The organism is Nocardia sp. NPDC051981, assembly GCF_040680715.1.
Classification (GTDB): Bacteria; Actinomycetota; Actinomycetes; order Mycobacteriales; family Mycobacteriaceae; genus Nocardia.
On record NZ_JBFAXK010000014.1, the window covers coordinates 115,344 to 173,014 of the forward strand.

Consider the following 57,671-nt stretch of genomic DNA (forward strand, 5'->3'; position numbering starts at 1 on the left):
GTGCTACCCGTGACCGGCTGGGTTGCACGGCGCGTCGGGCGTAAACGGCTCTATCTCGGTGCGCTGCTGCTGTTCACGCTTGCCTCGGTGGCCTGTGCCGCCGCGGAGGGCGTCGGCACGCTGATCACGGCCCGGGTGGCCCAGGGGCTGGGGGCCGGCGTCATGATCCCGGTCGGGCAGATGATCCTGGTTACCGCGGCAGGGCGGGACGGGATGGCGAAAGCCATGGCGGCGGCGGGCATTCCGATGGTGCTGACCCCGGTGATCGGACCGACGATCGGCGGGCTACTGCTGGAATACGCGGGCTGGCAATGGATTTTCCTGATCAACGCGCCGATCGGCGCGATCGGGCTGGTGCTGGCCGTGCGGCTGCTGCCGCGCGATGAGCGCGCCGAATCCGCCGAGGCGCTTGATGTGCTCGGTCTGATCCTGGTCTCGGCGGGCATGGTCGGGGTCACCTACGGACTGTCCGAGGCAGCGTCGCGTGGCTTGACCGACCCGAAGGTGCTCGTAACACTGTGCGGCGGTGCGATTCTGATCGCGGTATTCGTCGCGCATTCGCTGCGAGTCCGGAATCCGGTCCTGGACCTGCGCCTGTGGCGGGACCGCTACTTCGCCGCTGGGACGGTCTCGACCCTCGTCATCGGCGCGGTGACGTTCGGTGCAATGGTGCTGCTGCCCTTGTACTTTCAGCTGAACCGCCATCAGGACGCCGCGCATACCGGCCTGCTGATGGCACCGCAGGGTGTCGGCGCGGCCATTGCCATGGGCCTGTCCGCGCGCCTCTACGAGCGCGTCGGCGCCCTCACTTGCCTGCTCGGCGCCCTCGTCTGCTGCGTCGCCACCGTTCCGTTCATGCTGCTCGCCGACGACACCCCCTACTGGCTGCTCTGCCTCGCCATGATCGCGCGCGGCCTGGGCATCGGCCTGGCCGCCATGCCCGCCATGACGGCAGCCATGCGGGATCTAACTCCGTCCCAGATCATCGACGCCACACCACAACTCACCGTCATGCAGCGTGTCGGCGGCTCGATCGGCACCGCCGCCTTCGTAATGATCCTGCAACGGCACCTGCCTGGCGGGATCGGCCTGCCGGGCCGAGGGGACGCCTTCGCGGTGACCTTCGGCTGGGTGTTCGCGGGCTCCGCTCTCGCTCTCCTGCCGACCGGGCTGCTGGCGGTCCTGGAGCGTCGATCACATAAGCGCCCGGCGGTCAGCGCCGCGGCGAGTTGATCGGCGATGCGGTCCAGGCACAGCTGGTTCGGCAGATGTGCGGGCTGGTCATCGGTGGGTGTCCAGCCAGTGCGCCACGGTGTCCAGGGCCGACTGGTCGATGGGCTGGAAGTTGTCGTGCAGGACGTCGTTGGTGGGGCCGAGGGAGTGGCCGAGGCCGGGGAAGAAATGGAGGGTGTGGTCGCGGTTGCCGGCGGCGGACAGGGCGGCGTCGAGGCTGGACGAACCCGCGGGAGGGACGTTGGCGTCGTCCATACCCTGCAGGATGAGCACGGGCGCAGTCAGTTTCGGGGCCTGTTCGATGAGGCTGGGGAGGGCGCGGGCCGGGTCGTAGATGTCGTAGATGCCGCCGGGGCGCATCGCGGACTCCAGGTAGAACTGGTAGACGGGGCGAAACTCGAGGTCCACGTCGAGCTTGCCGTCTCGGTTGAGATCCCAGGTCGGGCGGACGGTGAAGTCTCCGGCATCGGCGTTCACGCAGGCGAAGCGGAGTGCGAGCTTGGCCATGAGGCCGCCGTCGCCGTGGAAGGCGCGGCCGAGCTCGTCCGGCCCGAGCAGGCCGTTCGACGCGAACCGCGAGAGGTACGGCGCGTAGACCTGCTCGCCCTGATAACCGAAGGTCACGCGCCAGGGGAGTGCCACCGGGCCCTGGAAGATGGTTCCGGCCAATTCCGGATGGGTCGTCGCCAGGGCGGCCGCGACGCTGCTGCCCTCGCTCCAGCCGTAGACGAAGACACGGTGCGGGTCGACGTGTGAATCCTGCTCGGCGGCGCGCAGGACCTGATCGGCGTCGTCCCGCATGTCGTTCAGGTCGAGTTTGGTCCAGTAGTCGGCACTGTCGACATCGCCGGGGCCGCGCACGTAGCGCTTGTTGTAGCGCATGACGGCGTAGCCGCGGCTGGTCAGGTCGTCCGCGATATCGAGAAATATATGCGAGCCGGACGCTTGGTCGGCGTTGAGATCCTCGGGGCCCGACCCCGGAATCAGCACCACCACGGGCGCATTGCGCGACCCCGCAGGAAAGTCCAGCTCACCCGAGCCGGTGAAATCTCCGAACTGAAAGGTGAAGGACTCGCGTTCGACCGTGGGCTCCGCAGCGGCCACGCCGCCGGTGCCCAGTACCAGCGCGATCGCCCCCAGCGCCACTGCCCCGCGGATCCCCATGAGCGGAATCTAACCGCCGGTGCGCGATGCGGCAATCCGATTCAGAAGTCGAGGTCGTGCAGGCGGGAGGTGAGGAAGTCCGCTTCGACCTTGTTCTCCGCGAGTAGCAGGGCCTCCTGGTAGGCGAGGCGGGCCTCGTCGAATCTGCCCAGGCGGGTGAGGAATTCGGCGCGGGCGGCGGGGAGGTAGTGGTAGGCGGTGAGCTGGGGTTCGGCGGCCAGGCGGTCGAGTTCGTCCAGGCCGCGCTGCGGGCCGTGGGCGTGGCCGAGGGCGACGGCGCGATTGAGGGCGACGACGGGGGAGGGCCAGACGGCGATGAGATGGTCGTAGAGACCGGCGATCTCGTGCCAGTCGGTGGCGTCGAAGGCGGGGGCCTCGGCGTGGACGGCGGCAATGGCCGCCATGAGCGGGAAGCGGCCCGGCGCGCGGCCGCGTAATGACCTGCGCACCAAGGCTATTCCCTCGGAGATGGCCCGGCGGTCCCAGTGCGCGCGGTCCTGCTCGGCCAGCGGCAGGAAGCGTCCGGTCTCGTCGGTGCGGGTGCCGCGGCGGGCGTCGGTGAGCAGCAGCAGCGCGTACAGGCCCGCCACATCCGGGTCGTTGGGCAGCAGCAGGCGCAGCATGCGGGCCAGGTCCAGGGCGCGCTCCACCAGTTCGGGGCGGACCAGTTCGGCGCCGGCCGGGGCGGTGTGGCCGGTGGTGAACAGCAGGTGCAGCACGGTCAGCACCGCGTCGACGCGGTCCGGCAGTTCCTCGTCGGACGGGAGGCGGTAGGGGATGTGCGCCTCGGCGATCTTCTTCTTGGCCCGCGTGATGCGCGCCGCCATGGTCGGTTCCGCGACCAGGAAGGCGCGCGCGATCTCCGGAGTGGACAGACCACACAGCAGGCGCAGGGTCAGCGCCACCCGCGCCTCCATCGACAGCGCCGGGTGACAGCAGATGAAGATGAGCCGCAGCCGATCGTCGGCCACCGAGTCCGGGGCGGCCGGGTCGGGCACGGGATCCTCCACCAGCAGCGGAATCGAGCGCTCGAACGCGATGTCGCGGCGCAGGGCGTCCAGGGCGCGCCGCCTGGCCACCGTGGTCAGCCAGGCGCCCGGACGATCCGGGATCCCCGACTCCGGCCAGGCCTGCAGGGCCTGGGTGAACGCCTCCTGCACAGCCTCTTCGGCGAGATCGATATCGCGGGTCACCCGCACGGTCGCCGCCAGCACGAAGCCCCACTCGCGCCGGTGCGCGTCGGCGACCGCGGCGGCCACCTCCGGCGTCGTCACGGTTCGTCGTGCGGGTGGATCGGCCGGACCTCGACACAACCGAACGGCGACGGCACGTCCACGGCGATCCGGATGGCCTCGTCCAGATCGGCCGCCTCGACCAGGTAGTAGCCGCCCAGAACCTCTTTGGTCTCGGCGAACACGCCATCGGTGATGACCGGGCGGCCGTGCTCGTCGTGCCGGATCGTGGTCGCGGTCGAGGTGGGGCGCAGGCGGTTACCGCCGCGCAGCCGGTCGGCGTGCGCGGCCATGAACTCGAGGTGCTCGTTCAGGGTGCGCTGCCGCACGGCCGGGTCCGCGGCCAGCCAGGTCTGTTCGTCCTGGTGGATCAGCAGCAGGTACTCGGGCATGTCACTGCTCCCTTCGCTGGGTGGATCGCACGGCTCCGTTGCCGTGTCACTGCTGACGTCGTTGTCGCTCAACCCGTCGTTCGGGATGGCGGCGAAATCGACACGGTCGCGAAAAAATTCTCGACCAGATTGTCGATTCCCGGCCGGAGCCGCGCGACGGATTCACGAGTCGGCCGACCGGGCCGTCCACCCGACAGGAGAAACGACAATGTCCACCTACATCCTCGCCTTCCGTAACGACCCCAACCGCGCAGCCACGCCCGATCAGGAAAAGCTGTGGGCCGACTGGTTCGCCGAGATCGGCGAGCGCGTCACCGATTTCGGTAATCGCGTGGGCCAGACCGTCATGCTGGGCGACAACCCCGCCGCGCCCGACCGGCTCTCCGGCTATGTCGCCGTCGAGGCCGACGACCTGGACTCGGCGGTGAAACTCGCCTCCGGCTGCCCGGGCCTGACCTATGGCGGCCGCGTGGAGGTCGGCGAACCCGTCCCCATGTCCTGACGCCCGAGTGTCCGGGCCCGCACCCCCACCGGGCCCGGTGCCCGCCCTGACGGCTCGTTCCCGCCGGATCCCTGCCAATTACCCCTATGGGGTATATGGTCGAGGTCGGTGAGAGTCAGTCGGCGGAGGAGTACGAGATGGATCGGCAGAGTGACCAGCGGACCACGGTCCTGGACATCCGGGGCCTGCACTGGGCCAGCCAGCAGAACGTGGTGAAATCGGTCCTCGGCCGCCGGCCGGGCGTCCTCGCCGTCGACCCCAACCCAGTCTCCCAAACCGCCACCGTCACCTTCGACCCCGCCCACACCTCCGTCGCCGACCTCCGCGCCTGGGTCCAGGAATGCGGCCTGCACTGCGCCGGCCAATCGGTTCCCAACCACGTCTGCGACCCCATGGCCGAACCCTCGGTCGCAACCCACGCCGCTCATGCGGGCACCGACCACGCGGGCATGGACCATGCAGCGCATACGGATTCAGGTCATGAGGCGCATGCGGGCATGGATCACAGCGCGCATGCGGGGATGGATCATGCCGCGATGGGGCACGGTGCACATACCGGGCACGCGGGGATGTCCATGGAGGACATGGCCGCTGACATGCGGAACCGGTTCGTAGTGGCCGCCGTGTTCTCGGTACTGGTGATGCTGTGGTCGCCGATGGCCACTGACATGTTCGGGTGGCATCTGCCGGTGCCGTTCGGAATGCGTTCGGACATCTGGGAATTGGTCCTCAGCCTGCCGGTGATCTTCTACTCCTCGACCATCTTCTTCACCGGGGCGTGGGCGGCGCTGAAGGCGCGGACGCTGGACATGATGGTGCTGGTCGCGGTCGGTATCGGGGCGGGATGGCTGTACTCCCTCGGCATTACGCTGACCGGCGGCGGCGAGGTCTTCTACGAGGCCTCGACCATGCTGGCCACCTTCGTGCTGCTCGGCCACTGGTTCGAGATGCGGGCGCGGGGCGGCGCCAATGACGCGATTCGCACGCTGCTGGATCTGGCGCCGCCGCAGGCGGTGGTGATCCGGGACGGGCAGGAAGTCGAAATCCCCACGGCCGAGGTGAAAGTCGGCGATCTGCTGCTGGTGCGCCCGGGCTCGAAGATCGCGGTGGACGGCCTCGTGGAGGACGGGACCAGCGAGGTCGACGAGTCCATGGTGACCGGCGAGAGCCTGCCGGTGCACAAGGAGCCGGGCTCGGCGGTCATCGGCGCGACCCTCAACGAGAACGGCACGCTGCGGGTGCGCGCCACCAAGGTGGGAGCGGACACCGCGCTGGCGCAGATCGTGAATCTGGTGCAGCAGGCCCAGAATTCGAAGGCCCCGGGCCAGCGACTGGCCGACCGCGCGGCCTTCTGGCTGGTGCTGGTCGCCTTGATCGGCGGTGCGCTGACCCTGGCGGTGTGGCTGCTGGCGGGGGCCACCGTCGCCAAGGCCATGCTGTTCGCCATCACGGTCGTGGTCATCACCTGCCCCGACGCCCTCGGCCTGGCCACCCCGACCGCCATCATGGTCGGCACCGGCCTGGGCGCGAAACGCGGCGTGCTGTTCAAGAACGCGATGGCACTGGAGAGTTCGGCCCGCATCCGGACCGTGGTGATGGACAAGACCGGCACCCTCACCAAGGGCGAGCCGGAGGTCACCGAAATCGTCACCGGCCCCGGGCTTTCCGAGGCCGACCTGCTACCCCTGCTGGCCGCCGTCGAACGCGAGTCCGAGCACCCGCTGGCCGACGCCGTGGTGCGCTACGCCAAAGAGCACGGCCCTACCGACGCCCGCGCGGTGGACTTCGAGAACGTCCCCGGTCACGGCGCGATCGCCACCGTGGACGGCCGCCGCGTGGTCATCGGCAATCGCCGCCTGCTCGACCGCGAGGGCGTCGACCTGGGCGAGCTGGCCGCAGCCCGCGACCGGGTGGCGGGCGCGGGCCGGACCGCGGTGCTGGCCGCCGTCGACGGCGAGCCCGCCGCCGTCATCGGCATTGCCGACGCGCCCCGCGAGAGCTCCGCCGCAGCCGTTGCGGACCTGCACGACATGGGCGTCGAAGTGGTGATGCTGACCGGCGACAACCAGGCGACCGCTGAGCGCATCGCCGCCGAACTCGGCATCGACACCGTCATCGCCGAGGTGCTGCCCGGCGACAAGGCCGCCAAGATCATCGAGTTGCAGTCCGCCGGACGGAAGATCGCCATGGTCGGCGACGGCGTCAACGACGCCCCCGCGTTGGCCCAGGCCGATCTCGGCATCGCCATCGGCGCGGGCACCGACGTCGCCATCGAGACCGCCGATGTGGTGCTCATGCGCTCCGATCCGCTGGACGTCCCCACCGCGCTGCGCATCGGCCGCGCCACGCTGCGCAAGATGCATCAGAACCTGGCCTGGGCGGTCGGCTACAACAGCCTGGCCCTGCCGATCGCGGCCGGCGTCTTCGAGCCCGCCTTCGGCTTCACGCTGCGACCGGAGATCGCCGCCATGTCCATGTCGGGGTCCAGCATCATCGTGGCCCTGAACGCCCTGTCCCTGAAGCGTTTGCGTCTGCCCGAACGGGACTGAGCCGCACCGGTACCGCTGTGCGCTGGGTTACACCTCGGCCGAGGGGTGAGTCGATTCATGATGCTGAGAGTTAGCTAGTGCTAATACAGTGGGACTGCACCATGTTCCCGGCCCGAAAGATTTGAAAAATGCCCGTGATCGACCTCGGTTCCGCCGCCATCAACCTGGCCAACACCGTCACCGGTATCGCCGCCAACATCACCTACATCCTGAAGGCGTGGGGCCTGGCCTGATTCGCCCCGCAACGCACGAAACCGCCTCCTCGGAGGCGGTTTTCGCGTATGCGGGCAGGTTATGCGGGATGGCCGTGGTGTTCGGCCCATTCGCGGGACAGGATGGACATGACGGTCGCGTCGATCCACTCGTCGCCGTAGCGCAGGGATTCGCGCAGGACGCCCTCGGGACGGAAACCGGCCTTCTCGTAGGCACGGCGAGCGCGCGGGTTGAAGGCATAGACCTCCAGGGAGATTCGGTGCAGGCCGAGCTTCTCGAACCCGTAGCCGACGATCAGCCGCGTCGCCTCGGTGCCCAGACCGCGGCCCTGGCCATCGGGGCCGATCAGGATGCGGAAGTTGCAGCTGCCATTGCCGGGATCCCACCGATTGAGGACGGCCTCCCCGACGCAGCGGCCGGTCGCGATGTCGGCAATGGCCAAATCGAGGCGGTCCGGCTGGGTTTCGCGCGTGGCGTACCAGTCGCGCAAGCGCTCGTGCTCGGCCGGATCCTCCGGCACGGGCTCGGTGGACTCCTCGTGGACGCTGCCGGTCAGCCGCCGGACGTCGGGATCGCGCAGGGCCGCGAGGATGGCGTCGAGGTCTTCGGGGATGAACGGCCGCAGGAGAACTTTCGCGCCGGTCAGGGTGGGCTTGATCGAAAAGTCGGCGGATTCGAACACCGGTGAATTATCGCGCCGAGATGAATAGAGTCGGCGAATGGCCAGTTCACCCTCGGGGCCGTCGCCGGCCACGCTCGCCGACGTCCTGCCGTCCGTCGCCGCGTCCTTCGGGCTCGACCAGGGCAATCCGCTGGTCCTCGCACCCAACCGGGATGTGGTGGTACTGCTGATCGACGGCCTCGGCGCGGAACTTCTCGCCCGCCACGCCGACAGCGCGCCTACCCTGGCCGCGCACGTCCGCACCACCCTCACCGCGGGCTTTCCCGCCACCACCGCGACCAGTCTCGCCAGCCTCGCCCTCGGCGCGCCCTGCGCGACACACGGCATCATCGGCTACAGCTTCGCACTGCCCGACGGCGACCGTCTCCGCCTGCTGAATGCGCTGCGCTGGAGTTTCGACAGCGCGACCGGCGAGGACGCCCGCGACGCGTACCCGCCGGAGTCGGTGCAGCCGCACACCAGCCGCCTGGAGGACCTGGCCGCCCACGGCGTCGAGTTGCACTACGTGATCCCCGGCTACCAGCGCACCTCCGGTCTGACCCGGGCCGCCTTCCGCGCGCCGGGCACCCTGCACGCGGCTGCCACCCTCGATGAGCTTCGAGCTGGAATCCTCACTGTCGCACGGCATTCCGGCACGAACTCCCGCTTCGCCTACGCCTATTTCCCCGATCTCGATGCCAACGGTCATCTGTACGGACCCGAATCGCCGCAGTGGCTGGCCGTGCTCCGCGATATCGACGCCTGCCTCGCCGGCCTGTTCGCCGAACTCCCCTCCACCTGCACGGTGCTGATCACCGGCGATCACGGAATGATCCACGTGGACACCGTCATCGACCTGGACACGCGGCCCGTGCTGCATCGCGATGTCCGGCTGATCGGCGGCGAGGCGCGGGTCCGCCACATCTACCTCGACCGCCCCGAAGCCCTGGGCGACGCCCACTCCGCGTGGACCGCCGAACTGTCCACGCACGCAACGGTCGTGACCCGCGAGCAGGCGCTCGACGAGCACTGGTTCGGCCCGACCCCGCCCATACCGGTGATCGCCTCCCGCATCGGCGATCTCATCGCCGTCGCCGAGGGTGCCGCGGTCCTGGTCCGCCCCGCCCTCGAGCCCCTGGAGTCCGCCCTCGTGGGCCATCACGGTGCCCGCACCTCGGCCGAGCAACTCGTCCCCCTCATCGTCACACCCTGATTTCGAATGGGTGCGGCGCTCGCTGCGGCACTCAGGTGCGCAGTAACGCGGTCTGGACCTTGCGCAGGCGGTCCACATCGCCGCGGAAGCCGGCCACGGCGTCGTTGTAGAGGAACGCCTCCCACAGCCGGACCAGGGCGTAGGCCAGGGTGTCGCGCTCGATGGGAGGCTGGTAGCCCTCGGACTCGGCGCGCTCGATGAACCGCTCCACCAGGGCCACCGCGGTCTGGTGCACGATTCCGTCACCGCGGGTGATCAGGCGCAGGGCCGCGGTCGATTCATTGTCGAAATACGAACGCAGCGCGTCGTTCTCGACCAGCAGATCGATGGTCCGGTTGAGTGCCGCGGTGAGCCGCTCACCGCCCGCCCCGCGGGAGCGGCGATCGGCATGGGCCACGACCCGCTCCAGCTGCCGCGCCACGGCCGCGCCCAGCAGGCCGTCCCGGGATCCGAACCAGCGGTAGATGCTGGCGCGGCCCACCCGCAGCTGGGCGGCAATGGCATTGACGTCCACCCGTTTTCCGCTCAGGAACACGGCGATGGCGGCTTCGAGCACATCGTCCCGGCTGGCCGAGGCGGGCCGGCCCGGTGCTCTGGTGCCCTCCGCGCGTGTCACGCGGACAGCTTAGGGGCCAGGTATGCCGACAGTGTGCGGGCAGTGGCCACCCGTCCCAGGGCGAGGGCCTGCTGGAGCACCCCGGGATCGCGGTCGATGCGCCCGATATCGGGTGCGCTGTGCGGCGGGTGGATCTGCAGCACGGCCGGATCGGAGTCGAAGTCCCGCTCGTCGCTGTGGTGTCGCTGGACCCGATCGAGCCACGGTCCGACCGTCCCCGGCGCGTGCCGGGACAGGAAGCGGGCCACCACCCGGGATTCCAGACCCGAAGGGGGACGCATGGTTTCGCCGGCGCGGCGGGTGCGCAGCACCAGGACGCGGGTCGCGCCCTGCGTCAATGCCGTTCGCACCGGGACGGATTCGGAGAGCCCGGCATCGACGTACCGGCGCGCACCGATCCGCACCGGCCGCCCAGCCAGGATCGGCAGGCAGGTCGAGGCCCGCAGCGCCGTCTGCACCGAGCGCACATCGCTGAGCTCCGGATGCAGATCGACGGCCGCGCCGGTGTCGGCGTCGGTGGCGATGGGGTGGAAGGTGATCGAATTGGCCAGGATCGCAGGGAAATCCATGGGCACGATGCGCTCGTACACCGTGTGCACCAGGTATTCGGTATCGACCACGCGGCCGCCGCGCAGGGCCCGGGCCGGACTGATCACGCGGTTGATCACCTCGGGATTCCAGGCCCGCCGCGAAACCACCGCGCGCCCGCAGAGCAGCCAGGCGGCGTTCAACGCGCCCGCCGACGCCCCGTACACCGCGTCGAAGCAGGACAGGATGCCCAATTCCTCGATGGCCATGGCCATGCCGTGCGAGTACGCGCCGCGCGAGGAGCCGCCCTCGATGACGAGGGCCAGCCGATGTGAGTCCGTGCGCTGCCCGGGCGCGCTGCCCTCGCGATGCCGGTGGGCGATGAGCTCGCCGACGCCGAGTGTGCGGTCGTGGTCGGGCACGGATGGCTCCCTTGGATGTCGGTGGTGTGCGCGGCCGTTCGAGTATACGACCCTATTTGAGACAATGGTGTCTCTGTGTATCATATCCGGTGATGGCGTGGGTAGCCATGAACCTGGAGGTCAACGCATGCAACTAGCGCTCACCGACGACGAGCTCGCCTTCCGCGACGAGCTGCGCGCGTTCTATCGGAGCGAGATCCCGGCCGACATCCGCAACCGGCAGCGGCACGGGCAGGAACTGAGCAAGGACGACATCGTCACCACCCAGCGCATCCTCAACGCGCACGGGCTGGCCACCCCGAACTGGCCGGTGGAATGGGGCGGCAAGGACTGGACCCCCATCCAGCGCCATATCTGGCACGACGAGATGCAGCTGGCCTCGGTGCCCGAACCGCTCACCTTCAATGCCAACATGATCGGCCCGGTCATCGCGCACTTCGGCTCCCAGGAGCTCAAGGAGCGCTTCCTGCAGCCCACCGCCAATCTCGACATCTGGTGGTGCCAGGGCTTTTCCGAGCCCGAGGCGGGCTCGGACCTGGCCTCGCTGCGCACCGTCGCGGTCCGCGACGGCGACAGCTACGTGATCAACGGCCAGAAGACCTGGACCACCGCCGCCCAGTCCGCCGACTGGATGTTCTGCCTGGCGCGCACCAATCCGGACGCGCCCAAGAAGCAGGCCGGCATCTCCATGCTGCTGTTCCCGCTCGACACCCCCGGCGTGACCGTACGGCCGATCAAGCTCATCGACGGCGGCCACGAGGTCAACGAGGTGTTCCTGGAGAACGTCCGGGTGCCCGCGAATCAGCTTGTCGGCGAGGAGAACCAGGGCTGGACCTACGCCAAGTTCCTGCTCGGCAACGAGCGCACCGGCATCGCCGCGGTCGGTCAGACCAAGGTGAAGCTGTGGCTGGCCAAGGAACACGCCAAGCAGACGCGCCTGGGCGAGAAGACCCTGCTCGAGGATCAGCTTTTCGCGACCCGCCTCGCCGAGCTCGAAAACGAGCTGCTGGCACTGGAACTGGTGCAGCTGCGGGTGGCCGCGGGCTCGGCCGACGGCAAGCCCAACCCGGTCTCCTCGATTCTCAAGCTGCGCGGCACCGAGCTCCAGCAGGCCGTCACCGAACTGCTGGTCGACATCGCCGGACCGGATTCCGTTGCGCGCGAGGATGAGTCGGACCCGGACTGGGCCCGCCGCAGCACCGCCACCTATCTGAACTACCGCAAGACATCGATCTACGGAGGATCCAACGAGGTGCAGCGCGGCATCATCGCCTCGACGATCCTCGGACTGTGAGGCAGCACCATGGATTTCGATCTCACCCCCGAACAGGACATGCTGCGCGACACCGTGCGTGACGTGCTGTCCCGTGGCTACACCCCCGAGCGCCGCAACGACATCGTCGGCACCGAACTCGGCTGGGATACCGATATCTGGGCCACCTTCGCCGAAATCGGCCTGCTCGGACTGACCTTCGCCGAGGAGGACGGCGGCATGGGCGCCGGGCCCATCGAGGCCATGCTGGTCATGACCGAGATCGGCCGCGCCCTGGCCCCCGAACCCGTGCTGGACTGCGCACTGCTGCCGGGCGGGCTCGTCTCCGCCGTCGGCGCCGACGCACAGCGCAAGGACCTGCTGCCGCGCATCGCCGAGGGGGAGCTCAAGCTCGCCTTCGCGCACGGCGAACCGGGGCTGCGCTGGCCCGCCACCGACACCGCCACCCAGGCGGTACGGCAGCCCGACGGCTGGCGCATCACCGGCCGCAAACACCCGGTCTCCCACGGTGATTGCGCCGATCTGCTCGTCGTGAGCGCGGCACTCGACGACGGCATCGGGCTGTTCCTCGTCGATCCCGCCGATCCGGGCGTGCGGCGCACCGCCTATGCCACCCACGACGGGCTGCGCGGCGCGGACATCGCATTCGACGGCGCGGTGGCCGAACCGCTCGGCGAGCCGGTCGATGCCGCCGCCGCCATCCAGGCCGCCCTGGCCGGGGCGCAGGCGGCTCTGTGCGCCGAGGCCATCGGCGCGATGGAGGAGTCCCTGCGGCTCACCGCGGAATACCTGAAGACGCGCAAGCAGTTCGGGGTGCCGCTGCGCACCTTCCAGACCCTGACCCAGCGCGCCGCCGACATGTACGTGTCGCTGGAACTGGCCCGCGGCATGAGCATGTACGCGTCCATGTCGCTGGCCGACGGCATCGTCGATCCGGTCGTCGCCTCCCGCGCCAAACTGCGGATCGGGCGCTCCGCCCGGCACATCGGGCAGGAGGCCATCCAGATGCACGGCGGCATCGGCATGACCGACGAATACCCCGTCGGCCACTACACCGCGCGGCTCACCGCCATCGAGCACACCCTCGGTGACTCCACCGACCACCTGCGCTACCTCGGCGGGTACGTGGCGGATTACCAGATGGTCGAAATCTGATGCACATTCGCGGCGCGGTCCTGGAGGAGATCGGACGGGCGCGGCCCTACGCGCAGTCGCGGCCGATCAGCGTGTGCCGGCTCGAACTCGGCGATCCCGGACCCACCGAGGTGCTGGTCGCCATCGAAGCGGCCGGGCTGTGCCACTCGGATCTGAGTGTGGTGGACGGCAATCGGCCCCGCCCGCTGCCCATGCTGCTCGGCCACGAGGCCGCGGGCACCGTGCTGGCGGTCGGCGAGCGGGTCGCCGATCTGCTCATCGGACAGCGAGTGGTCATGTCCTTCCTGCCGCGCTGCGAAGAGTGCGACGCGTGCGCACGGGACGGGCAGCTGCCCTGCACCGCGGGCACCCGCGCCAATACCGCCGGTGAACTGCTGCACCATGCCGGGCACCTGTCGCGCGGCGGCGACCGGGTGCGGCACCACCTGGGCGTCTCCGGCTTCGCCACACACGCCGTGGTGGACCGGGCCTCCCTGGTGCCGGTCGGCAACTCGGTGCCGCCGGAGATCGCGGCACTGTTCGGGTGCGCGGTGCTGACCGGCGGCGGGGCGGTACTGAACGTGGCCGATCCGCGTCCGCAGGACAGCCTCATGGTGGTCGGGCTCGGCGGCGTCGGGATGGCCGCCCTGCTGACCGCGAAAGCCATTGGCGTGGAACGCGTCATCGCGGTGGATCGGCTGGCGGAAAAACTCGCCATGGCGAAGGAGCTCGGGGCCACCGAGACGTACACGCCGGAGCAGATCGCCGACCAGGGGATCCGGGCGCGGTACGTGGTGGAGTGCGCCGGGCATCCGGCCGCATTCGAAACCGCCTATACGGCAACCGAACCCGGCGGCATGACCATCACGGTCGGGCTGCCCGGGCCCGATTCGACGGTGACCCTGCCGCCGCTGAGCATCACCGCCGAGGCCCGCACCATCGTCGGCAGCTACCTGGGTTCCGCGGTGCCGGCCCGGGATATTCCGCGCTACGAACAGATGTGGCGGGAAGGGCGGCTGCCGGTCGAGAAATTGATCACCTCTCGAATCGGGCTGGAGGAGATCAATGAAGCGTTGGATCTTCTGGCCGATGGCGCAGCGGTCCGCCAGATCATCGTGTTCGACCATTCCTGAAGCGAGAGTGGCTGCACCGCAGTGAAAGACAGCGAAGACCCGGCGAGCCAACCTCTCGCCGGGTCTTGCCTCCTGATCCATGGGCCAGTCCGGGTGGGGATCGATGTTCTGCGGCGGCGTGTACGCGGCGCTGTGGGCAATCAGATAGCCATCAGCCGTTGTGGGGACGAGCCGACAGCGGTCCGCTTGGCGTAGTCGGTTACCTGGGTGACGCGATCGGTCCTGGGCCTGGCGTGGGGTTCTCGACAGAATGGCAGAGGTTCGAAACCGAAGAGAGAAAAGGGATTCGACTGATGTCGCAAGTTGTCCGGGACCTCGAGGGCAAGGTCGCTCTGATCATCGGCGGCACCCGGAATCAGGGTGCGGAATTCGCCAAGAACATCGCTGGGCGCGGTGCCACCACGATCGTCACCTATCAGGGGGACGAGCAGGCCGCCAAGGCGACGCTCGCGACGCTCGAGACATTCGGCGTGACAGTGGAAGCGGTCCGCTCCGACGCGACCTCGGCCGCCGAGGTCGACGCACTTTTCTCGGATATCGTTGCGCGCCAGGGCAAGCTGGATATCGTCGTGCACGTGCCGGGCCGGGTCATCAAGAAGCCGATCGCGGACACCACCGACGACGACTTCGATCAGCTGATCGTGCGCAATACCCGGACCGCGTTCAATACGCTGCGCGCCACGGCCCGGCACATTGCCGACAATGGTCGCTACGTCGTGTTGTCCACCACCCTCACCTCGATCATGACCGGCACCTACGGGCTGTATTCGGGGTCGAAGGCGGCCGTCGAGCGGATGGTGGTCGCCGCGGCCAAGGAGTTGGGTGAGCGCGGTATCACGGTCAATGCCGTCGCGCCCGGTCCGGTCGACGACGACTTCTTCCGCGGCGCGGAGACGCCCGAATCCATCGCGGCCGCGGCACTGCACAATCCGCACGGGCGTCTCGGTCTCCCCAGCGACACCGCACCGTTGGTCGGGTGGCTGGTCAGCGCCGAGGCAGGTTGGGTCTCCGGACAGACGATCCGGGCCAACGGCGCGATGTTCTGAGCGTGCCCACCTCAACCGTGGACACCGGCCGGGTGCGGTCGAATCGCACCTGGCTGCCATGGGCCACCGCGGCCTGCTGGTTGCTCACGCTGTCGTACTTTCCCGTCTCGCTGGTGGTGGCCCACGCGTGGCCGGCGGGATACAGCATGTCGGGCGACTACATCAGCGATCTGGGCATCACCCGGTGTGGCGAATACACCGATCGCGATGGGGCCTCGCGATGGGTGTGCTCGCCCGATCACGCGGTACAGAACGTGATGTTCGTGTCGACCGGCCTGCTGACCTTCGCCGGGGCATTGGGCTGGGCGCGGATGTGGACCGGTCGTCGATTCCGGGCCGGGTGCGCGCTGGTGGCCGTCTCCGGTCTCGGGATCACGGGAATCGGGCTGGCGCCCTGGGATATTCGGCCGCAGGCACACGACACCATCGCATTGGCACAGTGGTTCGCGCAGTTGGCGGGCATGGTGCTGATCACGCCAGAGGTGGCGCGCAGGCGGCGCGGCCTGGCCGTCGGCACCGCGCTGGCCGTGGCGATCTCGGTGATCGGCGGTGTGTTCCTGTTCGCGAGAAACCATTTCGGTCTCGGTGCGGGCGTATCGGAACGCATCGCATTCGACACGCTCACCGTGTGGGGCGGGCAGGTCGGATGCGTCCTGTTGCTCACCCCCGAAGGCGGTCGGCGCGGCGGTAGGCATCCGGAGACAGGCCGGTCCAACCGTCGAAGGCGCGGCTGAGCGCGCGAGCATCGCTGTAGCCGACGCGCAGCGCGATGGCCTGCACGGTGAGCGTGGTGTGACGCAGCAGTCGGGTGGCCTGCTCACAGCGCACCGCGGCCAGCTCCTCGCTCCAGGAGGTACCCGCCTCGGACAACCGCCGCTGCAGGGTGCGGTCACTGACCCGCAGCCGCTCGGCCACGGCGGCGATCCGCGGGCCCCGTTTCGGTGAGCTGTCCGTCGGCCCGGTGCTCTGCGCTACCTCCGAATGAAGTGCCGCGCGGAAGGATTCGATCCATCCGGGAATCGGACGCGCCGCGTCGATGGCATGCTGGGCGGCGGTGTGCAGGATCCGGCGCAGTTCGGAATCATACGGCCGCGCCTCGGTCCGATTTCCAGTGATCCGATAGTGGATCAGGTCTGCCGGTTGGCCGAAATGAATCACTGTGGTGCCCAAGGCATCTTCGAGATACCGATGATGCCGGGGCGCAGGGTGCGCGAAGTCGACTCGCACGGGCACCGCCGCGTCGCCGAAGGCATCGCGGGCGCGCCGCACGGCCACGGTCACGGCGAACTCGTTGATGATGCCGCGGGTCTCGCCATAGGTGGTGCCGCGGTACCCGACCGTGAGCGCGGACCCGTTGTCGGTGACCTCCAACTGGGCCGCCGGATCGCAGATCACGACGCTGAACCGGGATGCGTCGTGAAATCCTTCGGCCAGTGTCGGAGCACTGCTGAACAGATAGTCCCAGATATGCAACCGCCCGCGATCGGCCATATCCGCGGCCCGCACGCCCGCCTCGTTGCCGACGACGTGCTCCATCAGCGCCCACAGTCGATACTGGCTCTCCGAGGGAATGCGAATCCGGTCATCGGCCAGCAACTTCCGATCGACGCTCCCGATTCGCGTGGCCTCCACCTCGTCGATGCCGGACCTGACGGCTGTGTCCAGCACAATGCGCACCACGTGCCCCGAGACGGTCCGCTCGAGCGCGGGATTCGCGATATCCATCACCATCTCGATTCTGCGCCATGGTGAGTTTCGGCCGAATCAGTGTTCGCAGAGGGAGAATTCGCGCTCGTACAGCTCGCTGTTGTGTTCGTCGACGAAGAACTTCCGTTCGTGCACGAGCCGCCGTCGTGTCGCCACCTCTCCCATCCTATTCTGGGCTGCCCGGTGAGACGAGTTCTCGACCGGAATTCGGTGTATTCGCCCGGTGTCGTGGCCACCAGAGGCGGTCGCCCAGATCCATCGCCAGGGCGGGGACCAGGATCGTGCGCACCACGAAGGTGTCCAGCAGGACGCCGAAGGCTACGGCGAAGCCGATCTGCGCCGCGAAAACCAGAGGAAGAGTGAGCAGTGCGGCGAAAGTGCCGGCGAGGACGACGCCCGCGGCGGTGATCGTGCCGCTGGTGGTGCGGGCGGCGATCACCGTGGCGGTGGTGGTGTCGTGGCGGGTGCTCTCCTCGCGGATCCGGGCCATCAGGAAGATCGAGTAATCGATGCCCAGGCTGACCAGGAACACGAAGGTCCACAGGGGGAATGCCGCATCCGCGCCGTGGAAGCCGAAGAGCTTGTCGAAGGCCACGGCGCTGACGCCCAGCGCCGCCGCGAGAGACAGCACGACGGTCGACAGAATCATCGCCGGTGCCACGAGCGATCGCAGCAGAATGGCCGTGATCAGGAAAACGACCGAGAGAACCAGCGGCACAACAAGATTACGGTCGTGGTGGGAGGAGTTCTGCGTCGACTCGGCGCTTTTCGGCAGCCAGGTGGTGGCGTCGTTCTTCTCCGCCGAACCCAGCTTGCCGGCCAGTCCACCGGTCGCGACGATAGCCACCACCCAGAAGGTGATGGCGGCCCACACCATTCGGCGCAGTCGTTTCCCCACGACTACTCGCCCTCCACCGGCACGGCACGGGTGAGCTGGTCGACCTTCACGATCCGGCCGTCGGCAGCCAGCCTGCCCACCATGCAGATCTCGGTGGCGGTCGGGCCGGTGGTGCGCAGGGTGGCGTACAGCGTGTAGTGGGCGGCGATGGCGTCACCCGACAGCAGGGCGCGGTGCACTTCCACCCGTACCGACTCGGCATTCTTGCGCGCGGGGCGGGCGTGCGCGACCAGGGCGTGGCGGTTCAGGTGGAAGCCGTCGTTGCGGTAGTCGATATCGGGTGCGAACCAGCGGTCGACCAGGACCGCGGGATCGTCGGCGCCGAACGCCATCTCCTGTGGATAGGTGGTGAGGTACTCGTGCAGATCGGATTCGTTTCGCATGCGGCCCACAGTGCGGGGCCACTCTCACATCGAGCTCATATCCCACTCATACGGGCGTCCACGCTACTCACCCGGAACAGGAAGACCGCGGTGTTCGCGCGCCGCGGACAAGCATGTTTCGATCACGGCAACGGCCTGGGCGCGGGGGAGCGCCCGGCCGCGCTCGTAGACGGCCGTCGCCTCGGCTCCGAGCGCTGCGTCCAATTTCGTTCGGAGCGCCACGATGTCGGGATACCGGGCATCGGGCGCACCGCGCAGGGCGTGCCCGGCTCCCAGCGACTCGGCCGCCGCCGCGGCCAGTCCGGCCGCCAGGCAGGTCCACGCCACCCCGACACTCACTTCGGCGGCCATGGGCATGTCCCGGATCGCCAGCGCATTCGCCCAGGCGTCGGCGCAGTGCGCTGCCGCCGCACCCACCTGGCCCTCGGCCGCTCGCAAGAAGCCCATGCGCAGCCCGAACATGGCTCGATACGACCGATCCTCGGTCATGGCCCGATTCAGATCGGACTCCACGATCCGCAACTGCCGCGCCGACCCGGGCAGATCTCCATCGATACGCGCGAGGTCCGCGGCCAGGAACCTCGCCATCACCGTGTCCCGGGCCGAGAGCGATTCGGCGAGCACCGCATTCAGATCCGTGCGCGCCGCCTCGACCTCACCGGAGTGCAGGCGAATCATGACCAGCCAGATGCGCAGTGCGACAGTGCTGCCCAGCTCTTCGGCCGCCACCAGGGCAGCCGCCATCGCATCGGCCGCTCCACCCAGATCCCCGAGCGTGGCAAGCGCGAACGCCAGATACGTCAGGGCCGTCGATTGCCCCCACCGCTCCCCGGCCTCCTCGAAACACGCAGCCGCGGCCCGTAAATCCTCATCCAGCCGGGCCACCCCGGATGCATTGGCGTTCAAGAAGGATCGCACCAGCCAGAACATCCCCCGCGTCCACGCATCCGGATGCCCCAGCCACGGTCTTGCCAGTGCGAGACCCGCCTCGATCCGCTCCGCCGCCAATTCCACTAGTGCACATGCCAATTCGACAGCCCCATCCCCGCCCGGCTCGTCGAATTCGAACACCGCGGATCCATTGGTGAAATCCCGATGGCCCATAGGATTTTCGAGTGCAGGGGACATGCCGAAGTGGCCGGTGCCGGTCCAGCGGCGGATGTGGTCGGTGACCGCGTTCAGTTCGGCCGCCTGGGCGGCCAGCATGGAGTGCAGGGCGAACGCGGCCGCGAGCGGCGGATGGGGCCGGACGGCGGGCAGGTGCAGCACCGGACGGAGCATGCGGACCGCATCCGCGTGCGCTCCGTGCAGAGCCCAGTACATGCCGAGTGCGGAGCCCAGTCCCGCCGCGGTGTGCGCGTCGCCGGACTCGTGCGAGAAGCGGAGGGCCGCGAGCAGATTCTCGTGCTCGGCATCGAGCAGGCGCAGCCAAGGGAGCTGATCGCGGCCGCGGAGCCGTGGCTGCGCCCGCTCCGCCAGCGCCAGGTAGTAGGCCGCGTGTGCCGCCCGGGTGGAGTCGAGTTCGCCCCGGTCCGTGAGCTGTGCGAGCCCGTACTCGCGGACCGTTTCGAGCATCCGATAGCGCGGCTGCGGCGCACTGGGATTCGACGGATCGGCGATCGGCTCCAACAGCTGTACCAGGGACCGGTCGAGCAGGGCCTCGAGCTCGGCGGCGGTGACGCCGAGCGACTCGGGCGCGGTCTGCGTGAACGGCGCGGCGAAAACCGCCAGGCGCGCGAACGCCGTGCGCTCGGCCTCGCTGAGAAGTTCCCAGTCCCAATCCAATACGGCCCGCAGCGTGCGATGCCGAGGGAGCGCGGTGCGATTGCCGCCCGCCAGTACGGTGAACCTGTCGGCCAGCCGCGCGTGCAGCGTCGCCAGCGGCATGACGCGCACCTTCGCGGCGGCCAGCTCCAGCGCCAACGGCAGACCATCGAGCTGACGGCAGATCTCCGCGACCGTCTGCAGCTCCAGGCCGGACACCGGAAGGTCGGGGCGGACCGCCGTGGCCCGATCGAGGAACAGCCGCACCGCCGGATAACTCGCGGCGTTCGGAGAGTTCGGCGACGGCACCGCCAAAGGCGCGGTCTCCCACAGTGTTTCCCCGGTGATCCCCAGAGATTGTCGGCTCGTCGCGAGAATCCGCAGCTCGGGTACGAGGCCGAGTAGCTGCTCGGCGAGGTCCGCCACGCCGTCGACGAGATGCTCACAATTGTCGATCACCAGCAGCGTCGGCGCGGTCGGCAACGCGTCCGCCAGCAGCCACAGCGGATCCACCCCCGATGCTTCGTACCCGAGTGATATCACCACCCCAAGGCTCGTCGCCAGCGCCTGCGGCACATCCGAGACATCGCTCACCGCAGCCAGTTCCGCCACCCCCACCCCACCCGGAAACCGCCCACCCAACTCCGCGGCAACGGCCATCGCCAACCGGGTCTTCCCCGCCCCGCCCGGCCCCACCAACGTCACCAGCCGCGCCCGCCCCAGCCGCGCCCCCACCTCGGCCAGCTCCCGCTCCCGCCCCACAAAGCTCGTCAACGGCACCCGCAGCCGCCCGGCCCGCCCCCGTCCCGGCGTCTCGCTCCCCGGGCCCGGCCCCGAATCCGGTCGCGTGGTCACCGACGCCGCATGTGCGGCATCATCGATCGGGGGTTGGGCGCGGGGGAGTTCGCCGCGCAGCAGTCGGAGGTGTAGCTCGGCCAGATCGGGGCCGGGGTCGGTACCGAGTTCGGTGGCCAGCCGGGTGCGGTAGTCATCGAAGGCGGTCAGGGCGTCGGCGGTGCGGCCCGCGTCGTGCAGGCCGCGAATGTGTAGCAGTCGCAGGCGCTCCCGCAGTGGGCGGGCCGCGAGTAGTTCCTCCAGCTCGGCGATCAGGAGTGAATTGCCCGGGCGTACGGCCAGTTCGGCCGCGATCACCGATTCCGTCGCGCTGACGCGGAGCTCCTCCAGCCTGGTGGCCGCCGCCGCGGCGAAGGGCAGGTCCGCGACATCCGCCAGCGCGGGGCCGCGCCACAGTGCGAGTCCCTCGCGCAGTAGGGCGATCGAGCGCTCGTGATCACCGCGTTCCCCGTTCACCAGACCCCCGCGCACCAGCCGCTCGAAGCAGTGAGCGTCCACGGACAGCGTCGATATCTCGAGGCAATAGCCACCCGCGCTCGACCGGATCCTCACCTCGTCAGGCAGGGCGCGCCGGAGACGGGAAACCAGTTCGTGCAGGGCGTGTTCGGGGCGTGCGGGAATCCGCTCGGGCCACACCGCCTCGACCAGGGCGCCCACGCTCACCGGGCGCCCGGGGTCCAGAGCCAGCCGAATCAGCAGTCCGCGCAATCGCGTTCCGGCGACCGGTACTTGGCGGTCACCGGCCACTACTTCCAGCGAACCCAGAATCGCGATGCGCACACCGCGAGTCTGACACGCCGCGAACCCGTCTCCGGGTTCCGCTCGACCCCCCGAGCGGCCCGGCGCGACGGGCAGTGGATATACCGCGACGGTCAGTGGATATACACGGTCAGTAGATACAGAGGACGGGTCAGTGCGCCGTGGACACCAGCCGGGCTCGCTGGCGAGCCTCGTCCTCGGCGCAGGTGGTGGCCAGGGCGCGGCGGCGGTTGGTGCGGACCGCCGCGCTGAAGAGCTGGTATTCGGCCGAGGGGACGCAGACCTCGCGATAGGGATGTCGGTGCCCGACCCGGCGCTGCGGGCCCGGAATGACCACGCCGCGACGGGGATCGGGGCCGTCCTCCTGGGAACGCACCCACTTCTGCATGGTGCGGGAATCGATACTGGGCAGGTATTCCACCGCACGATCCCATTCCAGGCCCTCCACCTGCATCGGATCGGCGACCGCGGTGACGACAACGGCGTATGCCGTACCGACGGTGTTGTCCGCCATTGGATCTACCCCCTGTCCATGCTCGAGATCTCCGGCGTTGCGCGGGGAATGTTCAGGATACGTCGAAAGATCTTGCACTACTGAGTCTTTCGCTGTACCCACAGGTTGTTTGCGGGTACTCCGCAGTCTCTGGTTGGCCGAATCGGCCAGGTGTCGGCGGAATTCCGGCGTTGTGGCTCCGGTTGCTCCGCGGGTGCGGTAGTGGCGCGAATCACCCCGCACTCACGCCCCGGAATACCCCCGCCACCCCCTATGTTCAAGTGGTTGCCATATCCACCAAAAATGGCAGCGACCCGAGGAGGACCCGTGCAGTTCGGAATTTTCAGCGTCGGTGACGTGACGATGGACCCCACCACCGGCCGTACCCCGACCGAGGCCGAGCGCATCCAGGCCATGGTCCGCATCGCCCTCAAGGCGGAAGAGGTCGGCCTCGACGTCTTCGCCACCGGCGAGCACCACAACCCGCCGTTCGTGCCGTCCTCGCCGACCACCATGCTCGGCTACGTCGCGGCACAGACCGAGAAGCTCGTGCTGTCCACCTCCACCACCCTCATCACCACCAACGACCCGGTGAAGATCGCCGAGGACTTCGCCATGCTGCAGCACCTGGCCGGCGGCCGGGTGGACGTCATGATGGGCCGCGGCAACACCGGACCCGTCTACCCGTGGTTCGGCAAGGACATTCGCGACGGCATCCCGCTCGCGGTGGAGAACTACCACCTGCTGCGCCGGCTGTGGCGCGAACAGCGGGTCGACTGGGAAGGCAAGTTCCGCACCCCGCTGCAGGGCTTCACCGCCACCCCAGCCCCGCTCGACGGCACCCCGCCGTTCGTGTGGCACGGCTCCATCCGCTCGCCCGAAATCGCCGAGCAGGCCGCCTATTACGGTGACGGCTTCTTCCACAACAACATATTCTGGGACCAGCAGCACACCCGGCAGATGGTGAACCTGTACCGCCGGCGCTTCGAGCACTACGGGCACGGCGCCGCCGAACAGGCCATCGTCGGACTCGGCGGCCAGGTCTTCATGGCCGAGACCGAGGCCGAGGCCAAGCGGATCTTCCGCCCCTACTTCGACAATGCGCCCGTGTACGGGCACGGCCCGTCGATGGAGGACTTCACCGAACTGACCCCGCTCACCGTCGGCACCCCCGAACAGGTCATCGAGCGCACCCTGGGCTTCGCCGACAATATCGGCGACTACCAGCGGCAGCTGTTCCTCATGGACCACGCCGGCCTCCCGCTGGACATGGTCCTCGACCAGCTCGAGATCCTCGGCAAGGAGGTCGTCCCGGTGCTGCGCAAGGAATTCGAGGCGCGCCGCCCCGCCGGAGTGCCCAGCGATCCGCCCACCCACGCGTCGCTGGTCGCCGCCGGGCCGGACGCCCCGCACCACCTGGTCGAACCCGCCCGCGAGCGCGTGCTCGCCGAAAAGAACTGAGGACGAGCATGAGTCGCAAACTCGTAGTGCTGACCGCCGGGCTCTCACAGCCCTCCTCCACCCGGCTGCTCGCCGACCAGCTCACCGCCGCGGTCACCGCGGCGGTGGGCGGGCGCGGGGAGAGCCTCGAGGTCGAGGTCATCGAACTGCGCGAACTGGCAAGCGATCTCGCCACCACCATGACCACCGGCGGGCTGCCCACGCCCGCGGTGGCCGCGGCCCGGCAGCAGGTTTCCGACGCCGACGGCATCATCGCGGTGACACCGGTGTTCACGGCCAGCTACAGCGGCCTGTTCAAGATGTTCATCGACGTCCTCGACACCGATGCGCTCAATGGCATGCCGGTCCTGATCGCCGCCACCGCGGGCACCGGCCGGCATTCGCTGGTGCTCGATCACGCCATGCGTCCGCTGTTCACCTACCTGCGGTCCGTGGTGGTACCGACCGGCGTCTTCGCCGCCACCGAGGACTTCGGCTCCACCGGACTGGCCGAGCGCATCCACCGCGCGGCCACCGAACTGGCCCAGCTCATGGTCGCCGAACCCACAGGCGTCCAGGGCTTTCTGCAGGACGAGCCGGTCCACCGTCACAGCTCGGGCAATGGGGTCGGCGCGGTGCGCCCGTTCAGCGAGCTGCTGGCCGGGCACGCCGGAGACGGGCGGTAGCTGACCGGTCGCTGGGTAGCATGAGCGAATGGCCGAGGAAATACTGCCCGCCATCCCGCTCGACTCGTGGCGGCCCACCAAGGAACTCCTGCACCGCTACGCCCAGGTCATCGGAAAGGTGGCGCTGGCCAAGGGCATCAGACGCAACCACTGGTGGCACCTGACCTACCGGCTGACCGCCCGCGGCTGGACCACCGTCCCGCTCGGCACCGCCACCGAGGGCCCGGTCTTCACCTGCTCCTTCGACTTCTTCGACCACGTGCTGCGGATCTGCAACGACCGCGGCACGGAGGAGGAGATCCCGCTCGCGGGCCAGTCGGTGGCGAGCTTCTACGTCGAGGCCATGAACGCGCTGCGCAACCTCGGCGTCGAGGTGGTCCTGGCCCACCCCACCCCCTTCGACCTGCCCGACCACGGCCGGCCCTTCGGCGAGGATGAAGAACACCGCACCTACGACCCGGCCGCCGCCCGGCACGCGTTCCACGTACACAGCCAGGTCGGGCGCATCCTGGAAGAATTCAGCGCCACCTACTCCGGCAAAATCAGCCCGGTCCAGCTGTTCTGGCACACCTTCGACCTGTCCGTGCAGCGCTTCTCCGACCGCAAGATCCCGATGCCCGACAGTGTGGATCCGGTCACTCGCGAGGCGTATTCCCGGGAGGTGATCAGCGCCGGATTCTGGTTCGGCGACGACAAGACCCCCGCCCCGACCTTCTACTCCTACACCGCGCCCGAGCCCGCCGGACTCAGCGATCGGCCGCTCCGACCGGCCGAGGCCCACTGGGTGGTCTCCGGCTCCGGCCACAACGCCTACCTGCCCTACGACGACGTCCGTACCAGCGCCGACCCGGTCGGCACCGTCCTGGACTTCTTCCAATCCCAATACGAGGCCGGATCGAGTCTCGCGGGCTGGGACGCGGTCGGTCTGGCCTGCGACAATGGCATCACCGACCCCGTGCTCACCTCGCCACGGCTGGGTTGGCCGGAATAACTCGGTGCCTCGAATCGTCTCTCCGACATAGTGTGTTGGAGAGGGAGATGCGGAGGACTCACCATGGGGAGAGGGCCCGTGAGACTTTCGCATGTGGAGAAAAGGGGTCCAGATGCGTGAGCAACGCATACCGAATCCGACGTTGACCGCGTATCGGGAAACCACCTTCACCGCCGGGCCCAGTACCCGTGTCGGCCTGATGGGCGCGCTGGTCCTGGGCAGCGTGATCCTGGTCTGGGCAGCCGAGCGGGCCTCCCGCGAGGGCAATGACCACGGCTGGTTCGTGGCGGTGTCCTTCGCCGGGCTGTTCGTGGCCCGCGGGCTGTACCTGCGCCGGCCCATCACCCTGCCGCACCTCACCTACGCGGCATTGACCCTGGTGGTCTCGAACTTCAGCTATCGCACCGACCACCCGGTGGTCGGCTTCGTCTTCCTCGCCGCCAGCGGCGCCATCCTGGTGCTGCCGCAGGGCAGTAAACCGCAGCCCGAGCAGCTGCCCCGGGTGGCCGAACTGGTCCGGCGCAGCCAGGGGGATCCGCTGGCTCCCTTCGCGCTGCACTCGTCCAAGACCTACTTCTTCAACGAGAACGGCTCCGCCGCCATCGCCTACCGGGCCCGGCTCGGCATCGCGGTCGTCTCCGGCGATCCGATCGGCGACCCCGGCCGGTTCCCCGAATTGCTCACCGAATTCTCGCTCTTCGCGGGCAGCCACGGCTGGCGCATCGCGGTCCTGGGCGCCAGCCCGGAGGTCACCGAGATCTGGCAGCGGCGGGCGGTGGACCACCGCGGGCTGCGTGCCATCGCCGTCGGCCGGGACGTGATCGTCGACGTCGACCGCTTCGACATGGTCGGCCGCAAGTACCGCAACCTGCGGCAGGCGGTGAGCCGCACCAAGAACTTCGGCGTCACCACCGAGATCCTCCCCGAGGTCGCACTCACCGAACCCCAGCGCGAGACGTTGCTGGCCATCGTCGACGAGTGGGGGAGCGGGCGGCAGACCCGCGGCTTCTCCATGATCCTCGACCACCTGCTCGACGGCCGGCACCCCGGCATGCTGGTGGTGATCGCCCGCGACGCCGACGGCCAGGTGGTGGGATTCCAGCGCTACGGCGCCTCCGGCAACGGCCAGGACCTCAGCCTGGACGTGCCGTGGCGGCGGCGCGACGCACCCAACGGTCTCGACGAGCGCATGATCGTGGACCTGGTGGAGTACGCGCACGAACACGGGATCAAGCGAATCTCGCTGGCCTTCGCGGCGTTTCCGGAGATCTTCGCCGACAAGCACCGGTCGCGGACCATGCAGACGGTGTATCTCGCGGTGCGGCTGGGCGATCCGCTCATCCGGCTGGAATCGCTGTACCGGTTCCTGCGCAAGTTCAATGCCTTCGGCGACCAGCGCTACGTCCTGATCCGCTGGCGCGAGGTCCTGATCGCGGCGCTGGCACTGCTCACCCTGGAGTTCGTCCCCCACCGCAGGCAGTACTAGCCAACTCTCGGGCGCTTCTCACCGCAGAAAGTCGACCAGGGCGGCGGAGAATGCGGGGTTGGCGACGGCCGCGAGATGATCGCCGGGGACCACCACACAGGTGGCATCGCGCACAGCGCCAGATCCCGTCCCCGACGCGCGAATTCGCGGGCCATGCCCGCGCCCGATCCGGAGCTGGCGCCGGTGATGAGAATCTTCCGCCTGGTGGGATGCGCTCGGAAGGGGTCGCGGGCAAGCCCCCGGAACCCCTGCCGAACCGTGGTCACCCGAACGAGCCCGTACTGGGCCGCGCGGGCTGCAGATGCCAGGCCCCGCAGTTCTCGGTCGAGAACCCCACATCGGTCGCCTTGATCTCCACCGTGATCGGCTTCGTCCGGGTGAAGTCGCTGGTGATGATGTAGTAGTTCGGGTCCGGGTAGTCGCCCGGCTGCTGGACTTTCCACAGCCGCCGCCAGAAGCACGCGCCGGCGCCCGGATCCGGCGTCCCGTCGCCGATATACGTGCCCGGCTTGATGTCCACATTGACCAGATACGTCCCGTCCACCGTGATATCGGTGGCCGGTTCGGCGGCCGCGATTCCGGTTGCGGCCATTGTCAGCGCGGAAGCGAATGCTCCCGCGACCACGAGCGCGCCTGCACGCACGGTGTGCCTCCCTGAGCAACTCACTGCACCGCACGGTTCCCGGCGTGCGGTGTCGGGAGAGATCCCCGCATCTCCCGGGGGAGGGTCTATCAGAAATTCCGGTCTGTTTTCGGGAATTCGGTTGGTTTCGGAGAATTCACAAACTCGAGCGATGCCCTTTCGGCTCCCGCGACGATATTCAAACATGGGAAGTCTTCGCCCGGTCAGCACCGGCTGCGCCGACCACTGCGCCCGGCTGTGCACCGACGCAGGCCTGGCGGCCGTCCTGGCCACCGACCGCGGCCTGCTGCACTGGCGGGCCATAAGCCGTCTCGGCGACCCGGGCCTCGCCGAACACGCCGTGCAGGAGACCCTGCTGCGGGCGTGGCGCGCCTGCGCCAGCTACGACCCGGATCGGGGCAGCGTGCGCACCTGGCTGCTCACCATCGAACGCAATGTGCTCATCGATACCGCCCGCTTCCGGGCCGCCCGCCCCGGCGACACCAGCTGGGACCAGATCGGGGAGCAGGCCGAGAACCGCTGCGCTCGCCCCGACTTCACCGAGGCGCTGACCGACGGGCTGCTGGTCGCCGACCTGCTGGACCAGCTGCCGCCGCCGCAGCGCGACGCCATCGTGCAGGTGATCCTGCGGGATCGCGCCTACCAGGATGTGGCCGCCGACCTGGGCATACCGGTCGGCACCGTGAAGACACGGGTGCACTACGCCCTGCGCTCGCTGCGCCGATTGCCGATCAGCGCGTGACCCGACGCCGGAGGAGGTAGTTTCCCGGCGGCCGCAGTCATGTCGCGGACAGGTGAACCCACAGACCCCTCCACACGTCGAACAAGCAGCGGTCGATCCACATCGGCTCGGCCCTGAGCGAGGAGTTACCGATGACCGACACCACCCCGGCCCCCGGCGGGTTCCGCATGGACCGCCGGACCGCCCTGGCCACCACCGCGGTCGCCGCGACCGCGCTCACCGTGGCCGGATGCAGCACCTCCGACAAATCGGCCGCGGCCGCACCCAATCCGGCCCCCGCCAAGAACGATCCGGCCGCCGCCAAGAAACAGGGCAATGTCCTGGCCAATACCAGCGACGTTCCGGTCGGCGGCGGCATCATCAGCGGTGACACCGTGATCACCCAGCCCGTCGCCGGCACCTTCGACGGGTTCTCGTCCACCTGTACCCACCTGGGCTGCAAGGTGAATGCCGTCGAGGGCGGCCTGATCAAGTGTCCGTGCCACGGCAGCACATTCAACCTGGACGGCACGGTCGCCGGCGGGCCCGCGCCGCGCGCGCTGGACCCCAGGGCCATCCGCGTCGACGGGGATCAGATCGTCTCGGCCTGATCCCACCCGACACCGAGCTCGACGCCCGGGAGAGTGTCGAGCCGCCCCGAGCTCGGCTCGGGGCGTGTTGCGTTACCCGCTCTCCACACCGACCTGACCGCCCCCGCACGCCTGGAGCTGCGGGGGCGGATTCGTCCGGGCGCGTCGCCCGGGTGGGGGCTGCGAAATGCGGGATAGTGGGCGCAGTGGTCTTTTGCCCATTGCGGCCGGTTGCGCCCAGGATGGTGATTTTCGGACGTCTGACCACTGGTAACGGTTCCATCACGAAGCTTGCCAGAAAGTAACTGGTGTTGCCAGAGTGAACAGCTGGGTCTGGTGTTACTAGTGGGAAGGGAGGGGCGCTCCGCCCCGAGCGCCGTCCGCTTATGAAGCCAAGCATCACTAAGGCCGGAATCTGCACCGCCGTCACCGCCGCGGCGATCACCACCGTGGCCGGGATCGTCCCGGTCGCCGCCCTGGCCGCGCCCGCGCTGCCGGAGCTGCCCCAGAAGCTCGCCGGGAAGACCATCTTCCTGGACCCGGGCCATCAGGGCGACAATCACACTCAGGATGAGAACAAGCAGGTCAGCGATGGTCGCGGCGGCACCAAGGCGTGCCAGACCACCGGCATGACCAGCCTGCACGGCATTGCCGAGCACACCATCAACTGGAATGTCGCGCAGCTGGTGCGCACCTCACTCGAGAGCCTGGGCGCCCACGTGGTCATGAGTCGCCCCGACGACACCGGCTGGGGTGGCTGCATCGACGATCGGGCCAAGGCCGCCAATGCCTCCGGCGCCGATATCGCCCTCAGCATCCACGCCGACAGCGGTCCCGCCGACGGGCACGGCTTCCATCTCATCGTGCCGGCGCTGCCCGTCGCCGACGCCAAGGTCAACGAGGTGCAGGGCGGCGCCGGGCTGGCCGCCGGCAAGGCCATGCGAGATGCCTACGTGCAGAGCGGGTATCAGGTCGCCACCTACAACGGGGCGGTCGACGGACTCCAGACCCGCTCCGATATCGCCGGGCCCGCACTGACCACGGTGCCGGACGTATTCCTCGAAATGGGCAACGGCGCCAATGCCGAGGACGCGCAGCAGCTGGAATCCCCCGAGGGGCAGCTCAAGCATGCCGTCACCATCACCACCGGGATCGCGTCCTACCTGCTCGGCGTGCCGGTGCCGGCCGACACCGGGGCGGCGTCCGAGCCGGGGACGCAACCGGGACAACAGGTTCCGGCGCAGCCCGCCGAGCCGCAGCCGCAGCCCGCGCAGGCCCCCGTACCGGCGCCGGCGCCGCAGGCCGGCGCTCCCGTGGAACCGAATCCGGCTGCGGCACACCAGAATCCTGCTGCGGCGCAGACACCGCAGGCGGCGGTTCCGCAGGCGCAGCCGGCCGTGGTGCCGGCGCAGGCGCCCCAGGCCGCCGTTCCGGCGACGCCGGCCCAGCCCGGGCAGCCTCCGGCCCAGGCGGGACAGGCCCCGGTGCAACCGGAGCCGACGCCTGCTCAGCAGGGGCAGCCGTCGACGTTCCCGGCGCAGCTTCCCGGGTATGCGGCGGCTCCTGCACCGTTGCAACTGAATCCGGCTCCGGCGCCACAGAATCCGGCTCCGGCGCAGCAGCCGGGTGAAGCGGCGCTCGAGGGGAGTCTGCAGGTCGCCCAGCAGCTGGCCGATCAGTTCCTGAAGACCTGGCTGCAGTCGCAGACGCCGGGTACCCAGCCGCAGACCACGCCGCAGCCGGGCACGCCGCCGCAGACCGGCGCCCAGCCGCAGGCGGCGCAGCCCGCACCGCCGGCGCAGACCAAGCCCGTCGCACGACCGATCGCGGATCAGCGTGCGCCGCAACGGCAATCGCCGGGCACTACGGGCGGACAGGGGACTCCGGCCACGCCGGCCGTCCCGGGTACGCAGTCGACCCCAGGCGTGCAGGCCCCGGGTGCGCAGGTTCCGGGCGCTCAGGTTCCGGGCGCGCAGGCCCCGGGCGCGCAGGTTCCAGGTGCGAAGGTTCCGGGTGCGCAAGTTCCGGGCGCGCAGGCCCCAGCGACCGACAAGAATTCCAAAACCAGTCGGCTGGACGGGATTTCCGTGAGTTCGCTGGTGCAGCTGGCCGTCAAATTCCTGGGCCCGCTCGCCAAGATGCTCACGGGCGATTCCGGTCTCGCTTCCGACGCGGTCAACTTGGCCTACAGCCTGGTCTCGGTGCTGAGCAGCACGTTGCTGAGCACGGCCACCAAGTAGTCCGCATCAGTGCGGTACGAATCGCCCCCGCGCCGAATCCTCCGGAGCGGGGGCGATTTTCGTCCGTATCGGCCCCATCCGAACCGCTCGGCATCCGGTGTCCCAGACCGGGCGAACAGTCGATATCGGGCAAACATTCCGCGATCCGAACGCGCGTTGGGGTGACTCGCCATCGCCTGCCTGGACAGCGTGGTCGTGGCAGCTCACCGGCGCATGAGCGGACAACCGCGTGTCCGGTGGTTGGCAAACATCCGGCGCAAGAGTTGCATGAATTCGGGTCGAACGGCCGGCGTAATCGACTCATCGATCGAGGTGGATGATGGCGCTCGGTGTGGGTTTGAGTATCGGCACGGTGAATACGGTCTGCTCCACGGCGGCGGATCGATCGGGAAGACTTCCGCGCGGCCGTCGGGGTGCGCCTCCGGCCACCTGGCGCACCACCCTTATCTTTGACAGTTCGGGCGCCGCCCGGGTCGGCCGCATTCCCCGGCACGGGCGGGTCATCACCGAATTCGCGGACCTCACCCAGCCGGGGGCTCGGGTCGCGCGGGTCGGGCATCGGGTGCTGTCGGCCGCGGATCTGGTGGCGACGGTGGCCTACAGCGTGGTGGCGGAGGTGCTGGGGCAGGCGCCGGCGGGGCCGCTGGGCGCGGGTGACACGGGAATCGCGGTGACCCATCCGGCCGGATGCCCCGCCGCCCTGGTGGCCGAGCTGCGCACCGCCCTCGACGGTGTCGGCCTCACCCGGGCCACCCTGGTGGCCGAGCCGATCGCCGCCGCGTTCTGGCTGGCCGCCGAACGGGGGCCGCTCACACCGGGTTTGGCGCTGGTCTACGACCTCGGCGGGTCCGGGCTGGATGTCACGCTGCTGCGGGTGGGCATGGGTGCGCCGAGCAATCCCGTCGTCGGATCGTCGCTGCACTCGGTCGAATACGGGGGCCGGGCCTTCGGGGACCTGGTGGCGCGCACGCTACGGCGCACGGCCGGATCGCAGATGGTGCCGCGTGGGCTCTCGGACGCCGATTCGGGTGAGTTGCGCAGCGAGCACATTCGCCGTTCGCTGGCGCTTGTCTACCGGTGCCTGCGCGTCGCGGACGTCACCATGGCCGATGTGGATCGGATCCTGGTGGTCGGTGGCGCTGCGCGGCCGCCGGAGGTGGCGCAGGTGCTCGCCGAGGAGCTGGCGCGTCCGGTGATGGTGGCCTCCGATCCGGAGCGCACGATCGCCGATGGCGCTGCCATCGCGGCCCGGCAGGCGCTGATCGCTCAGGATGCGGGGAGCCATCGGCCTCGTTCGCTGACGGGTCTGTTCCGGCGCGTCACCAGGGTGGCAGCGCTCTGAAGTGATCATTTGTCCTGCTACTCGCCGGTTCGCCGTGGCCTCGCGTGCTAATCGGCGCTAACTCGTGCAGGCATCAGGCGAACGGGCTGTTGACGCCTCTCCTGTTTGGTGTAACTATGGGGTACACATAACGCCACTGACTGGAGAGGTGACGACGATGTCTCCGACCACGACCCCCCTTGACGACCCCGTGGTTGCCGAAGCGCAGGAGTACGCCAACAAGCTGCTGCTGCTCTCGGAAGGGTCGGTGAACAAGCACTTCGACCCCTACGAGGACATCGACTGGGACAACCCCGACTTCGACGCCAACGCCCGCCCCGAGCGCTGGATCCTGCCGGAGTCCGCGGACCCTCTCGGCCGCCACGACTGGTACCAGTCGCTCCCGGTGGAGCGGCAGATCGAGGTGGGCAAGTACCGGCAGGCCAATATCGCCAAGGTCGGCCTGCAGTTCGAGTCCATCCTGATCAGCGGCATGGTGAACCACACCTTCTCGCTGCCCAACGGTGACGCGGAGTTCCGCTACTGCACCCACGAGATGGCCGAGGAACTCAACCACACCCTGATGTTCCAGGAGATGGTGAACCGCATCGGCACGGACGTGCCGGGCATGGGCCCGCTCGTCCGGCAGCTGCGCCTGTTCGGCGTGCCGGTCGCCATCGCGTTCCCCAACCTGTTCTTCATGGCCGTGCTCGCCGGCGAGGAGCCGATCGACCACATCCAGAAGCAGATCCTGCGCTCGGGTGAGGAGGTGCACCCGATCATGCGCGGCGTCATGAGCATTCATGTCGCCGAGGAGGCGCGCCACATCTCCTTCGCGCACGAGTTCCTCAAGCATCACGTGCCTGAGCGGAACGCGGCCAACCGCTTCATCCTCTCGATCGCCATGCCGATCGTCATGTTCATCCTGGGCCGCTCCATCGCGACCCCGCCGAAGAAGTTCTTCCAGGAGTTCGACATTCCGGAGCAGGTGCGCAAGGAGCTGTTCTACGGCTCCAAGGAGGCCAAGCAGGTCTTCAGCGACTACTTCATCGACGTGCGCGCGCTGGCCCACGAGATCGGCCTGATGAACCCGATCTCCAAGCGGGTCTGGAAGCTGCTCGGCATCGACGGCCCGGCCTCGCGCTACCGCTCGGAGCCGATCCGCTCCGGCACGGCCGCGTAGGGGAGGGGGACGTACAGTGCCGTACGTTGTCACCCAATCCTGTTGCAGCGACGCGTCCTGCGTCTACGCCTGCCCGGTCAACTGCATCCATCCGACCCCGGACGAGCCGGACTTCCTGACCGCGGAGATGCTCTACGTCGACCCGCAGGCCTGCGTGGACTGTGGGGCGTGCGCCACCGCGTGCCCGGTGGACGCCATCACGTCGTCGAAGAAGCTGACTTCCGAGCAGCTGCCGTTCATCGAGATCAACGCCGACTTCTACCGGCAGGAGCGGCCGCGCCCGCTGCTGGCGCAGCCGATTCCGGCCGCGGAGGTCAAGCCCGGGCGGGAGCCGCTGCGGGTGGCGGTCATCGGCTCCGGGCCCTCGGCCATGTACGCGGCCGACGAACTGCTCACGCAGCCCGGTGTTTCCGTGACCGTGTTCGACAAGGTGACCACGCCCTACGGTCTGGCCCGCTTCGGTGTCGCGCCCGATCACACCAAGACCCGCAGGGTCGGGGACCTCTTCGACGTGATCTCGGCGCAGCCGGGCTTCGGGTCCTACCTGAATGTGAATGTGGGACAGCATGTCTCGCACGAGGAGCTGCTGGCGCACCACCACGCGGTGATCTACGCGGTCGGTGCGTCCTCGGACCGCAAGCTCGGGATTCCGGGGGAGGGGCTGCCGGGCAGTACCTCCGCCACCGACTTCGTGGCCTGGTACAACGGGCACCCGGATCAGGCGTGCCGGTTCTTCGACCTGTCGCACCGGCGCGCGGTGATCGTGGGCAACGGCAATGTGGCGCTGGACGTCGCGCGGATTCTCGCCGCCGATCCGGAACTGCTGGTCGGCACCGATGTCTCGCAGCGGGCGTTGAATGCCCTGCGGCGCAGCAATATCGAGGAGGTGGTGATCCTCGGGCGGCGCGGTTCGGCCGAATCCGCCTTCACCGTGCCGGAATTCGTGGGCCTGCTGGGCGCGGACGTCGACATCGTGGTCGAGGGCGAGATTCCCGAGATCGTCGAGGGCATGTCGCAGAAGGTCGAGCACAAGCTGAAGCTGTTGCGCGGCTTGGCCGATCGGCCCGTGACTGGTCGCAAGCGTATCGTCTTCCGGTACCTGTCGGCACCGGTCGCGATCGCGGGCGTGGACCGGGTGACCGGGGTCGAGGTGGTGCGCAACGAACTCGTCACCGGCGATGACGGTGCGGTGCACGCGGTCCCGACCGGGGAGATCGAGACCCTCGACGCCGGACTGGTGCTGACCTCGGTGGGCTACCGGGGTGTGGCCCTGCCGGGCGTGCCGTTCGACGAGCGGGCCGGGGTCATCCCGAATCTGGACGGCCGGGTGCTCGAGGAGTCCGGCGGCTCGGTGGTGCCGGGTGCCTATGTCACCGGCTGGATCAAGCGCGGTCCGACCGGGTTCATCGGCACCAACAAGTCCTGCGCGCAGCAGACCGTGCGTCAGCTGGTGGACGACTTCAACGCCGGCCGCCTGGCGCAACCGGCGCACAGCGCAGGCGATTTCGACCGACTGGTCGGCGATCGTCAACCACACGCGATCCGTGGCGGCGCGGTCAACCGCCCCCGTCGCAAGTTTTCCCTGATGGTGCGCCGCTGACCCGCCCTTGTCGGTGCCGCCCATGAAGGCCGTCGCACGCCAACCCCCTGCGCGTGCGGCGGCTTTCGCCGTTTCGTCCCTTTTGTGGCCGGTCTTCCCCTGCCTCGGTGGGCTTCTCGTATCACCGGAGATGACTCTTTGTGCTGGGCAACGTATCCGGTCGCGCTCCGGCTGCGAATTTTCGGGGGCGGTGCGGAGGCACTGTACCGATGGTGTTGTGCGAGTTGTAATGCTGTGTTTGCTCGCTGCGACATCTGCGGTAGTAGAGAAGATTTCATTGCGAATCACGGACGGTAAAACGGCTCGCGTGGGGTGATCCGGGTCAGCTACCGACCAGTGATCGGTAGTCCACACCCCGTGCCGATTCTGCGGTCTGATCTTTCGGACACTCTTTGCCTACCGGTCGGTATGAGTTACTGGTTCGCTGAGTTGTAGCTATCGAGAAAGACTGTTCGGTTGCTTTCACTGTGCAGTTGGATTCGTTGTTGTTCGAACGGCTGCGTGACCAGTGGATTCGCTATCTTCGCTACTGGACGCGAAATCTTTTCTCCCAATCCGATATTCGAGTACCGCAATTGCCAGCTAACCTGAACGCGCTGTTTGGAAAACGACCGCGACCACATGGTTGGTACGCCCGTGGGCCGTGGTCTCGGTGCGTTGACGGGATGGCAATGACAGTTGGCTTTGGCATGAGCATCGGCACAGTGAACTCCGTCTGGGCGACCACTGCCGGTGATCGGAACCGGCCCGCGGTGCGTGTTCGCCGGACCGCCGTCACCTTCGACAGCGCCGGCGGCCCGCAGATCGGGGGCATTCCCCACTTCGTCCCGGTGGTCACCGACTTCGCCGATCTCACCAGCGAGCCGGACCCGGTGGCCATCGGCGGTCGCATCTGGTCCCCGGCGGACCTGGTGGCGGCCGTGGTGAACGGGCTCATCGAGACCAACGCCCCCGAGGCTCCCGCCGTAACCACCTATCCCGCTTGCTATTCGGACAAACACGTCACGCGATTGCGGCGGGCACTGGACTGGTCCGGCGCCGCCGACGTCATGCTCATGCCCGAGCCGGTGGCGGCGGTGGAATGGCTCGACGAGGAATACGGCATCTCCGAATCCGGGCTCACCCTGGTCTACGACCTCGGCGGAAACGCCCTGGACGTCGCGGTCGTGCGCACCGAGTCCGATCGCGACGAACGCGGCATCCTCGGGCGTGCCGAACGCTCGCACGACTACGGCGGACGGCCGCTGGGCACCCTGCTGGCCCGCTACGCGCGCAGCATCGCGCCCGGCTCGACACAGCCGGTCTCGGCCGTGGTGCCCGCCTCCGACACGAATCGCCTGCGCAGCTGGCACATTCGCAATTCGCTACGGTTGGTGCGCTCGGTCGTGCACCGGGCCGGGCTGCACATGGAGGAGATCGACCGGGTCCTGCTGGTCGGCGGCGCGGCCCGCCCCGCCGAGGTGGCCCGCGTACTGTCGGACCTGGGCCGCCCGGTCGTCATGTCGCCCGATCCGGCCAATACCGTGGCGGTGGGTGCGTCCATCGCCGCCTTTCACAGCGCGGACACCGGCTCCGCCATCGCCCGATACGCCCCCCGCGCCGCCGTGATCTCCGGCGCCGCAGTGGCTTCCGCGCTCGCTGTGTCCGCCGCCACCGTACTCGGCGGACCCGTCGACGGACCGCCCGGGCTCCAAGCCGCCCCCGAACCCGCCGAACCCGCCGACCCGTCCGCCGGTCCCGTGGCCCTCGGCACCCACGATGTCATCGTCCTCGACGATGCCGGCGCGCCGCCCGGCATCGGCCCCCACGCCATCGCCACCGTGGCAGCCGTCCGCGCCTACTCCCCGCTGGCCCCGACCGTCACCCCCACCTGGGTCGCCGGCCACCCCGTCGATTCCACCGGCGGCGGCACCCACTGCGAAACCCGCACTGTCACAGGCATAGGCAGCGCCTACGGCAACCCGGCGCAGTTCACCAACCCCCTCCCGTTCCAGAACTCCGCCCCCGGCGGCTGGACCGTCGGCTCATACTCCGGCCACGTCCCCAAGGTCAGCGCCCCCGGCACCCTCCCCGGCGGAACCATCCCCGGCGCAACGCAACCCGGAACCCAATCCGGCGCGGGTCAGCCTGGTGCCGGTCAGCCCGGCAGTGGCCAGCCTGGCGCGGGTCAGCCCGGTACCGGTCAACCCGGCGTAGGCCAGCCTCGTGGCACAACTCGCGGAAGTTACTCGGGCGGAACCCAACCCGGTACTCCAGGTGGAATACCCGGCGGCGGAATCGCGGGCGGTTCGAACCCAGGCGGTTCCGCACCGGGCACCTCCACCGGCGGAACCAACACCGGCGGCAATCCCGGTACATCGACCCCCGGCAGCGGTACCCCAGCAGGCGGTGGTGGCGGAACCGGTGACCCGGCTGGAGCCAAAACGGGCGGTTCTCCGGGTGGTTCCAACCCTGGTGGCTCCAACCCCGGCGGCTCGAACCCGGGCGGCTCGAACCCGGGCGGCTCGAACCCGGGCGGCTCGAACCCGGGCGGCTCGAACCCGGGTGGTTCCAACTCCGGCGGCTCCAAGCCTGGCGGAATCGGCGCGGGCGCAACCTCTCCCAGGGGCTCGACCCCCGGTGGCGGTTCTCCTGGTGGCTCGATCGGCGGCGGCACCCATACCGGCGGCAACGCCTCCGGCGGCGGCTCCCCCATGGGGGGCGGCCTCGGCGCCGGCATGGGCAGCCCCGGCGGCTCCTCGCCCGGCGGCAGCCACGGCATGGGCAGCCCCGGCGGCTCCTCACCCGGCGGCAGCCACGGCGGCATGGGTGGCGGCGGCAAGGGCGGAGGTGGCGGCGGTGGCCACCACTGATCCGTTGCGGCACTGTGTATCCCGCTGGCAGGGGCCGTCCGGCCGCGCCGCCGACCCGGCCGCGGCGGTCATGGCGGCACTGATCTTCGGTGGGCGCCTGCATCCTTCGGATGCCGGACCTGTGGTGGCCACGACTCATCCCCCGCGGCACTCTGCATCCCGTCGGCCGGGGTCGTTCGGCCGCACCTCGGATCCCGCCGCGACAGTCCTGGTCGTACTGATCTTCGCCGGGCGCCCGCATCGTTCGGACGCCGGACCTGTCGTGGCCTCGATTCGGTATGGGCGAAGGCTTTTCGGCGAATCCTCCATCGGGCGTGTCCTCCCGCACGCCGGTGGGGGTTGCGGGGGAGATCGGGCGGTGGCGTCCCACCACCTGCCCGCTCCCCACGGTGACGTAGGTGGCCGGCGGGACTGACCAACCCGCCCCACCTCGTCCCCGGGCTCGGGCGAGCGGCAGCGCGCCCGCGCGGACCGGCGATGGGGAGTGGCGGACCTGCGACGTCCGCGTCCCCCATCGTCGAAAGTGACCGGCCCACCTCGCGTTTCCTGTGCCCGGGGCGCGGTGGTGGGCCAGTCGCGGGTCAGCGGGCGGTGAAGCCGCCGTCGATGGCGAGGGCCGCGCCCGTGATGAAGCTCGCCTCGTCGCTGAGCAGGTAGGCGCAGAAGGCGGCGATTTCCGCGGGGCGGGCGATGCGGCCGAGGGGGTGCAGGGCGGCGATGGCGGCCTCGCCCTCCGGGGTGGCGCCCATGGAGGCCCGGAAGGCGGGGGTGTCGACCGCGCCGGAGACCAGGGCGTTGACCCGGATGGACCGGTCGGCCGCTTCCATGGCGACGGCCTGGCGGAAAACGGCCGTCACGCTTGATGTGTCATCTAACTGGGAATCAAGCGGGGGCGAGGATATCCGGCAGCTCGTCGAGTCCGTCGACGATCGTCGCCCGCGCGGCGTCGGGCTGCTCGGCGGTCAGGTACCCCCAGGGCCCGCGCCGGATGAGCACCGGCATCATGCCCGCCGCCCGGACCGGCAGCACGTCATTGTCGACCCGATCCCCGACATAGCAGATCTCGCCGGGCAGGACCCCCGCCACCTCCGCGACCCGCGCGAAGAACTCGGGATCCGGCTTCTCCAGCGCCCATTCGGCCGAGGTGTACACCGCGTCCACCGGCAGCTCCATCCGCTCCAGTGCCGATTTCGCCTGCGGCGGTTGGTTTCCCGCGATGATCACGCTGATGCCGCGTGCCCGCAGCTCGCCCAGCGCCCGCCGCACATCCGGGTACAGGTCGGCGGCGTCGAAGTTGTTGCGCAGGCTCTCCGGCTCCTCGGCGGCCCATGCGATCTGCTCGGCCTCGATATCGATACCCGGCCGCACCAATTCGAAGGCGTCGGTGAGCGGGCGCCCGGTGGCCGCCATGCCGCCGATCACGCCCAGGAACGCGAAGCGCGGCACGCCGAGCCGGTCGGCCCATCGGCACCAGATGCGCGTCTCGTCGATCAGCGTCTCGCCCACATCGAATACCGCAGCCTTGATCATTCGCCCAGCGTATCGGGCGGTGGTTCAGCGTTGTGCGTTGAGGAAGCCGATGACGGTCGCGCCCCACCAGCACAGCTGCGATACCAGTCCGGTGGCCGCGCCCCAGGCCAGCAGCCGCGGCGTCAGCGGGCGCTCGCCGCGAGCCTGCAGGCGGCGGTTGAGCGCGCACGCCTGAATCCCGTTGAGCGTCAGCACGAGTACCAGCGCCAGCTTGGTGCGGGTCATGCTGGAGGCGAGATTCGGTTCCAGCACGCAGCCGCTGGCCACCAGCCCGGCCAGGCCCAGCCAGATCGGCACGTGCAGGCGGCCGACCGCCCGCAGGGTCTCGGCCAGTCCGAGACGTCCTGCGGCCCAGCGCAGGACGAAGGAATCGGCCATGAGCACCCCGCCGAAACCCACCACCAGCGAGGCCAGATGGACGAACAGCCCGCCGGTGTGCACGGCCGGGCTGGTGGTGACGTGGGCGGCGATCCAGACGGCGGCCGCGAAGGCGCCGGTGGCCAGTAGCGCCGCGGCGGACACGATCCACCACGAATCGTGCGGGAGTCCCGCAGTCCCGGTGTGATACCGGGCGTCACTGGTCTGGAGCATGGACGAGCCTTCTGTTAGGTAAGGGAATCCTAAACTACTAAGAAGGTCGTCCCGGTGGCAAGTCGGCATCGATCCCGCGGCGGCTAGCACCGAGGCACACTGGTGTGAGTTGTCGTGCGCGGGAGGGGAGAACCTGATGGACGCCAGGATTCGCGGAACCGTCATGCCGGTGCTCGAGGTCGCACTGGACCCCGGTGACCGGCTCATCGCCGAGGCCGGCCAGCTCTCCTGGATGACCGACTCCATCCGCCTCAGCACCTCCACCCGCGGCGCCGCGGGCGGCGTCTTCGGCGCGGTCCGCCGCGCCATGGCCGGCGCGGGCCTGTTCATGACCGAGTACACGGCCCACCGCGATCCCGGCCGGGTCTCCTTCGCCGCCAAACTCCCCGGCCAGATCCTGCCCGTGCAGATCGGCAAGGGGCGCGAATACCTGGTGCACCGGCACGGATTCCTCTGCGCCGCAGGCGATGTCCGCGTGGCCCTGAGCTTCCAGCGCCGCCTGGGCGCGGGCATCTTCGGCGGCACCGGATTCACGCTGCAGCGCCTCAGCGGCGACGGCTACGCCTGGGTCGAGCTCTCCGGCGAAGTGGTCCAATACGATCTGGCCGCCGGCGAAACCCTCCGCGTCCACCCCGGCCACATCGGATTGTTCGATGCCTCGGTGGATTTCGACATCACCATGGTCAAGGGCATCCGCAATGTGCTCTTCGGCGGTGACGGCCTCTTCCTCGCCGCCCTCACCGGCCCCGGCCGAGTCTGGTTGCAGTCCTTGACCATCACCAACCTCGCCCACTCCCTCATCCCGTACCTGCCCATCCCGGAAGTCGGCGCCCAGCAGCGCTGACGCGGCCGTGCGACGTCAGGCCGAGAGTTCGAGGGGGAGGGCGGCGGTGGCGTAGCGGTCCAGGGCCACTTCGGCCAGGAGCGGGTGCGCGCCGATGGTTTCGGCGTGCGGCAGTTGCGGCAGGGCCTCGTGCAGCCGGTCGGTGAGCAGGCCCGGGGCCAGGAACCAGGGCGCGACCAGGACGTGGTCCGCGCCGCGGGCCCGGAGCCGGGCGAACGCCTGCTGCACCGTGGGTTCGGTGGTGGCGAAGCAGATTTCGGTGTCCCAGCCGGTCATCGCGGTCAGCAGCCGTGCCACGTCACCGGTGCGGGTATTGGCGGCCGCGGACGAGGAGCCCACGGCGGCAACGGCAATGCCCCAGCGTGGAGCGGCGAGCCTGCCCGCGCCGTGGGCGACGTCGGTCAAGGTCGGCGGGGCGTCCGCGGTCATGGCCGCGACGATCCGATCGCGCAGGGCGATGATCAGGTGCGGATCGGGGCCGAGCACTTCGGCCTGGGTCAGCCGCAGCCGGGGATGCCGGGCGCGAGCGGCCTCCAGCATCCCGGGCAGGTCCACCCGGGCATGAAAGGCACTGCCCAGCAGTAGCGGAACTACGATGGCATGCGAATGCCCGTCGGCCGCAACCGCATCCACGACCTGATCCACCGACGGAGTGCTCAGATCCAGAAACGCCAGGCGCACATCGAGATCCGGCCGCTGGGCCGCGATCCGCGCGACCACGGCCCGCATGGTCGCGGCCGAGCGCGGATCCCGGCTGCCGTGCGCCACAGCGATGAGCGCGGGCGTGTCCTCGATCCGGAAGGGCCGGGCCGGGCCGCCGTGCACCGTGGACAGCGTCCCGGGCGCGCGGTGCGCGGCTGCCCCGCCCGGCGGGACGGCCGGAACTGCGCCGTTGCCGGGCGGATTCATCTCAGGCCCCGACCTCGACCGCGGTCAGCGCGTCGCCGACCAGGCCCGCGGCCAGGGTGTTGCCGCCCGCGGGGTCGATCAGCAGGAACGAACCGGTGTGGCGGTTGACGCTGTAGTCGTCGGCCACGATCGGGTCGGCCACGCGCACCGAGATGCGGCCAATGTCGTTGAGCGACAGCGACTCCGGGTCCGGATCGGCGGCCAGGTGCTGCTCGTCGAAACGCTCCAGCAGCGCGCCGACAATGGCCTGCGTGGTGCGGGTGCCGTGCTTGAGCAGCAGGCGCGCGCCCGGGCGCAGCGGCTTGTCGCCGAGCCAGCAGACGGTGGCGTCGAAGGCCTCGATCGGTTCGGGAGCGCCGGTGGCGGCGGCGATCACGTCACCGCGCGAGACGTCCACGTCGTCGGCCAGGATCAGGGTGACGCTGCGGCCGGGCTGGGCCGAACCCAGTTCGCCGTTCGGGGTGTCGATGCGCTCGACCGTGGTGCGGGTGCCGGACGGCAGCACCACGACCTCGTCGCCCTTGGAGACCACGCCCGCCGCGACCTGACCCGCGTAGCCGCGGTAGTCCGGGTACTCGGCGGTGCGCGGCCGGATCACGTACTGCACCGGGAAGCGCAGCCCCACCTCATGGCGGCCGTGTACGTCCGCGTCCACCGGCACCGACTCCAGGTGCTCGATGAGCGAGGGTCCGTCGTAGTACGGGGTGTTCTCCGAGCGCGAGGCGACGTTGTCACCGTGCAGCGCGGAGACCGGTATCTTCTGCACATCGTCGGCCGACCAGCCGAGTTTGGCGGTCAGCTCGGCGAATTCGGAGGTGATCTTGTCGAACACGCCGGCCGGATCGTCCACCAGGTCGATCTTGTTGACGGCCAGCACCAGCTTCGGCACCCCCAGCAACGCCATCACCGCGGCGTGCCGGCGGGTCTGCTCGATGACACCCTTGCGGGCGTCGACGAGCAGGATCACCAGCTGCGCGGTGGACGCGCCGGACACCGTATTGCGGGTGTACTGCACGTGTCCCGGGGTGTCGGCGAGCACGAAAGACCGCTTGGGCGTGGCGAAGTAGCGATACGCCACGTCGATGGTGATGCCCTGCTCGCGCTCGGCGCGCAGGCCGTCCACCAGCAGCGACAGGTCCGGCGTGGACAGACCCTTGTCGACCGAGGCGCGGGTCACCGCGTCGATCTGGTCCGCCAGCACGGACTTGGTGTCGTACAGCAAACGTCCGACCAGGGTGGACTTGCCGTCGTCGACCGATCCGGCGGTGGCCAGTCTCAATAGGTCGGACATCAGAAGTAACCCTCTCGCTTGCGGTCTTCCATGGCGGCTTCGGAGACGCGGTCGTCGCCGCGCGTCGCGCCACGTTCGGTGAGCCGGGACGCGGCGACCTCGGCCAGAATCGCGTCATTGTCGGCGGCATCGGAAATGATTGCGCCGGTGGTGGATCCGTCGCCGACGGTGCGGTAGCGCACCGACTTGATCAGCAGCTCCTCGTTGTCGGCCGGGCCGCCCCACACGCCCGGGGTCATCCACATGCCGTCGCGCTGGTACACCGGGCGCTCGTGGGCGTAGTAGATGCTGGCCAGCTCCACGTCCTCGCGGGCGATGTAGCGCCAGATGTCGAGCTCGGTCCAGTTCGAGATCGGGAACACGCGCACGTGCTCGCCCGGAGCGTGCCGGCCGTTGTACAGGTTCCACAGCTCGGGCCGCTGCCGCTTCGGGTCCCAGCGGCCGAAGGCATCGCGCAGCGAGAAGATGCGTTCCTTGGCGCGCGACCGTTCCTCGTCGCGGCGGCCGCCACCGAAGACCGCGTCGAAGCGGTTCTCGTTGATGGCGTCCAGCAGCGGCACGGTCTGCAGCGGATTGCGGATCCCGTCCGGGCGCTCCTGCAGGCGGCCGTCGGCGAGGTAGTCCTCGACCGACGCGACATGCAGTCGCAGGCCGTACTTCTCGACCACCTTGTCGCGGAAGTCGAGGACCTCGGGCAGGTTGTGCCCGGTGTCCACGTGCAGCAGCGCGAATGGCAGCGGCGCGGGCCAGAAGGCTTTGATCGCCAGGTGCAGCAGCACCGTGGAGTCCTTACCGCCCGAGAAGAGGATGACGGGGCGTTCGAACTCGCCCGCTACCTCACGGAAGATATGGATGGACTCGGACTCCAGGGCGGCCAGAGTGTCGAATTCTGCCCCGAGCGGAGCGAGAAGATGAGATGCAGCGATGGAAGTCATGATGCGTGCAACCCGCATTCGGTCTTGGCGAGCCCGGCCCAGCGGCCGGATCGCGGATCGGATCCAGGTTCCGGCTTCCGCGTGCACGGAGCGCAACCGATGGACGGATATCCCTCTTCGACAAGGGGATTCACGAGGATGCCGTTCGCCTCGATGTAGGCGGCCATCTCCTCGTCGGACCAGGCGGCGATCGGGTTGATCTTCACCAGGCCGAAGCCCTCGTCGAAGGAGATCAAGGGCGCATTGGCGCGGGTGGGCGCCTCCACCCGGCGGATGCCGGTGACCCAGGCGTTGTACCCGGTCAGCGACTTCTTCAGCGGCACCACCTTGCGCAGGCGGCAGCATTCGGCGGCGTCCCGCGCGAACAGGTCCTTGCCGAGCAGCTGATCCTGTTCGGCCACACTGTGTTCCGGCTGCACATTGACGATGTTCACGCCGTACACCAGCTCGACCGCGTCACGGGTGCCGATGGTCTCGGCGAAGTGGTAGCCGGTGTCGAGGAACAGCACGTCCACGCCCGGGCGCACCTGGGCGGCCAGCTGCACCAGCACCGCGTCCTGCATGTTCGACGCCACGATGTAATTCGCGCCGAAGGTGTCCTCGGTCCACTGCAGCAGTTCCTGCGCGGTCGCGTTCGGGCCGAGCTCGGCATTGCCCTTCTCGACCAGGGCGCGCAGCTCGGATTCCGCGAGTTTCGTTGTGGTCATTGATGTTTCTCCCAACTACCGCAGGTCTGCTTCATCGGCTCGGACCGCCCACTGCGCGAAACGCTCACCCTCATCACGGTTCTTGATGAAGTTGCGCACCACGCGCTCGATGTAGTCACCCAGCTCTTCGCTGGTCACCTTGTGCTGCCGGAGCTTTCGGCCGAAGCCGGAGTCGAGGCCAAGGGAGCCGCCCAGGTGAACCTGGAAACCCTCCACTTGATTCCCGTCGCCGTCGTCGACCAGCTGGCCCTTGAAACCGATGTCTGCGATCTGGGACCGGCCGCAGGAGTTGGGGCAGCCGTTGATGTTCACCGTGATCGGCACGTCCAGGTCGGCATTGATATCCGCGAGCCGGGTCTCCAGCTCGGGCGCCAGCACCTGCGACCGCTTGCGGGTCTCGGTGAACGACAGCTTGCAGAACTCGATACCACTGCACGCCAGCAGGTTCCGCCGCCAGTGCGACGGACGGCCGTGCAGGCCAAGCGGTTCCAACTCCTCGATCAGCTGCTCGACCTTGTCGTCGGGGACGTCGAGCACGATGAGCTTCTGGTACGGGGTGAAACGGACCCGATCGGAGCCCGCGCGCTCGATCGCGTCGGCCGCCCGGCTCAGGATGGTGCCCGAGACGCGGCCGGCGATGGGGGAGAAGCCGATCGCGTTCAGCCCGTTGCGCAGCTTCTGCACCCCGATGTGGTCGATGGGCCGCTTCGGCTGCTCCGGAGCCGGGCCGTCGATGAGCTTCCGCTTCAGGTACTCGGTCTCGAGCACCTCGCGGAACTTCTCGATGCCCCAGTCCTTCACGAGGAACTTGAGGCGGGCCTTGGTGCGCAGGCGGCGGTAGCCGTAGTCGCGGAACAGCGACACGACCGCCTCCCACACATCGGGCACCTCGTTCAGCGGCACCCACACACCGACGCGCTGGGCCAGCATCGGGTTGGTCGACAGGCCGCCGCCGACCCACAGGTCCAGGCCCGGGCCGTGCTCGGGGTGCACGACGCCGACGAAGGCGACGTCGTTGATCTCGTGCACCACGTCCTGCTGACCGGAGATGGCGGTCTTGAACTTGCGCGGCAGGTTTGAGTATTCCTTCTTGCCGATGTAGCGCTTGACGATCTCGTCGATGGCCCAGGTGGGATCGATGATCTCGGTGAGGGATTCACCCGCCAGCGGCGAGCCCAGCACCACGCGCGGGCAGTCGCCGCACGCCTCGGTGGTCTGCAGGCCGACCGCTTCGAGCCGCCGCCAGATCTCCGGCACGTTCTCGATCTCGATCCAGTGGTACTGGACGTTCTCGCGGTCGGACAGATCCGCGGTGTCGCGCGCGAACTCGGTGGAGATCTGCGCGAGGGTGCGTAGTTGCTTCAGGTTCAGCGCACCGGCGTCGCAGCGCACCCGCATCATGAAATAGCGGGCCTCGAGGATGTCGATGTTCTCGTCGCCGGTCCAGGTGCCGTCGTAGCCCTGCTCACGCTGGGTGTACAGACCCCACCAGCGCATGCGGCCGCGCAGATCGCTCTTGTCGATCGAGTCGAATCCGCCCTTGGCGTAGATGTTCTCGATGCGCGCCCGCACGTTGAGCGGGTTGTCGTCCTTCTTGCTCTGCTCGTTGGCATTGAGCGGCTCGCGGTACCCGAGCGCCCACTGTCCCTCGGACTTGCGCTTCACCGGTCGCGCGGTGCGCTCCCGCGGCGCGACGGGCGCTTCCGACCGCGGGCGATCCGGACGCACGCGTCGCTCCGCGGCGGGTTTCTCGGGCCGGGCGGATCGAGCGTTATCGGAACTGGTGGCGTCGGTGCTCGACGTCATGGGGTCGCTCCTGAAGGGTCTTGCGGGCAGGCGGGAGGGGCTGGCTCACGCCTCCGATATCAGAGAACCGGCTCTTACGGCGTCAGGTGGACGCCGGATTCCGGGAGAATGGGAGCCGATCTACCGGAGGCTTCCCGGCAGACAGCTCGCGCTGCAGACACGCTTGAAGTCGACATGGCGACGCGCCACGAGTCGCACTCCAAGTCCAGTCATGGGGCTTATTGTGCCACGTCAGAAGGGGCGTTCCGACTTCCGGATCGAATTTTCCGCAGTTTCCCGGGAAATCCCCTGGATATATTGTCCGATTTGTGACGGGCATCATAGATCAACGCCCGGCATACCTTTGGACGGTTGACCTGAACGGCTGTGCCGGCGAGGCTACGTCATCCGATCGGCGTCGGCCGCCGCGAGGCGGGCCTTGGCCGCCGCCAGCCGGCCCAGCTCATCGGCCAGTTCGGGGGAGATCGCCCAATCCGGGCGATCGATGAATCCGGCCGGTAGGTACGGCGAACGGACGGCGGTCCGATAGCCCAGATCCCGCGCCCAGCAGGCCAGAGCCAGCAGCGGCAGCGCCAGGACGCCCTCGGGATCGTTGCGCCAGGTGTCGTTGTCGAAGAAGGCGCGATGCAGCCGCAGCGCGTTCGTCATCTCCCAGTCGAAGCCCTCGGAATCGCCGTCCGCCAGGCGCAGGAACACCTCCACGGCCGGCCGGAACAGCAGGTCCGTCACCCGCTGCGCACCCACCCGGCTGGTGGTGTCCAGCGCCCAGGCCGCCTCGTACACGCTCTTCGGGCCGAACCGCCAGGCCGTCTGCAGCAGCCGCACCCACTCGTACTGGAAGTCGTCGAAGGCGCCGTCGCCGAACTGGCGCAGCCGCTCGATCGGATACCCGACCAGCTCACCCATGGCCTCGGCATCGCGGGCGATGAGCGTCCACCAGAACGCCGCCCGCCAGCCCGCCACCCGGTCGTACTTGTCGAAGCCGGATTCGATGCCGCTCGCCCGGAACCGGCGCGTCACCGTCTGCTCGGTCGAATGCGCGAAATACCAGGTCCGCGCCCGAAACGCCGGCGGATCCGACATCAGCATGGTGGCCAGCAGCACACCGTCCATCGACCGCGAGAAGTTCGGGCCCTCCGGCCGCACCGGCGTCCGCGACCGGTAGACCACCGGGGCCACGGAGCCCTCGTCGACCTCCCTGATCGATCTGGCATCGACCCCGTGCCGCGGTACCTCGATCATCGGGCCGTCCCCGTCCGCACCTGGAGCCGCTCGCCCGGCTCGCCGAAATCCCTTGGAATGTATCCGGATTCGAGGTGCCCCGCAGTCCGAGCAGCGTCCCCGCGCGGGCGGGTGCGCTGTGACCGGGGCAACCGGTCACACTGGATGAGTGACCTCGACTGCTCCCCAACAGACCTCCGGCACTGCCGCGGCGGCCGCCGCCGACGTGCCGGTGCTGCGCGATTTCGGGGGCGGGCCGTTCGGGATCTACATCCACGTGCCGTTCTGCGCGACGCGGTGCGGGTACTGCGACTTCAACACCTACACGGCGGGGGAGCTGGGGAGTTCGTCGTCGCCGCAATCCTGGTTCGAGGCGCTGAAGGGTGAACTTGCCACGGCGGCACGGGAATTCGACGAACTGCCGTCCGCCGCGCCGGCGGTGGAGACCGTGTTCGTGGGCGGTGGCACGCCGTCGTTGCTCGGTGGGGACGGGCTCGCGGGGGTGCTCGACGCCATTCGCGAGAACTTCACGCTCGCGCCCGGGGCAGAGGTGACGACCGAGTCCAATCCGGAATCCACCTCGCCCGAATTCTTCGATCGCATCCGTGCGGCCGGGTACAACCGTGTCTCGCTCGGCATGCAGTCCGCCGCCCAGCACGTGCTGAAGATCCTGGACCGGACTCACACGCCCGGCCGGGCCGTGGCCGCGGCCAAGGAAGCTCGTGCGGCGGGCATCGAGCACGTCAATCTGGACCTCATCTACGGCACGCCCGGCGAAACCGACGCCGACCTCGACGCCAGCCTCGATGCCGTGCTGTCCGCCGGGGTCGACCATGTGTCGGCCTACTCCCTGATCGTCGAGGACGGCACCGCCCTGGCCCGCCGGGTCCGGCGCGGCGAACTTCCCGCCCCCGACGACGACGTGCTCGCCGCCCGCTACGAGCGCATCGACACCCGCCTGGCCGCGGCCGGCCTGCGGTGGTACGAGGTTTCCAACTGGGCCGCCTCCGACGCGGCCCGCTGCCGCCACAACCTCGGCTACTGGGACGGCGGCGACTGGCTCGGTGCCGGGCCGGGCGCGCACAGTCACGTCGGCGGCGTCCGCTGGTGGAACGTGAAACACCCGGCGCGCTACGCGGATCGGGTGACCACCGGCGCCCTCCCCGCCGCGGGCTGGGAGTCCCTCACGCCCGAGGAGCGCTACACCGAGCGCGTGATGCTCACCGTCCGGCTCCGGACGGGCCTCCCGCTGGCCGATCTCGATGCCGACGGCCGCGCCGCCGCCGACGGCGTCATTGCCGATGGCCTGGCCGAGCGGGTGAGCGACCACCTGATTCTCACCGACCGCGGCCGACTGCTCGCGGACGGTGTTGTCCGCACCCTCCTGGGCTGACCTCGGCGCCTTCGCCCGATGGGGCCGGCCGGACCGACCGTTTTCGTTCCGCATCGGCCTCGGACTCGGGCTGTGACCTGCGGAGATCGGCGAACATCGGGTAGAACCGGTCGGTGCGGACTAGATTGACGGACGGAGATTTCGTACAGCCGGTCTGTATCGCGGTCGGAGCCTCGGCCGCGGCCCGCGCACTGAAGCGTCCCGAACAACCTTCGGCCCGAGGACATCTCATGGTGAAGCCACTGGTGCGACCCGTCGAACTCCTGCATCGCCTTCGTGCCCGGGCCGGTCACACCGCCGGCCGCGGGAGTGCCGCCGCGGTAGCGTTGGCGCTCGTCGTGACCCTACTCGCCGCGGCGCCGGCCACGGCTGCGCCCATGCCCACGATCGTGCTGGTGCACGGCGCCTTCGCCGACTCCTCCAGCTGGGACGGCGTGGCAGCCCAGCTGCGCGCCGACGGCTATTCCGTTGTGACGCCGGAGAATCCATTGCGCGGTCCCGCCTACGACGCGGCGGCGATCCAGCGCACGATCGACGGCATCGCGGGTCCGATCGTACTGGTCGGCCACTCCTACGGCGGCACCGTGATCAGCAATGTGCACGACTCGAAGATCGAATCCCTGGTCTACATCTCGGCTTTCGCGCCGACCCAGGGTGAAGCCGCACTGCTGGAACTGAATCCGATCCAGTACCCCGGCTCGCAACTCACCCTCGCCCTGCGACTGAAGGTGGTGAACGACCAGCAGGGGATCGCGGACAGGAATGTGGACGCCTACATCGACCCCGCCAGTTTCCCCGACGTCTTCGCCCAGGACGTCGATCCGGCCACCGCCGCCGCCATGGCCGCCCGCCAGCACTCCCTGGCCCTGTCCGCCAACGTCGAACCCTCGGGCTCGCCCGCCTGGGCCGCCACCCCGAGCTGGTATCTGGTCAGCACCGCCGACCGCGTGATTCCCCCTGCGTCCCAATGGGATATGGCCAAGCGCATGAACGCCCACACCTCCTCGATCGACGCCTCCCACGCCGGCCTCGTCTCCCATCCGGCCGACGTGGCCGCAGTCGTGGAGGCCGCCGCCGGTCAGTGACACCGGGACACGGCACGTGCGGACATCCGGCACAGCACATGCGCCGACTCCGCCCAGGTGGCGGGCGGTGGCACAGCGACTTGCGCCGGGGACACTAAACTGGAGGAGATAATCCGGGAAATCCGCGTGGCCGGTGCCGAATGATCGGCTGCTTCCTGCCGCGGAGGGCTCGGGCGTGCACGAGGCGTACCCGAGGGCGAGCAAGGAGGTGGGGCCATCATGTCGAGCACCGAGCAACGACGGCTCGAGGTCCTGCGGGCCATCGTCGCGGACTACATCGCGACCAAGGAGCCCATTGGGTCCAAGACCCTGGTCGAGCGGCACAATCTGGGTGTCTCCAGCGCGACCGTCCGCAATGACATGGCGGTGCTCGAGGCCGAGGGCTACATCGCCCAGCCGCACACCTCCTCCGGCCGCATCCCCACCGACAAGGGCTACCGGCAGTTCGTCGACCACATCTCCGAGGTCAAGCCGCTGTCCGGCGCGGAACGCCGCGCGATCATGGAATTCCTGGAGAGCGGCGTCGATCTCGACGACGTGCTGCGCCGCGGCGTCCGCCTGCTGGCCCAGCTGACCCGGCAGGTCGCCATGGTCCAGTACCCGACCGTGTCCGCGTCCACCGTGCGCCACATCGAGGTCGTCGCGCTCAACCCGGCCCGCCTGCTGCTGGTCGTGATCACCGATACCGGCCGCGTCGACCAGCGCCTGGTCGACCTGGGCACCGTCGTCAGCGAGGACGATCTGGCCGCCCTGCGCGGCATGCTCGGCAAGGCCATGGACGGCAAGCGCCTGGCCGCCGCGTCCGCCTCGGTCGCCGAACTCCCCGAGCACTCCCCGTCGCCCAAGCTCCGCGATGTGCTCATCCGCGTCTCCACCGTGCTGGTCGAGACGCTGGTCGAGCATCCGGAGGAGCGCCTGGTGCTGGGCGGCACCGCCAACCTCACCCGCAATGCCTCCGACTTCGCCGGGAACGGTTTCCCGGGTTCGCTGCGTTCGGTCCTAGAGGCCCTCGAAGAGCAGGTGATCGTGCTGAAGCTGCTGGCCGCGGCACAGGTCCCGGGTACCGTGACGGTGCAGATCGGCGAGGAGACCAAGGTCGAGCAGATGCGCGGGACGGCCGTGGTGTCCACCGGCTACGGGCTGACCGGTACGGTGCTCGGAGGGATGGGGGTGCTCGGACCGACCCGCATGGACTACCCGGGGACCATTGCCTCGGTGGCGGCTGTCGCCCGATACATCGGTGAGGTGCTCGCCGAACGGTGAGCAGGCACAGAAGACGAAACAGGACTAGAGAGCGCACGTGGCACGGGACTATTACGCACTGCTCGGAGTCGCACGCGGTGCGACCGACCAGGAGATCAAGCGCGCCTATCGGAAGCTGGCGCGTGAACTGCATCCCGACGTCAATCCGGACCCGGAGGCCCAGGAGAAGTTCCGCGAGGTCTCCACGGCCTACGAGGTGCTGTCGGACGCGGAGAAGCGGCGCATCGTCGACCTCGGTGGTGACCCGCTGGAATCCGCCGGCGGCATGGGCGGCGGCTTCTCCGGCGCCGGATTCGGTGGCCTCGGCGACGTGTTCGAGGCGTTCTTCGGCGGCATGAACGCCTCCGGCGGCACCCGCAAGCCGCGCGGCCGTGTGCAGCCGGGCGCGGATTCGCTGCTGCGCACGCGACTGTCGTTGCAGGAGTGCGCGGTTGGTGTCACCAAGCACCTGACCGTCGACACCGCCATCCTCTGCGACCTGTGCCAGGGCTCCGGTACCAACGGCAATTCGAAGCCGGTGCGCTGTGAGACCTGTGGCGGCGCGGGCGAGGTGCAGACCGTGCAGCGGTCCTTCCTCGGCCAGGTCATGACCTCCCGCCCCTGCCCCACCTGCCGGGGCGCGGGCGAGACCATCCCCGACCCCTGCCGCAAGTGCGGCGGCGACGGCCGCGTGCGCTCGCGCCGCGAGATCGCCGCGCCCATCCCGGCCGGTGTCGCCAACGGCATGCGGGTGCGGCTGGCCGCGCAGGGCGAGGTCGGCCCGGGCGGCGGCCCCGCCGGCGACCTGTACGTGGAGATCGTCGAGCAGCCGCACGACACCTTCGTGCGCGACAGCGACGACCTGCACTGCACCATTCGCGTTCCCATGGTGGACGCCGCGCTCGGCACGACCGTCGTCATCGACACCATCCTCGACGGCCCGGTGGAGCTGACCATCCCGGCGGGCACCCAGCCCGGCGAGGCGTCGGTGCTGCGCGGCCACGGCATGCCCAAGCTGCGCGCCAGCTCGCGTGGCGACCTGATCGCGCACCTCGACATCGTGGTGCCGAGCAAGCTCGACTCCAAGCAGGCCGACCTGCTGCGCAAGTACAAGGGCATGCGGGCGAACGAGCACACCGAGGTCCTCTCGGCGCAGTCCGAGCACAACTCGGGCCTGTTCGCGCGCCTGCGCGCCTCCTTCAGCGGACGCTGATCCGTTGGCCGCCACCGTCTTCTACCTCGACGACATTCCCGAACCGGGTGCGACCGCGGTGCTGGACGGCCCCGAGGGCCGCCACGCCGCCACGGTGCGCCGCATCCGGGTCGGGGAACCCATCACCCTCTCCGACGGGCACGGGATCCTCGCCGACTCGGAAGTGGTTGCGGCCCAGAAGGATCGCCTCGAACTGAAGGTGCTGGCCAAACGGGTGGCCGCGCCCTGGACCCCGCAGGTGACGGTGGTCCAGGCCCTGCCCAAGTCCGACCGTTCGGAACTGGCGGTCGAACTCATGACGGAGGCCGGCGCCGACGTCATCGTCCCCTGGCAGGCCCTGCGCTGCGTCTCCAACTGGGAAGCCAAGGCCCGCAAGGGCGTCGAGAAGTGGCGGGCCGCCGCCAAACAGGCCGCCCGCCAATCCCGCCGCGCCTACATCCCGGACGTCGCCGACCTCCACACCACCCGCGACCTGCTGGACCTGGTCCGCACCGCGAAGGCGAACGGCGCGATCGTCGCCGCTCTCCACGAGTCCGGCGAATCCCGCCTGACCGACCTTTCTTTCACCGGCGTCCCCGAAGTGGTCCTGATCGTCGGTCCCGAAGGCGGCCTCGACGACTCGGAACTGAAGGCCCTCGCCGACGCGGGCGCCGACGTGGTCCTGCTCGGCCCGACCGTGCTGCGCACCTCCACCGCGGCCGCCGTCGCCCTCGGCGCGCTGGGCGCGCTCACCCCGCGCTGGTAGCCGCCCGCGCCGGTTCGCCACGGAATGGATTCGGGGGTGCGGCAGTTGGATGACGCCGGTGTGTTGCCCCTGCTGGTAGCCGTCTATTCACTGGGCGGTGTCGGTGGGCGGCGGTAAACTTCTGTCAACGAAAACGGCATCGAGACCGGAAAGCAGGCCATAGCCACTTTTGAGAACACCAGGCGAAATCGGCGATCAGAGCACACCCATTGCCGGCATCGGCGCCGGCGTCAACGGTTCCGGACCGGCGGGGCGGACCGTTCGTTCCAGTATCGAATTGGCACCGGAATCGGTGTTCGGTTTCCTGGGTTCGGCTGACGAGAACCTGCGTGAGCTCGAGCGCCTCCTCGATGCCGACATCCACGTCCGCGGCAATTCCGTCACGCTGACCGGCAAACCGGCCGATGTCGCGCTGGCGGAACGTGTGGTGGCGCAGCTGGTCGCGCTCACCGCGCGCAATCGGGTGGTCTCGCCCGAGGCCGTGCGGCACACCTACTCCATGCTCACCGAGGGCTCCTCGGATTCTCCGGCAGAGGTGCTGAGCCTGGACATCCTGTCCCGGCGCGGCAGGACCATCCGGCCCAAGACGCTCAATCAGAAGCGCTATGTCGACGCCATCGACGCGCACACCATCGTGTTCGGGGTGGGCCCGGCGGGTACCGGCAAGACGTATCTGGCCATGGCCAAGGCCGTGCAGGCGTTGCAGAGCAAGCAGGTCAACCGCATCATCCTGACCCGGCCGGCGGTCGAGGCGGGCGAGCGGCTGGGCTTCCTGCCGGGCACGCTGAACGAGAAGATCGACCCGTACCTACGCCCGCTCTACGACGCCCTGCACGACATGATGGATCCGGAGGCGATCCCGAAGCTCATGCAGGCCGGTGTCATCGAGGTCGCCCCGCTGGCCTACATGCGCGGTCGCACGCTCAACGACTCGTTCATCATTCTGGACGAGGCGCAGAACACCACGGCCGAGCAGATGAAGATGTTCCTCACCCGCCTGGGCTTCGGTTCCAAGATCGTGGTGACCGGTGACATCACCCAGGTCGATCTGCCGCACGGCGCGCGCTCGGGTCTGCGCGCGGCGACGGAGATCCTGCACGGCATCGACGACATCCATATCGCCGAGCTCACCAGCGCCGATGTGGTCCGTCATCGCCTGGTCGGGGAGATCGTCGACGCCTACGACCGGTTCGAGGCGGAGTCGCGGCCCCCGGCCGCGGTCCACTATCCCGGCAATCGGGCGCAGCGACGTGCCGCGAGCCGAGGAGAGCGACGCTGACCTCTCCCTCTAGGCTGATCGGGTGAGTATCGAGATCGCCAACGAATCGGGTATCGAGGTATCCGAAGAAGAACTGGTCAGCGTCGCGCGGTTCGTCATCGGTCAGATGGATGTGCATCCGGCGGCCGAGCTGTCGATGGTGCTGGTCGATCTCGACACCATGGCGGATCTGCACATGCGCTGGATGGACCTACCGGGTCCCACCGATGTCATGTCCTTCCCCATGGACGAGCTGGAGCCGGGCGGGCGGCCCGATGCCGCCGAGCCCGGCCCCTCCATGCTCGGCGACATCGTGCTCTGCCCCGAGTTCGCGGCCCAGCAGGCCGAGAAGGCCGGGCACTCCATGGATCACGAGCTGGCGCTGCTGACCGTGCACGGCGTTCTGCACCTCCTCGGCTACGACCATGCCGAGCCGGAGGAGGAGAAGGAGATGTTCGCGCTGCAGGCCTCCCTGCTGGAGGGCTGGTACGAGAACGTGCGCCAGGAAATGCGCCGCGCGGAGCTCGCCGAGCGCGACCAGCGGCTGCTGGGCAAGACCGGATTCACCGACACCACCGGTGATCCGCTGGGCCCGGCGTGAATTCATTCGTCCTGCTCCTGCTGGCGATCGTCCTGGTCCCCGCCGGTGGCGTGTTCGCGGCACTGGATTCGGCGCTGAACACGATTTCGCCTGCGCGCGTGGAGGATCTGGTGCGTGCCGACCGGACCGGGGCGGCGCGGCTGGCGCGCATCATCGCGGATCGGCCGCGCTATGTGAATCTCATGGTGCTGCTGCGTCTCACGTGCGAGATCACCGCGACGGTGCTGCTGGCGGCGGTGCTCATGGACTGGCTGGACGAGGGCCCGGCGCTGCTGATCACCGCGGCGGTCATGGTGCTGGTCGACTATCTGGTGATCGGTGTCGGGCCGCGCACGCTGGGCCGCCAGCACGCGTATTCGCTGGCGCTGGGCGCGTCGCTGCCGTTGCAGGCCATCGGCTCGCTGCTGGGCCCGATCAGCCGGCTGCTGATCCTGATCGGTAATGCGATCACCCCCGGTAAGGGTTTCCGCAACGGCCCCTTCGCCTCCGAGATCGAGCTGCGCGAGGTGGTGGATCTGGCGGGGGAGCGCGGCGTGGTGGATGCCGACGAGCGCCGCATGATCCAGTCGGTCTTCGAGCTCGACACCACCCCGGCCCGCGAGGTGATGGTGCCGCGCACCGAGATGGTGTGGATCGAGGCGGAGAAGACTGCGGCGCAGGCCATGTCGCTGGCAGTGCGATCGGGGCACTCGCGAATTCCGGTGGTGGGCGAGAACGTCGACGACATTCTGGGTGTCGTCTATCTGAAAGATCTGGTGCCGTACGCGGATCGGAGCCGGAAGGTGAAGGTGCGGCAGGTCATGCGGTCCGCCGTGTTCATGCCGGACTCCAAGCCGCTGGACGCGCTGCTGGACGAAATGCAGCGGCGCAGAAACCATATGGCGGTGCTGGTGGACGAGTACGGCGGCATCGCCGGGCTGGTCACCATCGAGGACATCCTCGAGGAGATCGTGGGCGAGATCGCCGACGAGTACGACAAGGACGAGATCGCGCCGATCGAGAAGATCGGCCCGGGCAAGTTCCGGGTCTCGGCGCGACTGCCGGTGGACGACCTGGGCGAGCTGTTCGACATGGTGATCGAGGACGAGGACGTCGACACCGTCGGCGGTCTGCTCGCCCACGCCCTGGGCCGCGTCCCGCTGCCCGGCTCCAAGGCCGTCATCCACGGCCTGCAACTGAAGGGGGAGGGCGCGGCCGACGCGCGCGGCCGCATGCGGATCCACACCGTGGTGGTGCGTAAGAGCCCGGAGCAGACGAGAACCGAACCGGCGGAACATGAACCGGCCGACGAAGCACACGAGGATGGAGAGGCCGATGATTGAGTTGGATGCGGAGGACAACAAGCTGTTGGTCCTCGCCCGTGGCGCCATGGGCCGCACCGGCGGCAATGGCGGCGCGGCCGTGCGTGATTCGGACGGACGCACCTACGCGGCCGGGACCGTGGAGCTGACCGCGCTGAAGCTGACCGCGTTGCAGTCGGCGGTGGCGGCCGCGACCTCCAGTGGCGCAGGCGGTTTCGAGGCGGCCGTGGTGGTCGCGGGCAAGCTGTCGGATCCCGGGGTGTCGGCGGTGCGTGAGGTTTCGCCATCGGCGCGCATCATTTTCACCGATGCCAAGGGCGCGGTGTTCGACGTGCTGGAGGCCGGTACGCCCGCGGACTACGGCGTCGAGAATCCTATTGCGGCACAGCAGCCCACGGAGGGTGACGCGGCCGGCGAGCGCGAGATCCCGGCGGGCTTCGATGTGGAGACCGAATCGGAGGTTTTCGAGTGAGCGGCCAGGGCAAGGACAGCGGTGAATTCCGGTCCGGCTTCGTGTGTTTCGTGGGTCGGCCGAATACCGGCAAGTCCACGCTCACCAATGCCATGGTGGGGCAGAAGATCGCCATCACCTCCTCGCGGCCGCAGACCACGCGGCACACCATTCGCGGCATCGTGCACCGCGATCACGCACAGCTGATCCTGGTGGACACCCCCGGTCTGCACCGGCCGCGCACCCTGCTCGGCCAGCGCCTCAACGACCTGGTGCGCGATACGTATTCGGAAGTCGACGTCATCGCCGTCTGCATTCCGGCGGACGAGAAGATCGGCCCGGGTGACCGCTGGATCGTCGATCAGATCAAGACCATGGCGCCCAAGACGACCCTGCTCGGTGTGGTCACCAAGATCGACAAGGTGAGTCGCGACCAGGTCGCCCACCAGCTCATGGCCGTGTCCCAGCTGCTCGGCCCCGAGGCCGAGGTGGTCCCGGTCTCCGCGGTCAAGGGCGAGCAGGTCGAGGTGCTCGTCGACGTCATCGCCTCCCAGATGCCCGAAGGCCCGGCCTTCTACCCAGACGGTGAACTCACCGATGAGCCCGAGGAAGTCCTGATGGCCGA

The 57,671-nt window shown here is 69.0% G+C and carries 51 protein-coding genes and 2 pseudogenes (2 of these 53 cut by a window edge); 31 read left to right on the plus strand and 22 right to left on the minus strand.

The features are described from left to right. Positions 1–1,233, plus strand: the 3' portion of a protein-coding gene (locus AB0L60_RS24000; protein ID WP_364617629.1) for a DHA2 family efflux MFS transporter permease subunit. Its footprint begins 216 nt before the window's first position; only the last 1,233 of its 1,449 coding nucleotides appear in the window; its start codon lies off the left edge, out of view; its stop codon occupies positions 1,231–1,233. A gap of 48 nt (positions 1,234–1,281) precedes the next feature. On the opposite strand, the gene AB0L60_RS24005 is transcribed toward AB0L60_RS24000, so the two are convergent. From AB0L60_RS24005 to AB0L60_RS24015, 3 genes are read right to left on the minus strand one after another with little or no spacing between them, the layout of a single operon-like run. Continuing rightward, positions 1,282–2,397 (minus strand): alpha/beta hydrolase, encoded by a 1,116-nt coding sequence (locus AB0L60_RS24005; protein WP_364617631.1) that lies wholly within the window; start codon positions 2,395–2,397, stop codon positions 1,282–1,284. A 41-nt stretch (positions 2,398–2,438) separates the two neighbouring features. Next, positions 2,439–3,671: a sigma-70 family RNA polymerase sigma factor gene (locus tag AB0L60_RS24010; RefSeq protein ID WP_364617633.1), complete on the minus strand. Its 1,233-nt coding sequence runs from the start codon at positions 3,669–3,671 to the stop codon at positions 2,439–2,441. Continuing rightward, positions 3,668–4,021 (minus strand): YciI family protein, encoded by a 354-nt coding sequence (locus AB0L60_RS24015; RefSeq protein ID WP_364617635.1) that lies wholly within the window; start codon positions 4,019–4,021, stop codon positions 3,668–3,670. The genes AB0L60_RS24010 and AB0L60_RS24015 overlap by 4 nt, the downstream gene beginning before the upstream one ends. Before the next feature lie 208 nt (positions 4,022–4,229). On the opposite strand from AB0L60_RS24015, the gene AB0L60_RS24020 reads away from it, so the two are divergent. After that, on the plus strand, positions 4,230–4,523 hold the full coding sequence (locus AB0L60_RS24020; RefSeq protein WP_364617637.1) for a hypothetical protein: 294 nt from the start codon (positions 4,230–4,232) through the stop codon (positions 4,521–4,523). Positions 4,524–4,660: 137 nt separating this feature from the next. Next, positions 4,661–7,072 carry a heavy metal translocating P-type ATPase gene (locus AB0L60_RS24025; protein WP_364617639.1) on the plus strand — a complete coding sequence of 804 codons (2,412 nt, stop codon included), beginning with the start codon at positions 4,661–4,663 and terminating at the stop codon, positions 7,070–7,072. 292 nt (positions 7,073–7,364) lie between these two features. Here the strand turns inward: AB0L60_RS24025 and AB0L60_RS24030 are convergent, their stop codons facing one another. After that, positions 7,365–7,967, minus strand: coding sequence for a GNAT family protein (locus tag AB0L60_RS24030; RefSeq protein WP_364617641.1), 603 nt, complete (start codon positions 7,965–7,967; stop codon positions 7,365–7,367). Positions 7,968–8,004: 37 nt separating this feature from the next. Here AB0L60_RS24030 and AB0L60_RS24035 point away from each other — a divergent pair, with 37 nt between their 5' ends. Beyond that, positions 8,005–9,159: a nucleotide pyrophosphatase/phosphodiesterase family protein gene (locus AB0L60_RS24035; RefSeq protein WP_364617643.1), complete on the plus strand. Its 1,155-nt coding sequence runs from the start codon at positions 8,005–8,007 to the stop codon at positions 9,157–9,159. Between the two features lie 31 nt (positions 9,160–9,190). On the opposite strand, the gene AB0L60_RS24040 is transcribed toward AB0L60_RS24035, so the two are convergent. Together AB0L60_RS24040 and AB0L60_RS24045 are read right to left on the minus strand one after the other, a co-directional pair. Further along, positions 9,191–9,775 carry a QsdR family transcriptional regulator gene (locus AB0L60_RS24040; RefSeq protein WP_364617645.1) on the minus strand — a complete coding sequence of 195 codons (585 nt, stop codon included), beginning with the start codon at positions 9,773–9,775 and terminating at the stop codon, positions 9,191–9,193. After that, entirely contained in the window at positions 9,772–10,725 is a 954-nt protein-coding gene (locus AB0L60_RS24045) for a patatin family protein (protein WP_364617647.1), read from the minus strand. The genes AB0L60_RS24040 and AB0L60_RS24045 overlap by 4 nt, the downstream gene beginning before the upstream one ends. A 127-nt stretch (positions 10,726–10,852) precedes the next feature. Here AB0L60_RS24045 and AB0L60_RS24050 point away from each other — a divergent pair, with 127 nt between their 5' ends. The 5 genes from AB0L60_RS24050 (at position 10,853) to AB0L60_RS24070 (ending at position 16,045) form a co-directional block, all read left to right on the plus strand. Beyond that, positions 10,853–12,019, plus strand: a complete 1,167-nt coding sequence (locus AB0L60_RS24050; protein WP_364617649.1) for an acyl-CoA dehydrogenase family protein — start codon at positions 10,853–10,855, stop codon at positions 12,017–12,019. A 9-nt stretch (positions 12,020–12,028) separates the two neighbouring features. Next, on the plus strand, positions 12,029–13,153 hold the full coding sequence (locus AB0L60_RS24055) for an acyl-CoA dehydrogenase family protein (RefSeq protein ID WP_364617652.1): 1,125 nt from the start codon (positions 12,029–12,031) through the stop codon (positions 13,151–13,153). Beyond that, positions 13,153–14,265, plus strand: coding sequence for a zinc-binding dehydrogenase (locus tag AB0L60_RS24060; RefSeq protein ID WP_364617654.1), 1,113 nt, complete (start codon positions 13,153–13,155; stop codon positions 14,263–14,265). Before AB0L60_RS24055 ends, AB0L60_RS24060 begins: the two co-directional genes overlap by 1 nt. A 293-nt stretch (positions 14,266–14,558) precedes the next feature. Beyond that, positions 14,559–15,311 (plus strand): SDR family oxidoreductase, encoded by a 753-nt coding sequence (locus AB0L60_RS24065; protein ID WP_364617656.1) that lies wholly within the window; start codon positions 14,559–14,561, stop codon positions 15,309–15,311. A 2-nt stretch (positions 15,312–15,313) separates the two neighbouring features. Then, a complete protein-coding gene (locus tag AB0L60_RS24070) occupies positions 15,314–16,045 on the plus strand; it encodes a DUF998 domain-containing protein (protein WP_364617658.1) in 732 nt (243 codons plus the stop codon). Here AB0L60_RS24070 and AB0L60_RS24075 read toward each other — a convergent pair. From AB0L60_RS24075 to AB0L60_RS24095, 5 genes are all read right to left on the minus strand, one after another. Continuing rightward, a complete protein-coding gene (locus AB0L60_RS24075; RefSeq protein ID WP_364617660.1) occupies positions 15,972–17,036 on the minus strand; it encodes an AraC family transcriptional regulator ligand-binding domain-containing protein in 1,065 nt (354 codons plus the stop codon). The genes AB0L60_RS24070 and AB0L60_RS24075 overlap by 74 nt on opposite strands. 148 nt (positions 17,037–17,184) lie before the next feature. Next, positions 17,185–17,916, minus strand: coding sequence for an MMPL family transporter (locus tag AB0L60_RS24080; RefSeq protein WP_364617662.1), 732 nt, complete (start codon positions 17,914–17,916; stop codon positions 17,185–17,187). Positions 17,917–17,918: 2 nt separating this feature from the next. Further along, complete coding sequence (locus AB0L60_RS24085) at positions 17,919–18,299, minus strand: nuclear transport factor 2 family protein (protein WP_364617664.1); 381 nt, start codon at positions 18,297–18,299, stop codon at positions 17,919–17,921. A gap of 63 nt (positions 18,300–18,362) precedes the next feature. Next, on the minus strand, positions 18,363–21,698 hold the full coding sequence (locus tag AB0L60_RS24090) for a BTAD domain-containing putative transcriptional regulator (protein WP_364617666.1): 3,336 nt from the start codon (positions 21,696–21,698) through the stop codon (positions 18,363–18,365). A 130-nt stretch (positions 21,699–21,828) separates the two neighbouring features. After that, on the minus strand, positions 21,829–22,191 hold the full coding sequence (locus AB0L60_RS24095) for a hypothetical protein (protein ID WP_364617668.1): 363 nt from the start codon (positions 22,189–22,191) through the stop codon (positions 21,829–21,831). A 306-nt stretch (positions 22,192–22,497) separates the two neighbouring features. Between AB0L60_RS24095 and AB0L60_RS24100 the strand changes: the two genes are divergently transcribed. The 4 genes from AB0L60_RS24100 to AB0L60_RS24115 all read left to right on the plus strand — a co-directional run bounded on the left by AB0L60_RS24100 (position 22,498) and on the right by AB0L60_RS24115 (position 26,773). After that, positions 22,498–23,631, plus strand: coding sequence for an LLM class flavin-dependent oxidoreductase (locus AB0L60_RS24100; RefSeq protein ID WP_364617670.1), 1,134 nt, complete (start codon positions 22,498–22,500; stop codon positions 23,629–23,631). A gap of 8 nt (positions 23,632–23,639) precedes the next feature. Then, positions 23,640–24,296, plus strand: a complete 657-nt coding sequence (locus AB0L60_RS24105) for an FMN reductase (protein WP_364617672.1) — start codon at positions 23,640–23,642, stop codon at positions 24,294–24,296. 28 nt (positions 24,297–24,324) lie between these two features. Beyond that, positions 24,325–25,287, plus strand: a complete 963-nt coding sequence (locus tag AB0L60_RS24110) for a DUF5996 family protein (protein ID WP_364617674.1) — start codon at positions 24,325–24,327, stop codon at positions 25,285–25,287. A 112-nt stretch (positions 25,288–25,399) separates the two neighbouring features. Then, positions 25,400–26,773 (plus strand): phosphatidylglycerol lysyltransferase domain-containing protein, encoded by a 1,374-nt coding sequence (locus tag AB0L60_RS24115; protein WP_364617676.1) that lies wholly within the window; start codon positions 25,400–25,402, stop codon positions 26,771–26,773. A gap of 262 nt (positions 26,774–27,035) precedes the next feature. Here AB0L60_RS24115 and AB0L60_RS24120 read toward each other — a convergent pair whose 3' ends face one another. Next, positions 27,036–27,416, minus strand: a complete 381-nt coding sequence (locus AB0L60_RS24120) for a hypothetical protein (RefSeq protein WP_364617678.1) — start codon at positions 27,414–27,416, stop codon at positions 27,036–27,038. Between the two features lie 184 nt (positions 27,417–27,600). On the opposite strand from AB0L60_RS24120, the gene AB0L60_RS24125 reads away from it, so the two are divergent. From AB0L60_RS24125 to AB0L60_RS24155, 7 genes and pseudogenes are all read left to right on the plus strand, one after another. Then, positions 27,601–28,158, plus strand: coding sequence for a sigma-70 family RNA polymerase sigma factor (locus AB0L60_RS24125; protein WP_364617680.1), 558 nt, complete (start codon positions 27,601–27,603; stop codon positions 28,156–28,158). A gap of 131 nt (positions 28,159–28,289) precedes the next feature. Then, the gene (locus AB0L60_RS24130; protein ID WP_364617682.1) at positions 28,290–28,748 is read left to right on the plus strand and encodes a Rieske (2Fe-2S) protein; all 459 of its coding nucleotides are present in this window, start codon (positions 28,290–28,292) and stop codon (positions 28,746–28,748) included. A gap of 365 nt (positions 28,749–29,113) precedes the next feature. After that, positions 29,114–29,896 (plus strand): annotated as a pseudogene (locus AB0L60_RS24135) (N-acetylmuramoyl-L-alanine amidase); the annotation flags it as partial. Between the two features lie 1,390 nt (positions 29,897–31,286). After that, entirely contained in the window at positions 31,287–32,309 is a 1,023-nt protein-coding gene (locus AB0L60_RS24140) for an Hsp70 family protein (RefSeq protein WP_364617684.1), read from the plus strand. A 157-nt stretch (positions 32,310–32,466) separates the two neighbouring features. Then, the gene (locus AB0L60_RS24145) at positions 32,467–33,471 is read left to right on the plus strand and encodes a diiron oxygenase (RefSeq protein WP_364617686.1); all 1,005 of its coding nucleotides are present in this window, start codon (positions 32,467–32,469) and stop codon (positions 33,469–33,471) included. A gap of 16 nt (positions 33,472–33,487) precedes the next feature. Next, positions 33,488–35,071, plus strand: coding sequence for an FAD-dependent oxidoreductase (locus AB0L60_RS24150; RefSeq protein ID WP_364617688.1), 1,584 nt, complete (start codon positions 33,488–33,490; stop codon positions 35,069–35,071). Positions 35,072–35,760: 689 nt separating this feature from the next. After that, positions 35,761–37,923 (plus strand): Hsp70 family protein, encoded by a 2,163-nt coding sequence (locus AB0L60_RS24155; protein ID WP_364617690.1) that lies wholly within the window; start codon positions 35,761–35,763, stop codon positions 37,921–37,923. Between the two features lie 581 nt (positions 37,924–38,504). On the opposite strand, the gene AB0L60_RS24160 is transcribed toward AB0L60_RS24155, so the two are convergent. From AB0L60_RS24160 to AB0L60_RS24170, 3 genes are read right to left on the minus strand one after another with little or no spacing between them, the layout of a single operon-like run. Then, positions 38,505–38,780: an SDR family oxidoreductase gene (locus AB0L60_RS24160; protein ID WP_364617692.1), complete on the minus strand. Its 276-nt coding sequence runs from the start codon at positions 38,778–38,780 to the stop codon at positions 38,505–38,507. A 25-nt stretch (positions 38,781–38,805) separates the two neighbouring features. Beyond that, the gene (locus AB0L60_RS24165) at positions 38,806–39,453 is read right to left on the minus strand and encodes an HAD family hydrolase (RefSeq protein WP_364617694.1); all 648 of its coding nucleotides are present in this window, start codon (positions 39,451–39,453) and stop codon (positions 38,806–38,808) included. A gap of 24 nt (positions 39,454–39,477) precedes the next feature. Next, positions 39,478–40,044, minus strand: a complete 567-nt coding sequence (locus AB0L60_RS24170) for a hypothetical protein (protein ID WP_364617696.1) — start codon at positions 40,042–40,044, stop codon at positions 39,478–39,480. Positions 40,045–40,180: 136 nt separating this feature from the next. Here AB0L60_RS24170 and AB0L60_RS24175 point away from each other — a divergent pair, with 136 nt between their 5' ends. Continuing rightward, entirely contained in the window at positions 40,181–40,888 is a 708-nt protein-coding gene (locus AB0L60_RS24175; protein ID WP_364617698.1) for a TIGR00266 family protein, read from the plus strand. Positions 40,889–40,903: 15 nt separating this feature from the next. On the opposite strand, the gene AB0L60_RS24180 is transcribed toward AB0L60_RS24175, so the two are convergent. The 7 genes from AB0L60_RS24180 to AB0L60_RS24210 all read right to left on the minus strand — a co-directional run bounded on the left by AB0L60_RS24180 (position 40,904) and on the right by AB0L60_RS24210 (position 47,778). Beyond that, positions 40,904–41,797, minus strand: coding sequence for a CbiX/SirB N-terminal domain-containing protein (locus AB0L60_RS24180; RefSeq protein ID WP_364617700.1), 894 nt, complete (start codon positions 41,795–41,797; stop codon positions 40,904–40,906). A gap of 1 nt (position 41,798) precedes the next feature. Then, positions 41,799–43,088, minus strand: coding sequence for a GTP-binding protein (locus AB0L60_RS24185; RefSeq protein ID WP_364617702.1), 1,290 nt, complete (start codon positions 43,086–43,088; stop codon positions 41,799–41,801). Further along, a complete protein-coding gene (gene cysD / locus AB0L60_RS24190) occupies positions 43,088–44,023 on the minus strand; it encodes a sulfate adenylyltransferase subunit CysD (protein WP_364617704.1) in 936 nt (311 codons plus the stop codon). Before cysD ends, AB0L60_RS24185 begins: the two co-directional genes overlap by 1 nt. Further along, positions 44,020–44,730, minus strand: a complete 711-nt coding sequence (locus AB0L60_RS24195; RefSeq protein ID WP_354835471.1) for a phosphoadenylyl-sulfate reductase — start codon at positions 44,728–44,730, stop codon at positions 44,020–44,022. Before AB0L60_RS24195 ends, cysD begins: the two co-directional genes overlap by 4 nt. A gap of 15 nt (positions 44,731–44,745) precedes the next feature. Then, positions 44,746–46,536, minus strand: coding sequence for a nitrite/sulfite reductase (locus AB0L60_RS24200; RefSeq protein ID WP_364617707.1), 1,791 nt, complete (start codon positions 46,534–46,536; stop codon positions 44,746–44,748). Positions 46,537–46,656: 120 nt separating this feature from the next. Then, complete coding sequence (locus AB0L60_RS24205; protein ID WP_354835468.1) at positions 46,657–46,749, minus strand: Ms4527A family Cys-rich leader peptide; 93 nt, start codon at positions 46,747–46,749, stop codon at positions 46,657–46,659. 165 nt (positions 46,750–46,914) lie between these two features. After that, entirely contained in the window at positions 46,915–47,778 is an 864-nt protein-coding gene (locus AB0L60_RS24210; protein ID WP_364617709.1) for an immunity 49 family protein, read from the minus strand. Positions 47,779–47,989: 211 nt separating this feature from the next. Between AB0L60_RS24210 and hemW the strand changes: the two genes are divergently transcribed. The 10 genes and pseudogenes from hemW to era form a co-directional block, all read left to right on the plus strand. Then, positions 47,990–49,150 carry a radical SAM family heme chaperone HemW gene (gene hemW / locus AB0L60_RS24215; protein ID WP_364617793.1) on the plus strand — a complete coding sequence of 387 codons (1,161 nt, stop codon included), beginning with the start codon at positions 47,990–47,992 and terminating at the stop codon, positions 49,148–49,150. 230 nt (positions 49,151–49,380) lie between these two features. Beyond that, positions 49,381–50,235 (plus strand): alpha/beta hydrolase, encoded by an 855-nt coding sequence (locus tag AB0L60_RS24220; protein WP_364617711.1) that lies wholly within the window; start codon positions 49,381–49,383, stop codon positions 50,233–50,235. Positions 50,236–50,454: 219 nt separating this feature from the next. Next, a complete protein-coding gene (gene hrcA, locus AB0L60_RS24225; RefSeq protein WP_364617713.1) occupies positions 50,455–51,498 on the plus strand; it encodes a heat-inducible transcriptional repressor HrcA in 1,044 nt (347 codons plus the stop codon). A 37-nt stretch (positions 51,499–51,535) separates the two neighbouring features. Then, entirely contained in the window at positions 51,536–52,690 is a 1,155-nt protein-coding gene (dnaJ, locus tag AB0L60_RS24230) for a molecular chaperone DnaJ (protein ID WP_364617715.1), read from the plus strand. A gap of 4 nt (positions 52,691–52,694) precedes the next feature. Further along, positions 52,695–53,435, plus strand: a complete 741-nt coding sequence (locus AB0L60_RS24235) for a 16S rRNA (uracil(1498)-N(3))-methyltransferase (protein ID WP_364617717.1) — start codon at positions 52,695–52,697, stop codon at positions 53,433–53,435. A 208-nt stretch (positions 53,436–53,643) separates the two neighbouring features. Next, positions 53,644–54,714 (plus strand): PhoH family protein, encoded by a 1,071-nt coding sequence (locus AB0L60_RS24240; protein WP_364617795.1) that lies wholly within the window; start codon positions 53,644–53,646, stop codon positions 54,712–54,714. 22 nt (positions 54,715–54,736) lie between these two features. Beyond that, positions 54,737–55,294, plus strand: coding sequence for an rRNA maturation RNase YbeY (gene ybeY, locus AB0L60_RS24245; protein WP_357004316.1), 558 nt, complete (start codon positions 54,737–54,739; stop codon positions 55,292–55,294). Next, the gene (locus AB0L60_RS24250) at positions 55,291–56,616 is read left to right on the plus strand and encodes a hemolysin family protein (protein WP_364617720.1); all 1,326 of its coding nucleotides are present in this window, start codon (positions 55,291–55,293) and stop codon (positions 56,614–56,616) included. Before ybeY ends, AB0L60_RS24250 begins: the two co-directional genes overlap by 4 nt. Next, positions 56,609–56,899: pseudogene (locus tag AB0L60_RS24255) on the plus strand (cytidine deaminase); the annotation flags it as partial. The gene AB0L60_RS24250 and the pseudogene AB0L60_RS24255, both read left to right, overlap by 8 nt. A gap of 164 nt (positions 56,900–57,063) precedes the next feature. Then, positions 57,064–57,671: the 5' portion of a GTPase Era gene (gene era / locus AB0L60_RS24260; RefSeq protein WP_364617722.1), read on the plus strand. It continues 346 nt past the right edge of the window; only the first 608 of its 954 coding nucleotides appear in the window; the start codon lies at positions 57,064–57,066; the stop codon falls past the right edge of the window.

Bases quoted from the DNA above. Each gene is read 5' to 3' on its own strand.
- AB0L60_RS24180 (WP_364617700.1), bottom strand. From the start codon at position 41,797: ATGAATCCGCCCGGCAACGGCGCAGTTCCGGCCGTCCCGCCGGGCGGG.
- AB0L60_RS24015 (WP_364617635.1), bottom strand. From the start codon at position 4,021: ATGCCCGAGTACCTGCTGCTGATCCACCAGGACGAACAGACCTGGCTG.
- AB0L60_RS24085 (WP_364617664.1), bottom strand. From the start codon at position 18,299: ATGCGAAACGAATCCGATCTGCACGAGTACCTCACCACCTATCCACAG.
- hrcA (WP_364617713.1), top strand. From the start codon at position 50,455: ATGTCGAGCACCGAGCAACGACGGCTCGAGGTCCTGCGGGCCATCGTC.
- AB0L60_RS24220 (WP_364617711.1), top strand. From the start codon at position 49,381: ATGGTGAAGCCACTGGTGCGACCCGTCGAACTCCTGCATCGCCTTCGT.
- AB0L60_RS24020 (WP_364617637.1), top strand. From the start codon at position 4,230: ATGTCCACCTACATCCTCGCCTTCCGTAACGACCCCAACCGCGCAGCC.
- AB0L60_RS24050 (WP_364617649.1), top strand. From the start codon at position 10,853: ATGCAACTAGCGCTCACCGACGACGAGCTCGCCTTCCGCGACGAGCTG.
- AB0L60_RS24210 (WP_364617709.1), bottom strand. From the start codon at position 47,778: ATGATCGAGGTACCGCGGCACGGGGTCGATGCCAGATCGATCAGGGAG.
- AB0L60_RS24095 (WP_364617668.1), bottom strand. From the start codon at position 22,191: ATGGCGGACAACACCGTCGGTACGGCATACGCCGTTGTCGTCACCGCG.
- AB0L60_RS24200 (WP_364617707.1), bottom strand. From the start codon at position 46,536: ATGACGTCGAGCACCGACGCCACCAGTTCCGATAACGCTCGATCCGCC.
- AB0L60_RS24035 (WP_364617643.1), top strand. From the start codon at position 8,005: ATGGCCAGTTCACCCTCGGGGCCGTCGCCGGCCACGCTCGCCGACGTC.
- cysD (WP_364617704.1), bottom strand. From the start codon at position 44,023: ATGACTTCCATCGCTGCATCTCATCTTCTCGCTCCGCTCGGGGCAGAA.
- AB0L60_RS24060 (WP_364617654.1), top strand. From the start codon at position 13,153: ATGCACATTCGCGGCGCGGTCCTGGAGGAGATCGGACGGGCGCGGCCC.
- AB0L60_RS24205 (WP_354835468.1), bottom strand. From the start codon at position 46,749: ATGACTGGACTTGGAGTGCGACTCGTGGCGCGTCGCCATGTCGACTTC.
- AB0L60_RS24175 (WP_364617698.1), top strand. From the start codon at position 40,181: ATGGACGCCAGGATTCGCGGAACCGTCATGCCGGTGCTCGAGGTCGCA.
- AB0L60_RS24005 (WP_364617631.1), bottom strand. From the start codon at position 2,397: ATGGGGATCCGCGGGGCAGTGGCGCTGGGGGCGATCGCGCTGGTACTG.
- AB0L60_RS24125 (WP_364617680.1), top strand. From the start codon at position 27,601: ATGGGAAGTCTTCGCCCGGTCAGCACCGGCTGCGCCGACCACTGCGCC.
- AB0L60_RS24065 (WP_364617656.1), top strand. From the start codon at position 14,559: ATGTCGCAAGTTGTCCGGGACCTCGAGGGCAAGGTCGCTCTGATCATC.
- AB0L60_RS24155 (WP_364617690.1), top strand. From the start codon at position 35,761: ATGAGCATCGGCACAGTGAACTCCGTCTGGGCGACCACTGCCGGTGAT.
- AB0L60_RS24115 (WP_364617676.1), top strand. From the start codon at position 25,400: ATGCGTGAGCAACGCATACCGAATCCGACGTTGACCGCGTATCGGGAA.
- AB0L60_RS24145 (WP_364617686.1), top strand. From the start codon at position 32,467: ATGTCTCCGACCACGACCCCCCTTGACGACCCCGTGGTTGCCGAAGCG.
- AB0L60_RS24055 (WP_364617652.1), top strand. From the start codon at position 12,029: ATGGATTTCGATCTCACCCCCGAACAGGACATGCTGCGCGACACCGTG.
- AB0L60_RS24185 (WP_364617702.1), bottom strand. From the start codon at position 43,088: ATGTCCGACCTATTGAGACTGGCCACCGCCGGATCGGTCGACGACGGC.
- AB0L60_RS24110 (WP_364617674.1), top strand. From the start codon at position 24,325: ATGGCCGAGGAAATACTGCCCGCCATCCCGCTCGACTCGTGGCGGCCC.
- AB0L60_RS24140 (WP_364617684.1), top strand. From the start codon at position 31,287: ATGGCGCTCGGTGTGGGTTTGAGTATCGGCACGGTGAATACGGTCTGC.
- AB0L60_RS24105 (WP_364617672.1), top strand. From the start codon at position 23,640: ATGAGTCGCAAACTCGTAGTGCTGACCGCCGGGCTCTCACAGCCCTCC.
- AB0L60_RS24025 (WP_364617639.1), top strand. From the start codon at position 4,661: ATGGATCGGCAGAGTGACCAGCGGACCACGGTCCTGGACATCCGGGGC.
- AB0L60_RS24170 (WP_364617696.1), bottom strand. From the start codon at position 40,044: ATGCTCCAGACCAGTGACGCCCGGTATCACACCGGGACTGCGGGACTC.
- AB0L60_RS24165 (WP_364617694.1), bottom strand. From the start codon at position 39,453: ATGATCAAGGCTGCGGTATTCGATGTGGGCGAGACGCTGATCGACGAG.
- AB0L60_RS24130 (WP_364617682.1), top strand. From the start codon at position 28,290: ATGACCGACACCACCCCGGCCCCCGGCGGGTTCCGCATGGACCGCCGG.
- AB0L60_RS24195 (WP_354835471.1), bottom strand. From the start codon at position 44,730: ATGACCACAACGAAACTCGCGGAATCCGAGCTGCGCGCCCTGGTCGAG.
- AB0L60_RS24075 (WP_364617660.1), bottom strand. From the start codon at position 17,036: ATGGATATCGCGAATCCCGCGCTCGAGCGGACCGTCTCGGGGCACGTG.